Raw genomic sequence first — 57,671 nt, 5'->3', positions numbered from 1 at the left:
AAAAGGTGCTTCCTTAGCTTTAGGAGCAAATCTTGGTTATGCACACTTTATTACAAGAACAGTTGCACTTGAGGCTACTGTCGGTTATAACTATACCAAATCGAACGTTAACTTAGGTGAGAAGTCTTCTGGCTTAGGAGTAGGACTTGGATTCCAAATCTATTTACCTGGTCAGAGATAAAAACAGATTTTTGCATCGTATAAAAAAAGCACATATTCATCTATGTGCTTTTTTTATTAACGTCATTTATTCATCATAAAACAGACTTCATTAAAAAATCATGAACATAATACGTTCTTAGGTTTTATTGTCATCACAGTCTGTTCATGCCAGCTTGTTGCTACTGGACAACCCAATCTTTCATTATAATAAATATCAGATACAACATGCTCTTTTTCGATTTTCACCTCCAGCTGAAACATACTGTCCAAATCATTTAAAATACGTTGCTGATACTCCTCTCTTTCAGTTGCCGCAGGTAAAGTAATTTCATAGCAATACAAATACTTCTCCCTCCATAATGCGGAGTCTCCACAATCCTGAGTATGTAAATACTGACACCGATTATCATCATAGATAAAAATACGTGAGACAGGAAAATTTGCCGATAAACCAAACGCAAACAAGTAAAATTCATAAATCGCCATATTGACTAATGAGATTCGAAGTATATCGGCTTTTTCATCGCGCACAACAGCACTGTAAGAATCAAGTCCATTTAAAGGAGATGTAAACTGTGCATAGTATTGTTCCGGAGGTTTTACTTTTAAAATGCTTTTTAAAGGTTGTTCCCGATTATGAGTTTGAAACTCCTTCATGACACGAGTTTTAAAACGATCTTGCCTTAATGTTTTCATTCTTATTATATGTTTATAAGTTTTTCGTGTAATTAAAAGCTTTAGCTATACTAAGTATGTTCCCAAATCAATTGACTTCCCTATAAAAAATTGAAAATAAAAAACCGACCTACTACATTCACAAATAAACAAGAACATGCATCTATCATAGAACACAAAAAACTCACTTAAATTTATTGTATCAAGAATAAATTAGTCATGAAGATTTCTCTATCAGTGCCACTTGCCAGACAAGTAGGTCGGAAAAATCATAAGATACTAGCCGTTCACCATCTTTACATAAGCCGTTACAAATATGAAAAACAGACAACATGAAGTTGACAACATGTTGTGAAAGTTGACGACTAGACTTATAATTTTTTTTAAAATATCATTATCTAACAAATTTTAATATAGCATGCATTTTATATAAATAGTGCATGTAAAAAAATGCGATCAAATCAAATGTCTACATGGCTTCAATCCCATGAATATTAAGAATTCTCCCTCGTAGAAATAAAGATAAAAATAATGCATACAAGAAAAGGCACCCTATTGGGTGCCTTTTCTTGTATTATAGTGCACACGTAGTTCTTACCAATAAATTGAATATAGGGCAACCACAATCATGAGTACTAATAATGATCCAATAACAAAACCATTGTGAGATTTAAACATTTTTGCATCAATTTCTAATCCTTTAGGGACAATACCACGTTTGTTATCAATCAAACTAATGATTACCATGAAGATCACACAGATGATAAATACAAAACTCATCCTGTCTATAAATGGAATTTCATAAATACCTGTTGTTGGATTCAGCACAGAGAATCCGGTGCTTGATAAGAAAGAAAGGTCCATCATATCTGGCAACTTTTTGAATAGTACAGATAAAATAAAGCCTCCAATCGTTGCGAACATCGCTGCATTTGATGTTGTTTTTTTCCAAAAGAACCCGAGAATAAACATCGCAAAAATACCCGGAGAAACGAATCCTGTATACTCTTGAATGTATTGGAATCCCTGTTTTCCTTCTCCCATTAGCGATTCACCTAAAATAAGTGCCAATCCTGTTCCTAAAATCATAGAAACAATAACAGCTATTTTTCCAACATTAACCAAATTCTTTTCAGAAGCAGTTTTATTAATTGCTTTTTGGTAAATATCTAACGTAAAAATGGTCGCAATACTGTTTGCTTTCCCCGCTAAAGAAGCGACGATTGCAGCAGTCAATGCGGCAAAAGAAAGACCTTTTAAGCCTGCAGGCAAAAGAGTTAAGAGCGCTGGATATGCTTTATTTGGATCCTGTGCTCCAGTTGAGGTCAATAAGCTTGATGCATCAATAGCACCTAAATTTTTATTTACAATATAGTAAACAGCAATTCCTGGGATCACAACAATCACTGGCATTAAGAGTTTTAAAAATGCAGCAAACAATAGACCATTTCTTGCTGTTGGCAAAGAAGCTCCCAACGCACGCTGTGTAATATACTGATTACATCCCCAGTAGCTTAAATTGGCTATCCACATACCTCCGATCAGAACACTGATACCAGGTAAGTCCATATAATTAGGGTTGTCGGTTTTGAATATCATATGGAAATGTTCAGGAGCATCATTATGCAAAGTGGTAAAACCAGCTAAAACACCATTACCATCTGAAATGATATTAAGTGCTAAGTAGGTAGCTACCAAACCTCCTAATACTAAGAAAAATACCTGAATAACGTCTGTATACCCAATAACTTTCATACCACCTAATGTGATGATGATAGCAAAAACAGCCAATAACATAATACATAAAGTCAAATCTAAACCAGAAATACCACTGATAGCGACAGCTCCAAGATATAAGATCGACATTAAGTTGACCACGATATAAAGCATTAACCAAAATACAGCCATGATCATCGCTACAGTACTATTATAGCGTTGGTTTAAAAACTGAGGCATGGTAAAAATCTTATTCTTAAGATAGACCGGCATAAAGAATATGGCTACAACAATCAGGGTTATGGAGGCCATCCATTCATATGCTGCGATTGCAAGTCCCATTTTAAAGCCCGAACCGCTCATTCCAATGAATTGTTCGGCAGAAATATTTGAAGCGATCAAGGAGGCACCAATAGCCCACCATGTCAATGATCCTTCAGCCAAGAAATAGTCCTTTGCTCCTTCTGACGCTGACTTCTTTTTGTAGTAGATCCACAAACCATATGAAGCAACAATTATAAAGTATACAAAAAATACAATATAATCCTTCGTACTTAAAATAGTATTCATTAGTTAAGATTAATTAGATTTTGATATAAAAATGTGAGGCTAAATATAGAAATATTTATTGCAGAATCACATAAAAAAACCGACACAAAACTTATATAATCAATTTCACTCATCTCAAAATAGTTCAATTTTTATGTTTTTTTCCCAATTTTCTTTGTAATTTTGCACAATAATGTCAAAAATCTCATCAAATAGAGTTATTCGTTATACCTCTTTATTATTACTTTTCGTAATACAATTATTATTTTTATTAGCAATCTTTAAGGAAAATAACTCAACTATTGCCCTATCATTCTTCATCATTCTAATTTCATTCTTATTACTTTTCTCCTTTTTTAAGTCGCCAGTTCATCATAATAAATTAGCGTTTGAAAAAGTTTATATTGCCGTATGGGTTCCAATTGGTGCGATAAGTTGTTATTTTTTAAATCACGCATTTGGATTAGGTTCGGTATTTTCAGCAAGTTTAGTAGGGCTCACCGGCGCCTTAATTCCGTACCTAAACAAAAAGTCAAGTTATCTGCCCCATCTACCTCCTGCTATTTATTGCGGTGCATTCGTAGGTATGTCCAATACCAAAGTAGCTCATGATATTTATTTCATTCTCGCAGCCAGTATCTGTACGGCTATTCTGCTGATCATATCAAAAAGTTTGTTGAACGGAATTGGCGGAAAACTTGGAACATTGGCTTTTGCCGGAGTTACCATTACCTACTTGATTCTATTTTTATTTTCTAGATAATGATATTTACAGCGATTCTCATATTTACAGGAATTTTCGGGAGTTTACTCACTTATTATTTTAACAATAAGCTGAAACTTGGAGGTGTACTATCCTCATCCCTATTGACCAGCATTGTTGCTGGATTTGTCCACTTTTTTCCTTCTCATATTCCAAAAGAATTAGTCAATCATATTCCGCTGATTTTTATTGGGTCTTCTTTTGTTGGTATGGTTTCGAGCAATCAATTGTCTACATTTATCGGAGTTTCACTTTCCGGTCTTGTATACAGCCTGATCTATATCAACACCAGTAAATTTTTTGATGGTTTTGGCGGTGCATTAGGTACTTCAGCGTGCATATCATTACTGGTAATTATGAGCATACCTTATCTTCGGTCAAATCATAAAATGACACTGGGTTTCTTTCAGTTACGCCGTATGATATTTAAGAACACCAGAAGAAAATCGCAAAAAAATACCTAGTCGTGTACCAATACCTTAAAAATCTACTTTTTCAATAAAAGGCAGCAGCTCTCTTCCCTAAAAATCTCAGAACCTTATCGAAAATAAGAGCACAAAAAAATGGTTTGAGTACTATTATTCCCGCTTTTAAGAGAAATAACAGCCCCAAACCGTAAGATGCAAAATCTTCTCAGAGATTACAAAACAGTAACATTAAAGTGTTACTCGATTATCCTCACTGGTATAATCCATAAATATATCATTATCAAGCTCAACTTCTTTCACCTTTTCTTTAGTTTTCAGTTTTAATGTAGTAACAGCCTGATTACTCTCCCAAACTTGTGGTGTAAAATGAATTTTTTCTTTTTCACCGTCCACATAAGTCAATATCACATCAAATGGAATTGCAAATCCACCATTATTTTCAATCTCTAAACTAATGGTTTTATTTTTTTGACTGACCTTAGACACCTTCAGATCGATATAATGATTACTAAAATACCAGTTATTCCAGAACCAATTGAGATTTTTTCCAGATCCTGTATTGAAGGAATAAAAATAATCCCAAGGAGTCGGATGCTTCCCGTTCCAATTATCCATATAATGATGTAAAGCTTTTCTGAATGCTTCGTCCCCTAGATAATCTCTCAGTGCCAAATAAGATAATGCCGATTTGATATAGGCATTATTACCATAACCCTTACCGCTCAATTGTGATGACAAAGAAATCAATGGCTGATCTTGTTCAGTAGCAGGATCCTGAATCCATCCTTTTACCCGAAATTCTTTAAACAATTGCTTAGCAGCTTCCTCTCCATTTTCATCCATTCCAATAAGCAATTCCAAAGCTGTAGCCCAACCTTCATCCATAAAAGCATAACGGGTTTCATTAGTTCCCATATAAAAAGGAAAATAAGTATGGGCAATTTCATGGTCTACAGTTTGTCTAGCATCCATCAAGTTATCCGGCACACTGCTATCATTGACCATCATCGGGTATTCCATATCCGCAAATCCTTGAATTGCAGTCATCGTTGGAAATGGATATTCTACTCCTGGCCAATTTTTAGAGAACCAGTCAATACAGTAACGCTCCCAACCTACATATTGCTCGAAATCCTTAGTCCCATTCAGATAAGCCGCCTGAACACTTACTCTTTTACTTTTCAATTGAACACTAGAAGCATCCCACACATAATGATCACTCAAAGCAAAACAAAAATCAACGATATGATCTGCTTCAAACTTCCAGATGTTCCAGTCATGCTGTTTTGTCACCTTTTGTGTCTCCATTTCTTTTAAATTTGCAACCGTAATCACTTGGTCCGAAATCAAAGATTTTTTAAAACGGTCTAATGTTTCAGTTTGCAGTACCTCTTCTGGATTTAGAAAACTTCCTGTAGCCCATACTACATAATTTTTTGGAACGCGGATTTCAACTTTATAATCATTGAAATCATTATAAAATTCCTGACGTCCGTTATGTTCCAAGACATCCCATCCATTATAATCATCATAAACTGCTATACGCGGGTATGCATACGCACAGAAATAGGTACCAGGATCAATCTGCCCCTCACGGTCACTGGATAATGACAATGGATATTCCCATTCCATTTCGACTGTGACAGAAGATTTGGGATCAACAGGTTTATTCAACTTAATGCGATTGGCGGTAGTCCAGTCCTTACTATCGATAACATACACTTTATTATCTACTTTAAACGACTTCAACTTCAGTCCCGAAGTGAGAAAATCTGTACTGACGTCCGCAGCTCTTGCGGCTGTAGGTTTATGTACATTATTAGCAAAATGAATAACAAGATCTTTTAATGCATTAAGACTATTGTTCTCATATTGAATACGTTCTTTTCCAGAAACAATTTTTGTTTCTGGGTTTACCGTTACCTGTATGTGATATTGCGCTCTGTTTTGCCAATATTTTGCACCTGGTGCACCGGTTAAACTTCGCGTTTCATTTTTATAAGCCTGCTTAATATGACGAGGAGTATATAATTCCTGAGCGTGCAGGAATATGTTACAGACGACAATGTAAACCAGACTGAAGAGAATCTTTATTTTCATGTACTTTTTTTTGCTAAAGATAAGCAGTTCCTAAACGTCGTACAACAAGGAGATGTGTCGTATATTAAAAATTACTGGCTAAAAAATATCGCAAGTCTTACTTTTAACCGTATTTCCTCAATAAAATAATTCTTGAGACCAAAGAGATATCGATAATTGTATAAGAATCATGAGTGCCAAATAAAAAAAATACAAACAAATTTATCTAAGTTTGCATACTATCTATATGACTAAAACGTTAAATTTTATACTCATATGTTGCAATATAAACTTGATACATGAAAAGATATTTACCTCATTTTAAAGCTGTTAACATAACTTTAGTTTCCTTATTACTTTTGTTCGCAACACCTATCACCCCAGTTCTTGCTCAGGTCACTATTGTATCGGACTCTTCTAGATTAGAATCAAAATCCACCTATATGCAGCATAAAATTGATTCTAACGCTTCTTATCAATATGATATATCCGATTTATTTCGTAACATTCTTCATCCAAAAAGAGAGCGAAACCCAAATAAAAAACGTTCTGGAATTACCCTGATGCCTGGTGTGGCCTTAAATCCCACTATTGGAGCTCAAATCGGAATAAAGGGAGTTGCAGGAATTGTACTGGGAGATAAATCGAATACCACAATGTCTACAGCAGCATCAACAGCTTCAGTAACAACAAAAGGTATTATGGTTTTTTACGTAAGCCATAACATCTATACCAGAGAGAATAAATGGAATATCCAGGGAGGATGGGCTATTGTTAAAATGGTCAATCCAGATGCCGGCTTAGGAATGACTAAAACTTTTTCTGGACAAAATGATGATGATATTCTTGCTAACCCAGACAAAAACATGTTTGTCTACAAGTATACATCCTTTAGCATCAATGAAAAGCTCTATAAACGGGTTTCAGATAATCTTTTTCTGGGTGCTGGTTTTGCATTTGACATTCGCAGAAATATCAAAGCATCGACCGAAAACAATGACAATCCAAATTACGTCTATAGTAAACGTTATGGTTTTGATCCTGAAAAATTCAATTCAAATGGTCTCCTGTTTAATGTTCAGTATATGACACGTGATAATCCCAATCGTGCGTATAAAGGAATTTATTCGGATATTGGAATTCGTATGAACCAGGAGTGGATGGGCAGTAGTAAGAATGCAATTCAGCTTACCACAGATTTTAGAAAATACATTAGTCTTTCTGAGGAAAACCCTGAACATGTACTTGCATTATGGAATTATGGATCTTACCGTATAGCAGGAAGACTACCTTATCTTGATCTACCAGGAACTGCCAAAGATAGTTATGCACGGTCAGGGCGCGGTTATACGCTTGGGTTTTTCAAAGGCTTATCTTACTTCTATAATGAGGCAGAATACCGGTTCCCGATACTTCGTAATAAATTTATCAGTGGAGCAACCTTTTTTAATATCCAATCGACCAATAACGATATGGACAGCAAATTATTTCAATCTTGGAGAGCTGCTGGAGGAGCAGGATTACGTATTCTGTTTAATAAAGCCACACGCACTAATTTATGTATTGATTATGCTTTTGGTGGGTATCATCAAAGAGGTCTATTCCTTGGATTAAATGAAACCTTTTAAAAAGCAGGCTTAATTGAAGTTTTTCATTATTTTAGGGGCAAATTGTTTTTGAGCCCCAATATCATATGTCTGTTTTTAAATCTGCTTTCTACGCATTAATACTATTTTCACCTTCTCTATATGCACAGGAGGTTAGTAAAGATACCATTACATCCTATCAATTAGAAACAGCAAAAGTGTCTGGCTATTTTACAGAACAGCCCCTATTAACAACACCAGGATCTGTTTCTATAGTCGGGCAGAAAGCAATTCTTAGTCAAAATGGAGCTACTTTATTACCGAGCTTGAATACCGTTCCGGGCTTACGGATGGAAGAACGCTCACCAGGAAGCTACCGTTTGGCCCTTCGTGGTAGTTTAATCCGTTCTCCTTTTGGTATCCGTAATGTGAAAATATATGTCGATGAATTTCCAATAACAGACGCAGGTGGGAATACTTACCTCAATCTTATTGATCCGGCTTCCATTTCGCAAATTGAAGTTCTAAAAGGTCCTGATGGATCTATTTTCGGACCGAACTCGGGAGGTGTACTCATGATTAAACCTAATGGCTTTCAACATAGTCCGTTATCGAAAACCTCACTTAACCTTGCTGGTGGATCTTTTGGATTCGCACAACAACAACTTTCGATACTACAGCAGATCAACCAAAAATATCAATTTTCCCTTGATCAAAGTTTTACAAGATCCGATGGTTATCGAGAAAATTCGGCTTTAAATAAAAAAACTATTCAAACAGCACACCTATGGAACTATCATCCACAAGCAAGTCTTAAAGTCTTTGCCATTTATAGTGATTTGAATTATCAAACACCAGGAGGACTTACGCTAGAACAATATCAGGAAAACCCACGTATGGCACGTCCCGCTACTCCAGCCACACCATCGGCTAAACAACAAAAAGCGGCGATTGATAATAAAACCTTTTTCGGAGGAATATCCCATAAAATCAACATAAGTAATAAACTATCCAATACGACCACTATTTTTGGCTCATCATCAAAAATAGAAAATCCATTTATCAGTAATTATGAATATCGAGATGAACAAAACTTAGGGTACCGAAGCTATTTTTCTTACGAATCGCAGGATCAATTGAATTGGCAATTGCAAATTGGTACAGAAGGTCAAAAAGGTTGGTATGATATTGCTAATTATGATAATAAAAACGGAGTTTCCACCGATCCTCAAGCAGAAGATAAATTGGAAAATTGGCAGAATTTCTATTTTGTAAGAGGTAAAATTATTCTTGCAGAAAAATTGACCGTGGAGGGTGCTCTTGGGTTGAACCAGAATCAAATTGCTTATAGACAAGTATATCCTCAAACCTCGCAACAAAAAGAACGAATCTCTTTTGGAACAACGTGGATGCCGAAGTTTGCGGCATCCTATCTGCTTACACCAAAACTAGCCATCCGAGGTTCCATTTCCTCTGGATTCTCAGCTCCTACAATTGCTGAAGTCCGATCATCGGACAATATCATCAACACAGCTCTGAAACCTGAATCTGGTTACAACAAAGAGATCGGATTACGATGGGAATGGATGAACCGTCGTTTTATTACCGATATATCCTACTATCAGTACAAAATGAATAATGCCATTATTCGCCAGTTAAATGCAAATGCGGTAGAATATTACCAAAATGCTGGAAAGGTAAACCAAAGTGGAATTGAGAGTTCCATTATGGGGTACATTATAAAGCCTTCTTCAGAAAAGTTGGTGCAGGCGCTGTACATCAATTCGAGCGTGACCTACAATCATTACCGATTTAAAGATTATGAGATAGGGAATAACAATTATGATGATAATAAACTTACTGCAGTACCGGACTGGATTATTGTTCATGCTTTAAACCTAGATTTTGCCCATCAACTTGGTCTCCATGTGCAACATAATTATACGTCAAAAATTCCGCTAAATGATGCAAATACAGCATTTGCAGATTCCTATCATCTGGTTCAGGCAAAGATCCAATGGGGATTCAAATTTTCAACTAAATTCATGGCAAATGTATACCTCGGAGTGGATAACCTACTGAATGAAAAATACAGTTTAGGAAATGACATTAATGCATTTGGGAATAGATATTACAATGCCGCACCAACACGAAATTTTTTCGCTGGACTAAAACTAAGTTATTAAATGAAACGGGACTATATCATCAGAAAACATTCAACTGATGAAGCTATACCTTACGATTTACTGTTATTGGCAGATGAGACGAAAGAAGCTATCGACAAGTATATTTCGACCTGTACCATCTTTACATTAGTACATCGAATAACTAACGAGATTGTTGGAGTCATGGCAGTAAAACAAATAAATTCAGATACGGTTGAACTAAAAAATATTGCGATCACAGCACAGTACCAAGCGCAAGGTCTGGGCAGCGACATGCTGTCTTTCTTAAAATCCCATGCACAGGAAGAAAATTTACTGCATATCTGGGTTGGTACTGCGGATGTAGGCTTTCAACAGCATCGATTCTATATGCGCAATGGTTTTGAAATGAATCACATCCGTCATAACTTCTTTATGGAAAATTATGCTGACCCTATTATAGAGAACGGACTGCAGATGAAGCACATGCTTGTCTTTGCATACCGTTTAAATACGAATACAGATTAAACTACCTGCAACACAATATAAATAATTATACATACCTTTAAAAATAATAGCTTTACAAAAAGAGCATTTAGATACCATGAGCAATTTCAATTATCCATTAAACTTTCTATTTAAAATTTCGACTTTTCATAATGACTTCACCATTAAGGATAGTGAGGATCGTACACTCTTTTATGTTCGTCAAAAACTGTTCAAGCTTAAAGATGAAATTATGATCTTTTCAGACGAAAGTAGATCAGAACAGCAGTATGGTATAAAAGCAGACCGTTGGTTAGATTTCAATGCAAATTATACTTTTACAGATACCAGAACTACTGAAATGATTGGTAAAGTAGGCCGAAAAGGAATGAGATCGATATGGAAAGCTAATTACAATGCTTTAGACATAGATGGTCTTGAAGATTATACCATCAAAGAAGACAATGGCTGGGTAAAAGTTGGCGACAGCTTTTTAGGAGAAATACCGATACTCAATATTCTCACCGGATATGTATTCAACCCCTCATACACCATGTATGATAAAGAAGGAAATAAAATATTACAGCTCAAGAAAAAACCTTCTTTTTTCGGCCGAAAATTTACATTGGACAAACTCGCGGATATCAACCCAAAGGATGAAACAAGACTTATTCTTTGTTTTATGATGATGATCTTACTAGAGCGCGAAAGAGGATAAAATAGAAAAGGAGAATACAAGATGTATTCTCCTTTTCTATTTTATAAACCTTTAATCTGACGGTTCAAGTGATATAGCTTAACAAGCCTTTCTATAAAAAACAGGATCAATATCGCATAGATGATCTGAGAAACTAACAAGGCATTTTCCTGCTGCGGTAAATTGAATTGGAGGTCTTTCCATGACTTGCTGAGTAGATAGTTCAGTCCAAGCCCAAATATCATTCCTGCTAAGAAAAAATAAATTCCTCTCTTACGATCCTCTAAAACAGCAACCGCTTTTTTTTCATCCTGTTCGATTGTTTGCATTACACGACTTTCAAAATCAGAAAAAGGCATTTTAAGTTTACTGCTCTGCATTAATGTCTTCATTAATTCATCATTATTTTCCATGCTACACATTTGCTTTATTCATTAATTCCTTCAATATGGCGTACATTCGTTTACGGCCCCGGTGCAAGATCACTCTTGTATTTGCATCAGTCCAGCCCGTTATTATCGAAACCTCTTTGATACTTTCTTCCTCCAGATAAAATAACCGTAAAGCCAAACTTTCATTTGCCGGTAATAGACAAAGTGCTTCATTGATCATCTGACTCCGTTCTTCTTCCTCCAATAAAGTCAGGTCACTTTCATCGATCACCTCTTTATCATAATCTGACTGAAAATCTAAGACTTCAATCTTAATTTTTCGCAATTGCATAAAGGCTGTATTGACGACAATTCGATATAACCAACTGCTAAATTTGGAGTGCTGATTAAACGTGTCGAGTTTATGGTAACATTTGACAAAAGCATCCTGCGCGACTTCTTCTGCAAGCGATTCGTTTTTCACAATACTCATTGCAACAGAAAAGACCATATCCTGATATTTTTGTAAAAAATATCGAAAGGAATCGCGATCTCCCGCTAAAACTTTATCAATATACTGTTGATCCATCAATCCCTATCCTGCTTAGGTTTATCTACATAATTCGCAACAATCATGGCAATACCGCCACAAAGTACAATAATCGAAACTTTAAGTACACCGACAATATTTTCGGTCTGATATTGCGAAATTAAACCAACTATCAAAAGCCCGATGCCAATTCCCACTGCAAATATACCTAAACGTAACCATTGTGAAATTCGAACTTGCTTTTTATAAAATTGAGATAAGTCCAGCCCTGCTTCGATCAAGGCCATACGCTCTTTATTTCTTGCTTGAAAATAGTAATAAAGCGTGAAGAAAATTGTACTAAAAAATGATACGAACATAATCGCACCCATTGTTTCCTTTTCCATAATTTATATTTTTCTCATTAGATGCAGACCGATCATCAAATGTTACAACTTAGCACTATAAATTTTAAAAAATGCTTTTTTAGTCTTTTAACAAAAAATATTTCTGGAAAACGAATTTACATCGTTGCGCTTATATTCATACTGATATAACAGTTTTAAAGACTCTCACCATAAATATTGAAGAATAAAATTGGTTTTATATGACGGAATTAAAATTGTAAATAAAACAAATTTATCTAAGTTTGAGTAGCATGTATACAAAAGACGTTTTGCCACAGGGTTCAGATGATTTTCACCAGTTTCGATTCTCAGATATTCATTTTAACAATGAAAATCGATACAGCTTTTATTCTTGGATGTCAAACTTATCCGATAGCAACGCTCCAATCCGCATATTGACACTAAAGAAAAATGAAGGCCATTTCTCTATCCTCTCCCTAGGTATTTCCTACGATATCATTGTCGTTTATGACACTCCCGTACTCTCATTACTGTGCAATTGCTCTGAAAGCGAAGAATTCTGTAGCCATCAAAAGCTAGTTCTGAATGAAATCTTTAAAAATGATCAGGTATATTTATTTTTCTCCGATCATGCTTATCAGAATTATCTAACTAAAATAGCAGTTAAATATGGGATAGAAGATGAACAGCAACTCGAGGATTATTTCGAAATTCAATGCATAGATGGTGTTGTAAAAACCATCAAAAAACAGGATAATTTACTAGATTTATCTCAAGATATTCTTAATAACGCAACAAATCCTGATTTAAAACGCAACAATAAGGAATTAGAACAGTTAAGCAACATTCTAGTACTTAAAGAGCATAAATACTATAAACACCCTCAGGTGTTACTCTATCGTGCAACCCGCGCTAAAAATGGTTCGCTAAAAAACCCAGTACAGCAACTTTCATGTGAGGAAATGATCTGGAAAAGTAAAGATATTACAGAAAGTCAATTTTTTACCGCACTTCATTTTTTAGGGCAGAACACAATAGAAGAAAACAAACAACAGATCACCGCCTTTAAAAAGCTGATTAAAAATCCACTAGGCCTAGAAATCTATCAACATGATAAATCCTTATCGCAAACTATCGGGGCAAATAGTCTGACGCAGATCACATTAAGAGAACTACCCAAAACAATCCGAATTGACATCGATCAAATAGGTAAATTTTTCACTATTCGAAGCACAATTCAAATTGCTGGACAAGATCACGCTTTACAGCAGCTTCCTTTGGTATTTGATTATTTCATCCAAGTACAGCAACATTTCTATTTTATAGAACATGCACAAATCCTTGCCCTGTTCAAACTTTTCAACACCACAGCAGATCACCTTATCGTACATCAGTCCAAATTCGAAGGTTTTAACAAGGATTTTTTAGTAGCAATGGAGGAGATTGTAGAAGTCAACTATCTACATATACCCAAAGCAAGTAGTAAACAAATCAAAGAACAGCAATTCTATAGCGATACCGAATCGATTATCTATCTGGAAGAATCTGGTGATTATATTAATCTCATTCCGACCATGCGCTATGCGGATGTAGAAGTTCCTGTTCGAAGCAGGAGATCTATTTTTGGATTTGATAAAAGTGGACAGAAATTTTTAGTAAAGCGGGATCTCGAAGCTGAACTCAAAATCGTCAGCTTGATCATTAAGCAACATCCCTATTTCCAAGAGCAACTTGATGAAGATTTTCAGCACTTTTATCTGCATCGTAAACATTTCCTTGAACTGGACTGGTTCTTAAATGTGTTTGAAGATTGGCGCAATCATCATATTTCCATCATCGGATTTAACGAAATAAAAGCAAATAAATTCAACTCCTTTAAAGGTAAAATAGCAATTCATGTGCTCAGTGGACAGAATTGGTTTAATGTAAATGTGGATCTGCAGTTTGGTAAAAGTAAAGGTTCGCTTAAAAACCTTCAAAAAGCTATTCGTAATAAATCAAAATTCATTACACTAGATGATGGTACGCAAGGTATATTGCCCGAAGAATGGTTGAATAAATTTGAACAGTTCTTTTTAGCAGGCGAAATCATTGATGACAGCCACTTACAGATTGCAGAAACAAATTATACAGCCATTGATCAATACTTTGAGGAACAATGGTTATCCCAAATAGCAAAAGAACGTTTGGAAGAAATTAAAAGTAAAATACGCAACATCGATCAGGTCAAACCCGTAATATTATCAAAAGATTTTATCGGCGAACTCCTTAATTACCAACATGATGGATTGAATTGGCTTAATTTTTTAGATGAATTCAATTTTGGAGGTTGTTTAGCAGATGATATGGGACTCGGAAAAACCATTCAGGTCATTGCTTTTATTTTAGATCAACGTAAAAAAGTAAAAAACAATTGCAATTTACTGGTACTTCCAACTACGCTAATATTCAATTGGAAAAACGAATTGGAGAAATTTGCGCCATCGATTAAGACACTTGTCTTACAGGGTGCTGATCGTCAAAAAAGTACCCTAGGATTTGAACAATATGAACTCGTATTAATTTCTTACCACAACTTATTGACCGATATCAATCACTTAAAAAAGTACGCTTTTAACTATGTTTTCTTAGATGAGTCACAGCAGATTAAAAACCCCGAATCACAACGTTATCAAGCCGTTACCAAACTCAGTGCACGCAATCGTATCGTGATCACGGGTACACCGATCGAGAACAGCACCATGGATTTGTTTGCGCAACTGTCGTTCGCCAATCCCGGATTATTAGGTTCGAAAAAATATTTTAAAGATGTCTATACTACGCCTATTGACGGATTCAGCAATAAAAAAAGATTGGAAGAATTGCAACGCAAAGTAAAACCTTTTATTTTGCGACGTACAAAAACGGAGGTTGCCAAAGAGTTGCCTGCAAAAAATGAAATCGTACTTTATTGTGAAATGAAGCCTGCTCAAAGACATATCTACGATACTTACGAAAAGGAATTTCGGGAATTTATCTCGGTCAAAGATGGAGATGAAATACGCAAGAGTCCTATGCATGTACTAAAAGGATTGACCAAATTACGTCAGATCTGCAATTCAACAAAATTGCTAAAAACAGATGATCTAAGTGTAGAACAAGATGCCTGCAAGATTGAAATGCTTATCGAACAAGTACTCGACAAAAGTCCATATCAGAAAATCATCATCTTTTCCCAATTTGTGAGCATGCTAAATCTAATCGAAACAGCTTTAGCCAAACATGATATCACAGCACTAAAATTGACAGGACAGACAAGAGACAGGCAACATATTGTAACACAATTTCAGGAAAATGAAACACAAAGGGTCATATTGATCAGCTTAAAAGCAGGTGGAACGGGCTTAAATCTTACAGCGGCGAGCTTAGTCTATTTGGTTGATCCCTGGTGGAATCCTGCAGTTGAAGCGCAAGCTATCGACCGCGCCTTTCGAATAGGTCAAGCAAAAGATGTCACCGCGATACGCTTAATCTGCCCAGATACTGTGGAGGATAAAATCATGAAACTGCAAGCCAATAAAACAGCAATAGCAGATAACATCATTTCCAGTACTTATAATCCGATTGCAGACTTTATGAATAAAGAACGCCTACTGAGTTTATTTCAATAAATCGAATTGCTACATACAAAGCGAATGTTAAGAGCTCATCTATGCCCTTAAAACATACATTTTTAAATAATTATCCTGATGAAAAAACTAAAGCAAAGCATTGAATATCTGAAATCTTTAGAACATATTTCTATAACGGCTAATTTAGATGATATTTGGTCGTATATCTGCTATTCCCCTAAAATGCCATTGCGACAACATCAAGAGCTACTAATACAGTTAGCTTCAAAAGATGAATTAGCAGTAAAGGATGAATTTTTCAGTGGTCACCTATTATCTTTTCCTCTCTACCGTTGGGGATCGGGCAAAGATTTAGTTTTGTTGACACACGGTTGGGGATCAAAAGCCGCAGATTTTTCCATGCTTATTGATAAACTATTGGAAAATCCAGATTTAACGATAATCGCATTTGACGCACCTGGAAATGGAGGAGCGGAAGGAGAATTATCCAATTTAATTTTATACATTGAAGCTGTTCAAACTATTATTAATACCTATGGTTTACCTGCAATAGTCATCGGTCATTCTCTCGGTGCCATGGCTAATATCGCAGCATTAGCAAAACTTAGACATACTCCGAACTGGATTATCAGTCTTACTCCACTAATAGATTTAAAAGCAAATTTCGCAGCTAGTATGGATTTCGTAGCTGTACCAAAAGATGTTCAAGAGCACTTTTTTCTGAATTTTGAAGAAAAATTCAATATGAAAACCGCTTACTTTCATTTAAACAGTTTATACGATTTTGATAATAGCCAGCAGCATCTTGTACTCTATGATCAACAGGACAAAATTGCGCCCTATACCTATCTGCAATCATTTTTTAAAGTTCATCCCCCGACAGAGGCGATAGACTTGAATGGTGTCGGTCATGAACGCATATTAAAATCACAGGAAGCACTAGCTTACATTCTTGAAAAAATAAGTTCTTTAAAATAAGAAGAATCTTTATTCAAATCCTTCAATTTTTGACAGATGAAATGTAGCATAATACTGACGCTACTAGTCTTCATTATGACATCATAAGGGCAAAAAGCAATCTTCTAATGATTACCTTTGTATCACAAAAATTTTTAAAGTAGCATGATTAAAGCAGTTTTTTTTGACATCGACGGTACTCTTCTTAGTTTCGATACCCACAAAGTACCCGCTTCAACCGAAAAAGCCATTCAAGAATTAAAATCAAAAGGTATAAAAGTAATTGTTTCTACGGGAAGGTCTATCAATAGTTTAGATCATATCAAATACCTTGACTTTGACGGATTTATCACATTCAACGGTGGCTATTGCATCACGAAAGAGGGTGATGTACTTTTCAGAAAAGGTATTCACGCCACTGATATTCAATCTTTGATTGACCATGCTGCAAAAAATGAAGTAAGCTTCTCGCTGATGTCTGAAGAAGAAATCAGCATTTTTCAAGTAACACCAGAGATCGCTTCCATGTATGCACTCTTGAATTTACCTGTCCCGCCTCAAAGATCGTACGCAGACTTTGATATGGGATCTGTACTTCAAACCAATATCTTCATTCAACCGGAGGAACAGGAAGAATTCATGAACAATGTAATGCCTAATTCTGTGGCCAGCCGTTGGACCCCGCTATTTGCAGATGTGAATCCTTTAGGTCAAAGCAAACAAATTGGTATCGATATTTTCATCAAACACTTTAATATCGACATCAAGGAAACCATGTCTTTTGGTGACGGTGGAAACGATATCACCATGTTGAAACATACGGCCTACGGAATTGCTATGGGTAATGCCAATCCTGAGGTAAAAGCTATTGCAGACTATATTACCGATGATGTAGACAATGACGGTATATACAATGCTCTAGCTCATTTTGAGGTCATCTAAAACCTCAAAGTTAGATTTGCGCGAAATGTATGTGCATTGCTATTCATAATAAGTGTATGTTGATCACCAAATTCATACTGTAGACGAGCCTGATAATTCTCCACAGAGTCATTAACTTTTTGATCTACAATATGGTGATTAACATGATTTGTAATATCCAATGAAATGATTTTTTCAAATACTGAAATCTTGATTTTCATTGGATATTTTGCTGCTGCATGATATCCTTGCCACAAAGCATTCTGAACCAATGGCAATAAGATAAACCTCGGTACAGACAAAGTGGGATATTCGATCTTTTTAGTCCAAACAACGGAAAGGTCTACAGCAGAAATCTGACTAAATAAAGAAACATATCTTTCCATAAAATCAATTTCTGCTTCAGCACTATTCTGAGTTTCCAATTGCGAAGCAATATTCTGATGAGCTAGAAAAGCTTGTAAAAATAAGGTATTCTTTGGATCATCCTTAATTTTATCCAAGCAACCTCGTATAAGTTCTACATCAAACTGACTGTTTACAAAAGAAAGTTTTGCCTTATCTTTCCATTGTTCGTGTAAGTTTTCAGGAACTTTACTGCTCCATAAACGATTCCATAATCGATCCATCACCACCTTTAATTTAAAATCCTAATAACCTATTTAAACTTATCTAATGTCTCTGAAACCCTAAATTCAACAATTCTTCCGATGAGTTCAAATGGGATCGGCTCCCGTAACGGAAACTGCACCGAACCTTTACCTTGCTTATAAGAAGCAAGTTCTATTTCAAATTTTGAATGACCAGTCGGCGTTGCATAAAATCCGATATGCTTTTGATAACCACCGAAATAAACAAGCGGTTTTCCTTTTAATTTATAAGCTGGCATGCCATAAGCTGTTCCTTCAGTAGCTTGAGGAGCATGCTGCAGAATTGTATTACGGACCTGCAACAAGATCTCCTGCACTTCTTTTGGAAAAGAAGCAATATACTCTTCTACTGTTTTAAATTCAACATTCATCACTAATTATGATTTAAAGTTCAAGATAAATGTAAACAAAAGGGAACCATTTTACCAATGATTCCCTTTTGTTTTATATAAACGTATGTATTTGTATCTTATTCTAAACCACTGACACCACCTGAAACAACGAGCTTCATCGCGTCTGTAGCAGACATATCTAATTTGGTTACCAAGGATGATTTTACAACGACCACCTGACCTGCAAATGAATATGAATAGGGAAAATAAACCACCACTTCATCTGTAAGCTTAATTTTTGATAGATCTGATTGTGTCAGAAAACCAATTTTACTAACACCTATTTCATTCACTTTAACTAGAACAGGAACATTAAATTTTTTGGCATCACCTACAAAGGCTTCAGTAAAATCTTTAATGGATGAATATAGCGTATTCAACAAAGGAATACGGTTAATCTGATTATTCAGCCAGTGTTTAATTGGATCTGTCACAAAATTGGTAAAAACAATCCCTGCTACAACCAAAAATAAAATGACTGTTAAAATACCAATTCCGGGAATATATAAAGGATGTCCTGTCTCATCCTCCAGGAATAACCCTGTAAGGTTAAGCGCCGAATCGACTGAAGCAACAATCCAAACAATTAAAAAAACCGCACCAGCTAAAGGAACAACGACCAAAGTTCCTTTGATAAGATAATTTAAAAAAGCTCTAATTAATTTTGATAACATATTACTTGTACCTAAAAGACCCTACAAAGATGCGAAATAAGCCTCGAATTACTCGTAAAAATAAACTCTTTTCACCCGTTGTGAGATATTGACCAACAATTCATACGGGATGGTTCCTATAGCCAATGCCGCTTCCTTGATATCAGGATAAACAATGACTTCGTCTTCTTCATTAACATTAATATCTGTCACATCCAACATACACATATCCATACAGATATTTCCAATGGTAGAAACCAGTTGCCCGTTGATCGACATTTTACCTACTCCATTACCGAACCTTCGATCATAACCGTCTGCATAACCGATCTTGATGGTTGCGGTTCTGCTCGCACGTTGCAACATACCAGCGCGATTGTATCCTACTGTTTCATTAGCCGCAAGCTCTTTTATCTGGGTAACATTGGTCTTCAGAACACTAACTTCTCTCACCGGCAGATCATCTCGATCCATATCAATTCCATAAAGACCAATCCCTAAGCGTACCATATCGAAATAAGCACTTGGCCACAGATCAATACCCGATGTCGCAGCAATATGTCTGATAAAAGAATACCCTAATTCCTCCTTAAGTTTTGTAGTGAAAACATCTAAAAGATGAATCTGACTCTCAGTAAAATCATTATCAACAGCATTTCCTGCCGAAGCTAAATGTGAAAAAACAGACTGCACTTTCATCGCATCCTGATTTTTCAATATCGCTAGCAGTTCATCAACTTCCTCTGGCATAAAACCAAGACGATGCATCCCGGTATCAACTTTAATATGGACTGGAAAATCTTTTAGTCCTTGCTGTAAGAGATAGCGGAGAAATGAATTTAAAACTCTAAAACTATAGATCTCTGGTTCCAACTTATGATGTACAATAGCATCAAAGGCATTTTCATCAGGACTCATTACCACTATTGGAAGTGTGATGCCTCCATTTCTCAGATCAACACCTTCATCAGCAAAAGCAACCGTCAAATAATCCACATGATTAAACTGTAGTAAATTAGCAATTTCAAAACTTCCACTTCCATAAGAAAAAGCTTTCACCATAGCCATCAATTTAACACCTGCAGGCAACAGACCCCGATATACATTGAGGTTATGTTCCAATGCATTTAAATTAATCTCTAATATCGTATCATGTGATTTAGCAACCAATCGTTTACTGATCTGTTCAAAATGATAATCACGTGCACCCTTTATCAAGATCGTTGAATTGCTATAATCAATATGCTTAAAACCATCTATAAATGATTTTGTATCCGAGTAGCTGGCCGTGGGTAATGAAAACTGTGCTTCCAACTGACTCAAAATAGGTCCGATAAAAATCAAATCAGTTAATCCACTAGCTGCGACCAAACGCTTTAGTTTACTGATACTCTTCTCATCATGCAACTGTACTCCAGGAATATCGGATAAGATTAGGACCTTACGAGAATTTTGCTTTTGTTGCTTTAAAAAATCCAATGCAATCTGTAGCGCTACCAGATCATTACTATATGAATCATCAATAATGGAAGTATTATGTTTTCCTTTTTTCAATTCAAGACGCATCTCCATCGGTTGCAACGTGGCAATACGATCGGCTATAGTTTTAAAATCATAACCAAAAGTAATCATCACTGCAATACATGAAATCGCATTCTCAATTGATGCTTGATCAACAAAAGGAATTTTAACCGTAAAAAACTGGCGGGAAAAACATAAACTTACCAATGTAGATTGATCACCTTCCTTCTTAAGCGAATAAACCTCTAATTGACACGATTCATCCTCTCCCCAGGCGAATTTGTAAATCTGAGAAGGCATATAGATCTGTTCAAGATACTTTTTAGGATAGACCAATACCTCAGCATCTGTAAAAAGTTTCAGTTTCTGTGCAATTTTTTCCTCTTTCGATTGAAACCCTTCTTTATGGGCTACCCCAATATTGGTTAATACACCATGCGTAGGTTTAATCATTTTTTGGAGTTTCTCCATTTCACCGACCTCACTTATTCCAGCTTCTATGATGGCGAAATTATATTGTTCATTTAGTTCCCATAGTGATAAAGCAACACCCAGCTGTGAATTATAGCTTTTAGGACTGCGATAGATTTTATATTCTGGAGATAGCAGTTGAAACAACCATTCTTTGACGATAGTCTTACCGTTGCTCCCTGTAATACCCAATACAGGAGATTTAAATTTCATGCGCTGAGTTTCTGCTACTGCCTGTAATGCTAAAAAAGTATCTGCGACCCATAAAACATTAGCATCTGGCAATATCAGTTCTTGCTGAAAGTCATTTTGTAACACAAAATTTCTAATCCCTTTACTATAGGCATCCATGATAAACTCATGTCCATCACGACGATTGATCAAGGCAAAGAATAATCCTGTTTCAGCATTTACGATCTTACGTGTATCATAAATCAGATTTTGAATGATAGATTTATGATGAACAATAATTGATCTTTTAGGAACAACAATCTCTGAAATATCCGATATGGTATACATTTTTTAAAATATTTATTCAATCAAAGCTCCACAATTTTTCAATAAGTTCAATATATTTTTGAAATTTGTAAAGATGTTTGACGAAGAGAAAACGAGAAAAAAAATATACACACCTAAGCAAGCATTGCTTAAGGCTGCCAGTTATTGTGCTTATCAAGAACGGGCACAACAAGAAGTCCGGGATAAATTATACGAATGGGGCTTGCATCAAGAAGATGTAGAGGAAATCATTTCACAATTGATATCGGACAATTTTCTAAATGAAGAACGCTTTGCTATAGCCTATACTCTAGGTAAGCTTAGAATAAAAAGTTGGGGAAAGATTAAGATTAAGCAGTCCTTAAAACTCAAAAGGGTATCCGACCCTTTAATCAAAATTGCATTTTCAAAAATTGATTTAGATGAGTATGAAGATAAACTCCATGATCTTTTAGATAAAAAGCAACTATCATTGAAAGATAAAGATGTCTATATTCTAAAAAACAAGTTATTTCAATATGCTTTATCAAGAGGTTTCGAAAGTGATCTCATTTCTTCTCTCCTGAAAGAAAAGGGCTTATAAAAAAAAGACAATAAAGCTTATATTAAAATTTGTTTTTTTAATTATTAGCTCTATATTTGCATCACCAAAACAGAAAACAACTTGTTAACTGTTAGCAATGCGAAAATAGCTCAGCTGGTAGAGCACAACCTTGCCAAGGTTGGGGTCGCGAGTTCGAATCTCGTTTTTCGCTCCACATTAATATCACCTGCCTAGGTGGTGGAACTGGTAGACACGCAGGACTTAAAATCCTGTTTCCGTTAAGGAAGTGCGGGTTCGATTCCCGCCCTAGGTACAAGAAAGCTCATCCAAAAGATGAGCTTTTCTTGTTTATAGACCTTTGATTTTTTTATTGATATCAATAGATTTACCATTGCATTTTATTGTTTCCATCTTGTATATTTCTAGATAGGTAATAGTGATATTATAGAGGTTTACTAAAGGGTTCATAGAGGTATATCTCTATAAACCCTCTATAAATACATAATAAAATGTATTTAAGATCTCAAGTACTTTTTAACCTGTCCTCTACATGATCTTCATCATTTTATATCAGCTCATAAAGGCAATCGCTACTGAATAAAACTTCCTTTAACACGATCGATTTTTCCCATATAAACAATTTTAGGAGTTTATAAATTTATATACCTTTAGCCATCGACAACTTACTTTTAAAAGTCCACCGTATTTTAGAAAAAAAGTATAAAAGAACTGAAAAATATGCATATGATAATTATTAATAATGCGAATTTGAAATACCTCAATCATGATAGATAACATCAAAATCACAGAAACCAAGATCTTATCAGACAATTGGTACGTCTTGCGAAAGATCACTTACGAATATTTAAAAAAGGACGGCACCATTATGAGTCAAAGCAGGGAAGCATACGACAGAGGAAACGGCGCCACCATTTTACTGTACAACAAAGAGCAGAAAACAGTTATTCTTACCCGTCAATTTCGTCTACCTACATTTGTCAATGGAAATGAGAGCGGTATGATGATTGAAGCTTGTGCAGGTTTGTTGGATAAAGATAATGCCGAGGATTGCATCAGAAGAGAAACGGAAGAAGAAACGGGTTATAAAATTACAGATGTACGTAAAATATTTGAAGCTTATATGTCCCCTGGATCTGTCACAGAAATTCTGTATTTCTTTATAGCCGAATATGCTAAAGAAATGAAAGTCAGTGAAGGTGGTGGACTAGAACAGGAAGAAGAAAATATTGAAGTTTTAGAATTGCCTATAAAAGAAGCGATGCAAATGGTTGATAATGGCGAAATCAAAGATGCCAAAACCATTATGCTGCTTCAATATATTAAACTCCATCATATTTTATAGTATTTTCCATTGATTCACCCTGCCCATAACTCCACCTCTGGCAGGGAGAATCATTGTTCGCTATACCAGCAGGCCTCATCAATAAAACACTTCACTTCTTAAAGTATATGGTTCTGTCACAAAAAGATGGACAGACTAAAATAAATCTACCTCTTTTCGTTTATTGAGATTTTTTACCTAGTTTAGTGGAAACTTTAGGGGTGTCTGCAAATTTGCAGGCTGAGATTTTACCCTTAGAACCTGATCCGGATCATACTGGCGTAGGGAAAAGTAGATGTCTTCATTGTGCATATACCGGCACAACTGTGGCCATTCCTAAAGTTTTTTATTTAAAAATTTTAAAAGGAATGGAACTCACAATTAATCACCAATTACGTCTTTTTGAACAGCCCCCCTCCTCTTTGGAAGGTTTGATGCTTTTGGAATTCCCAGAAAAAAGCAAGGGCATTGCTGTCGCTATTAATAACCAGGTTATACCCAAAACGGCTTGGGCAACAACCAAACTACAGCATCAGGACTCAATTCTAATTATCGCTGCAACACAGGGCGGATAAATCTCTTATACCTATTACTATACCATTATGTTAGAACAAAGCATTACCCAGACCCCATTTCCAAATTCAAAAAAAGTCTATATTTCAGGTCAGCTCTATCCTATTCAGGTTGCCATGCGTGAAATTACATTAAGCCCGACCAAACTTAGCAAGGGTGGAATAGAAATCAATCCTCCAGTCACTATTTATGACACTTCTGGTCCGTATACGGATGAACAAGCACTGATTGATATCCGCAAAGGTCTTCCTAGAACTCGTGAAAATTGGATATTGGACAGAAAAGATGTTCAAGTTTTATCACAAATCAGTTCAGATTATGGAAAAGAAAGATTGGCAGACTCGGAGCTGGATGAACTCCGTTTCGAATACAGTCATAGACCTAAAAAAGCATTAGCAGGTAAAAATGTAAGTCAACTGCACTATGCAAGAAAAGGTATCATAACTCCAGAGATGGAGTATGTAGCCATTCGCGAAAATCAGCGTATTGAGCAAATCGAAGCAGCAACTAAAGGTATGGATCATCAGCACACCGGTCACAATTTTGGTGCCCGTACTCCAAAGAAATTAATTACCCCTGAATTTGTAAGAGAAGAAATTGCCGCCGGAAGAGCAATTATTCCAAACAACATTAATCATCCAGAAAGCGAACCGATGATCATCGGCCGCAACTTTTTGGTAAAGATCAACGCTAATATTGGTAATAGTGCCGTTACCTCAAGCATTGAAGAAGAAGTTGATAAAGCTGTCTGGGCATGCCGATGGGGTGCTGATACAATTATGGATCTTTCAACAGGTAAAAATATTCATGAAACACGCGAATGGATCATCCGTAATTCTCCTGTGCCAATCGGTACAGTTCCTATATATCAAGCTTTGGAAAAAGTAAAAGGCGTTGCAGAAGATCTGACATGGGAAATATTCAGAGATACACTAATTGAACAGGCCGAACAAGGGGTTTCTTATTTCACCATCCATGCAGGAGTACTTTTACGTTATATCCATTTGACAGCACAACGTGTAACAGGTATTGTTTCCCGAGGTGGCTCGATTATGGCAAAATGGTGTCTGTTCCATCATAAAGAAAACTTCCTTTACACGCATTTTGAAGAAATCTGTCAGATCATGAAGGAATATGATGTTGCTTTTTCCCTAGGGGATGGACTTCGACCAGGTTCTATAGCTGATGCTAACGATGCTGCACAATTTGCTGAATTAGAAACCTTGGGAGAGTTGACCAAAATAGCATGGAAACATGATGTACAGGTTATGATCGAAGGCCCAGGTCATGTACCTATGCACATGATCAAAGAAAACATGGACAAACAGCTTGAGGTTTGTGACGAAGCACCATTTTACACTTTAGGCCCATTGACAACAGATATTGCTCCGGGTTATGATCATATCACCTCAGCAATTGGCGCGGCAATGATTGGCTGGTTCGGCTGTGCCATGCTTTGTTATGTTACCCCAAAAGAACACCTCGGTTTACCTAACCGAAAAGATGTAAAGGATGGCGTGATCACCTACAAACTGGCTGCACATGCGGCAGATTTGGCTAAAGGACATCCTGGTGCACAATACCGCGACAATGCTCTAAGTAAAGCGAGGTTTGAGTTCCGTTGGGAAGATCAGTTTAACCTTTCCTTAGATCCTGACACAGCCCGAGAATTTCATGATGAAACTTTACCTGCAGACGGTGCCAAAGTTGCTCACTTCTGTTCGATGTGCGGCCCTAAATTCTGCTCGATGAAGATCACACAGGAAATCCGGGATTCTGCAGAACAAGGCATGATCGATATGTCAAAAGAGTTTATCGAACAAGGTAAAGAATTGTACTTATGATCATCGTCTTGACAGCTGAGCATGATATTGATAACGAACTCCAGATCATCAACAGTATACTGGATGCAGGATTGGAACTGTTACATATCAGAAAATATAACTTTTCAGATGATGATATGTGTCAATTTATTTATGGAATAGCTCCGCAATATCGAAACCGTCTTGTCCTGCATAGCCATCATTATCTAGCCGAAAAGCTGAACATAAACCGGTTACATTTTAATGAATATGATCGAAAATCAAAAAAACAAAATCAGTATAGTCCTACCGTAATCCGATCAACATCTGTGCACAGCATTGCAGATTTTAATCAACTGGATAACCGATGGTCATACGCACTGTTTAGTCCGATGTTTTCAAGTATTTCAAAACCTGGTCATGGTAAGGAGCATACCGTAAAAAACGAGTTAAAGCTACGGAATAACCAGCAAGTTCAATTAATTGGGCTTGCTGGTATCCATTCCGAAAACCTAGGCCTTGTATATGATGCCGGCGTCGATGGTGTAGCGCTATTAGGAGAAATCTGGAAGAATGAACAACCTTTAATAAGTTTTAAAAATTGTCTTATGAAAGATCATGCATATTGCCTGTAACAATAGTTGTTAAAGGTACTTCATTCCTTTACAAATGATTAGAAGGAAATACCCAAACCGGATTATACTGAGCAGAAAAATGCGATAGCAAAAAAATTGAAACAGTAATGACAGCATACCCCAAAAATATCACGTTCAGTAAGATACAGTATATCTCGCAGGGAGATACGGCTATTGAACAGGAGACTAACATTAATAATGCACTACAAGCGGGTGCAGATTGGATTCAGCTACGCTGGAAACAAGGCACTGAAGATGAAGTGCTCGCATTAGCACGTCGTATTAAACAGCATTGCTTGCAACATAGTGCTACTCTTATTATCAATGATTATCTGCACATAGCCAAAACCATTGATGCTGCCGGAGTTCATCTGGGATTAACAGATACTGACATACAAGAGGCCCGACATGTATTAGGACCGCACAAAATAATTGGTGGTACAGCAAATAATATTTCTGACGTACAGCAACGCATCACAGAAAACTGCGATTACATCGGTCTTGGCCCTTTACGGTTCACCGCAACTAAAAACAATTTAAGTCCAATATTAGGCTTAACAGGATATCAAGACATCGTTTATCATTTAAAAAACAACGGTCAAAACTATCCGCCGATTTACGCTATTGGCGGTATAACACTTGATGATATCGTTCCCCTACAAGATATTGGCATTTATGGGATAGCACTGTCAAGTTTGATCACCGTACACCCTCACTACATTCAAGAACTTAAAAATAAACTGCAATGGATACATTAAAAATAGCAGATCAGATATTTCAATCGAGACTATTCTTAGGAACAGGAAAGTTCGGAAGTCTGCAACAAATGAAGGAATCTATCGTCGCATCGGGTTCTGAATTGGTCACGATGGCTTTAAAGCGTTTGGACCATCAGTCTTCCTCAGACACATTTCTCGAGTCTTTACAAATCACTGGCGTAAATTTACTCCCCAATACCTCTGGAGCACGTAATGCAAAAGAAGCAGTCTTGGCCGCACAACTTGCTCGTGAAGCCCTGGAAACGAACTGGGTAAAACTCGAAATTCATCCAGATTCACGTTACCTGATGCCCGATCCGATCGAAACATTGTTGGCTACGGAGCAACTTGCAAAACTCGGTTTTATTGTGCTCCCTTATATGCATGCAGATCCAGTGCTCTGTAAAAGACTAGAAGAAGCTGGAACGTCGGCAGTAATGCCGTTAGCTGCACCCATAGGTAGTAATAAAGGACTTCGTACATTGGACTTTTTAGAAATGATCATCGCTCAGAGCCAAGTTCCTGTTATTATCGATGCTGGAATTGGTGCTCCTTCCGATGCCGCAAAGGCAATGGAAATCGGTGCTGATGCTGTTTTAGTCAATACAGCTATTGCATCCGCAAAATATCCGATACAGATGGCGGAGGCATTTAAAGAAGCTGTAATAGCAGGTCGCAAAGCTTATCAGGCAGGATTAGGTATATCAGAAAATCGTGCTATCGCTTCTAGTCCGCTAACTTCATTTTTAATCGATTAAGAACGTTTTATGCAAACTTTTCAGGAACTATTTACACTATACAGCTGGCAGGAAATCAAGGAAAAAATATATAACACCACAGTTGAGGATGTTAGAAGAAGTCTCCGTAAAGAAAAAAGAAATTTAACTGATTTTCTAACCTTCCTTTCTCCTGCGGCGATTACTGAAATAGAAGAAATGGCCCAATTAACGCAACAGATCACACAACGTCGATTTGGTAAGACAATCCAGTTATATGCTCCTTTATATCTAAGCAATGAATGTCAGAATATCTGCACCTATTGCGGTTTTAGTATGGACAATAAGATCAAGCGCAAAACACTTTCGAATACAGAATTACTGTTAGAAGCCATGGCGCTAAAATCTATGGGTATCAGTCATGTATTATTGGTAAGCGGAGAAGCCAATAAAACAGTTGAGATCAATTACTTTAAAAATGCGATTGCATTGCTGAAGCCCCACTTCGCGCAGATATCCATTGAAGTACAACCTCTGCTTTTAGAAGAATACCGTATTCTGCAGGAAGAAGGTGTTAATACTGTGCTTGTCTATCAGGAAACCTATCATCAAGAGGTTTATAAAACATATCATCCAAAAGGCAAAAAGTCAAATTTTGAGTATCGGCTGGATACACCAGACCGTATTGGTGAAGCAGGAATTCATAAAATTGGTCTTGGTGTTCTTTTAGGTCTAGAAGACTGGCGTGTCGATAGCTTTTTCAATGCGTTACATATTGATTATCTAGAGAAGCATTATTGGCGTACAAAATATTCAGTTTCATTTCCTCGATTACGTCCTGCTGAAGGTGTATCCACACCGAATTTTATTATGGAAGATCGTGATTTACTGCAATTGATCTGCGCTTATCGTTTATGGAATGAAAATTTAGAAATATCCATATCAACCCGTGAACGCGAGAAATTTAGAGACCATATCATTCCTATCGGTGTTACGACCATGAGTGCCGCTTCGAAGACAAATCCAGGTGGCTATGTGGTCGATCCACAGTCGCTTGAACAATTTGAGATCAGTGATGAGCGCAGTATGGAAACTATCCAAGGTATCATCAGAAAGGCTGGATACGATCCCATTATGAAAGACTGGGACAAAAGCTACTCTGGTAGCCAATAATAATTCTAATTTAAATTACTGTATTTATGCAACAGCACAGTGCTTTTGATCGATACTCCCGCCAAGTTTTCATTAATGAAATTGGTGTTGAAGGGCAACAGAAAATTATGGCAGCAAAAGTCCTCGTAATTGGAGCAGGTGGACTAGGTTCGCCTGTTCTTCAATATCTCGCTGCTGCTGGAGTAGGTCATTTAGGGATTGTTGATTTTGATCATGTAGAAATTCATAATCTCAACAGACAAATTATACACAATGAAAAAAGTGTACATCTACAAAAAGTAAAAAGTGCGGCAGTATATATCCGCGAACTCAATTCATCCATCCAAGTCGATAGCATTGCGACAAAAATCACTTCTGAGAATGTTGATGTTACCCTGGCAGGATATGACATTGTTGTAGATGGTTCTGATAACTTTACTACACGTTACCTGATCAACGATGCTTGCGTACGTTCCAACAAAGTTTTGGTGTATGGAAGTATTCTTGCTTTCAAAGGTCAAATGGCTGTTTTCAATTACATGGGCAGTAAACAATTGCGTGATTTATTTCCAGAGCCTCCTCATCCGGAAGATGTTCCTAACTGTGATCAATATGGGGTATTAGGCCCTCTGCCTGGAATCATCGGAAGTATGATGGCCATGCAGGTATTGAAAATTATAACGGATCTACCTGTTGATTTGGACAAACTGACGCTAGTTGATACTTACCACTGGAGATTCACTACCCTCTCATTTTAAGTTTTGACTGCTATGAAAGATTGAATTAATTACGCTACATACGTAGCAAGGTGGTGAATTCAAATTTAAACACATCGTATTTTGAAGCGGGATGAAAATTATCTCGCTTCATTTGAGGGAATTACGCTTTAGCTGTAAAAAAACATTTTGTAGTATCTATAATCTCCCTATATTTGCAGTATCAAAAGCGAAAATAGCTCAGCTGGTAGAGCACAACCTTGCCAAGGTTGGGGTCGCGAGTTCGAATCTCGTTTTTCGCTCCACATTAAATCACCTGCCTAGGTGGTGGAACTGGTAGACACGCAGGACTTAAAATCCTGTTTCCGTTAAGGAAGTGCGGGTTCGATTCCCGCCCTAGGTACAAGAAAGCTCATCCAAAAGATGAGCTTTTCTTGTTTATTTTAAATATTTCGAGTTTCCTCCCTTTACATGTAATTGACCAAGATATCCCTTAAAACTTAAATTTCAGATTTTAAATCCTGATCATCATGTATTTCAAAATACAATAACCCCAGCGATAATACATCCGCTCACTTCAAAAAAGTTCTTGCATAATCAGGTAGGCCTGATCATGCGGAAAAATCCAACTACACCACTGATCTCAAATAAATATCAGCAACTCTTGCCTACCAACTGGTAGGTTTGTATATTTACAAAAAAATAATTGATGTCAACAAAAGAACAAATCATACAAGTTGCTGATAGCCTGATTCGGGATAAGGGTTACAATGCCTTTAGCTTTTTTGATATATCTAATGCCGTTGGAATAAAAAAAGCTTCTATTCATTATCATTTTCCACAAAAAATAGATTTGGGAATTGCAGTTATAGATTATCATATTGAAAACTTTCACAAAATGAAAAAGGATTTTGAAGATAAATCTCCACTACAAAAACTAGACAAGTTCCTCTCTATATACAGGAATATTAAAAATGACAATAAAATATGTATCGTTGGCTCTCTATCCACTGATTACAATACTTTAGATATAGGTATTATTGAACATCTAAAGATTTTTTCCGAACAGGTTTTAAACTGGGTAATTGAATGGCTTAAATATGGTCAAGAACAGGGTACTTTTCATTTTAAAGGTGAGCCTAGAACAAAAGCCGTCTTACTAATTTCCACGATGATTGCAAGTGTACAGATTACTAGACTGACCGGTGATGAAGATTTCACTCTCATACAAAAAATTATTAAAGAAGATTTAATTAAAAACGATTAAATGATGAAAAGAGTTGTTATAACAGGTATTGGAGCGATTACGCCTTTAGGAAATACCGTAGATAAATTTTGGAATGCACTGATTTTGGGTCAAAGTGGCGCAAAAATGATTACTAAATTTGATGCGACAAACTTTAAAACAAAATTCGCATGTGAAGTAAGAGATTTTGATCCTTTACAATTCATGGAAAAATCAGAATTACGAAAATTAGATCTTTTTACGCAATATGCATTAGCTAGCGTTCATGAGGCTATTCACCACGCTGAGATTGATTTCAATCTACTGGACAAAGATCGGATAGGTGTTATCTGGGCTTCTGGAGATGGTGGGGTTTCAACATTTGAGCAACAAATAGCGGAGTTTAAGCAAGGAAATGGAATACCACGCTTCAGTCCGTTCTTTATTTCTAAGCGTATTTTGAACATTGCTTCAGGTGTTATCTCCATTAAATATGGACTTAGAGGAGTAAATTATACGACCGCCTCTGCCTGTTCTGCAAGTAATACTGCGATTGTTGATGCCTTTAATTATATCCGCTGGGGGAAAGCGGATATGATTATTACCGGAGGTTCTGAAGCGTCTATAACCGAAAGTTCCATCGGTGGATTTAATGCATCTAAAGCTTTATCAACAAGTAATGAGGATTATTTGGGTGCCTCCCGCCCTTTTGATATTCATCGCAACGGTTTTGTATTAGGAGAAGGAGCTGGGGCTATTGTATTGGAAAGCTATGAAAGTGCGATTAAAAGAAATGCCCCGATTATTGCGGAAATAATTGGAGGAAGTTTAGCGGCGGATGCTTATCATATTACGGGCACACATCCTGAAGGAGACGGGGCATTTCTGGGAATGAAACTTGCTTTGGAGGATGCGAATATCGCTGCAAAAGATATAGACTATGTCAATGCGCACGCAACTTCTACTCCTATGGGCGATCAAAGTGAACTGAAAGCTATGGGAAGAATGTTTGGTTTTAACAACGAGGTATCTATTAGCGCTACAAAATCAATGACAGGGCACTTACTGGGAGCTGCTGGAGCTATCGAAGCTATTGCTTGTATTAAGGCGGTTCAAGAAGATATTGTTCCGCCTACGATAAACTCTAAAGAAATAGAACCTGAATTTGCTGATAAATTGGATTTAACTCTCGGAAAAGCAAAGCATAAAAAAGTAGACATAGCCATGAGTAATACTTTTGGTTTTGGTGGTCATATCGCTTGTTCCATTTTCAAAAAAATAGAGCACTAGATCTCGGCTACTTGTAGAAGATTTATAAATGAACATTTTAAAATGACGGCTTTGGAAGGCTGTCATTTTACTTGAAACATGTACAAATAGTGCATCGTATAATAGGTGCGAAATTTTGAAAAAACATCTATACTCCAGTTTCAGATCAATGTATTTTTCTATTATTCATTTCAATCTAAAAAATAAGAGCCAATATTTGAGGTCATTACATTAAATATTAAAAAAATGATGGTTTCAAATTTTGATTTTATAAAAATCGCCGTATATTTGCATCACCAAAACAGAAAACAACTTGTTAACTGTTAGCAATGCGAAAATAGCTCAGCTGGTAGAGCACAACCTTGCCAAGGTTGGGGTCGCGAGTTCGAATCTCGTTTTTCGCTCCACATTAATATCACCTGCCTAGGTGGTGGAACTGGTAGACACGCAGGACTTAAAATCCTGTTTCCGTTAAGGAAGTGCGGGTTCGATTCCCGCCCTAGGTACAAGAAAGCTCATCCAAAAGATGAGCTTTCTTGTTTTCTATGCAACTGAACATATCAAATTGTCTCCTCTTCATAAAACAAAAAAAGCCATGTCTGTACAGAAAATTGCTATATTCGAAGTAAAACAAAGTCAGTATGTCTACTTTTTATTATAGTTTATTATTTCTTGTGTTCTTTATTCTTGTTTTATTAGCGGTCTTCCTCTTTTGGAAGGTTCGTATTTTAAAACGTCAAAATAAACTATTAATTCGACAGAATCGAGATTTAAATAGCATTTCTCTTCCTGATGAAACGAATTATTATAAGTTGGACCCACACTTACTAAAAAATGCATTAAACGCTATTCAGTCTCATGCCTATCAAAGTTATCATGCACTTGATAAATTATCCAATGTACTGGACTATATTCTTTATGAAACAGATGGCACGTTCGTAAAGCTAAAAGATGAGATCGCTTTTGCGCAAAATCTAATTGAGATCAATAAACTTAAAATAAGTCCCTTATTTGATCTACATATACGAAAAAAAATTAGTGCCGAAGCTGGAGAAATGCTTATTGCTCCATTTATGACCATCAACCCAATTGAAAATGCTTTCAAACATGCTGATGTTCAAAATGAAAACAGCTTTATCTCTGTGGTGTTTGAGGTTATCGACGATTATTTTCACCTCACCGTTTCTAATCGGGTCATGCAAAAACAAAAAATAGACTCAAGCTTAGGTGGATTGGGCAATAAAACTTTTTCGAAACGGTTGAAAAATATTTACGGTACTGAGTACAGCTTGAATACTGAGCAAAAAGAAAATATATACACGGTAACCGTAAAAATAAAACTTTATCAAAATGATTAAATGTATTTTATTGGATGATGAACTTCCTTCACTAAGTTACATTCAAGCTTTATGTGAAAATTTTAAGGACGTAGAAATCGTGAAAAGTTTCAATAATCCCCAAAAGTTTTTAGCACAGATTGACAGTCTTGATTTTAACACCTGTATTCTAGATATTCATATGCCAGATATGAACGGACTAGAGGTTGCCCGGATACTTTCTGACAAAGCGATTATCTTTTCAACAGCTCATAAGGAATATGCTGCTGATGCATTTGATCTCAATGCTGTGGATTATGTACGAAAACCTTATCAGGCTGATCGATTACAGACTGCTTTCGATAAAGCCATGAAGTGGCTTAGCTCAACAAAGGAAACAGGTTTAGAGGTTATAGAGTTAAACAGTAATCAAGGAAAAACAAGGATAATAATAGATCAAATTGCCTATATTGAGGTGGCCGATCATGATAGGCGGGATAAATACATTTATATGAAAGACGGTCAAAATATTCTTGCGAAAAACATCAGTTTAGATGAAATTTTGGCGATCCTACCTTCTGGAAAATTCTGTAGGATCAACAGACGAAATGTTGTTGCATTAGCTGTGGTCTCGTCTTACACAGCACAGTATGTCACGTGTAAAATAAAAGATATGCCTGACCTGATACAACTTACCTTATCGGCACCCTACAAAGATCATTTTGTAAACAGCTTAAATGTTTAGTACATTTTTTTTCTGGTTTGGTACAAAAAACACGAATTCGTTTTGTAGAAAAAACTTTAGCTATTATACTTGCTCTTTACAATCCGACGAAATATGTTTAAAAGTAAGTACCGCTCCACCTTTTTTTATCTAGCCATTTTAATTATTGGGATAGCTTTAGGCTATTTTATTATCCATCAGGGCTCCCAATTTGAAAATCAACCACATACAACTGCAGATGTCCCTCTCCACTCAGCGTGGTCACATTTCTTAGATCATTTGCATGAAAATCTTTCCTACCCGCTAGCAATACTCATGTTGCAGATCATAACAATCATATTTGTAGCGCGAATCTTTGGTATATTATTCAGAAAAATTGGTCAACCCTCTGTTATTGGAGAAATCGTAGCGGGTATAGCACTAGGCCCCTCCTTACTAGGGAATTACTTTACAGAAATTTCCATATTTTTATTTCCAGTCAGTTCTTTGGGAAATCTGGGAGTATTGAGTCAAATAGGTTTAGTGCTATTTATGTTTGTCGTCGGCATGGAGCTAGATTTGAAAATATTAAAAAACAAAGCTCAGGATGCCATAGTTATCAGTCATGTAAGCATTATCTTTCCTTTTCTTCTAGGAATGGGGCTCGCCTATGTGATCTTCCAGACAACAGCACCTGAAGGTATTTCATTTTTATCATATGCGCTCTTTATTGGAATATCCATGAGTATTACTGCATTTCCTGTTTTAGCAAGGATCGTACAAGAAAGGGGTATGAGCAAAACACGACTAGGTTCGATTGCCATCACCTGCGCAGCGGCAGATGATATCACTGCTTGGTGTCTTTTGGCAGCTGTTATTGCGGTTGTAAAAGCAGGATCTGTAGTAAGTGCAGTTTACACGATCGCTTTCGCGGCCGGCTATGTCTTATTGATGGTCCGGTTCGTAAAACCATTTCTCCAACGTATAGGTGACCTTCACTCCACTAAAGAACGGTTAGGTAAATCGATCGTAGGCATCTTTTTTCTGACATTGCTGATTTCTTCATGGACCACTGAAGTTATCGGAATCCACGCTCTATTTGGAGCTTTTATGGCTGGTGTAATCATGCCAACCAACACAAGTTTTCGAAGTATCTTTATTGAAAAAGTGGAAGATGTAGCACAAGTACTTCTTTTACCGCTATTTTTTGTCTTTACAGGCCTTAGAACACAGATTGGACTACTCAATGAAGCCGAACATTGGCAAACCTGTTTCTGGGTGGTTACAATTGCTGTAGTGGGTAAATTTATTGGAAGTGCTTTATCAGCAAGATTTGTGGGGCAAAACTGGCACAGTAGCCTTACCATAGGAGCTTTGATGAATACTAGAGGTTTGATGGAACTAGTCGCTCTAAACATAGGTTATGATTTAGGAGTCCTTACTGATGAAATGTTCGCAATACTGGTTCTTATGGCTTTGATCACAACATTTATGACGGGGCCTGCATTAGATTTAATTAATAAATTTTTTAAGCCTGAAATCGAAAATAATGGCGATCTCATTTCAAAGAAAAATAAATACAATATTCTGATTTCATTTGGCAATCCAAATTCTGGAAAAATTTTGCTTCGTATTGCCAATATGCTGATTAAAAAATCAAAAGAAAATAGTACGGTAACGGCATTACATCTTTCGATCGGGAATGAACTCAATACTTATAATTCGATCGAATACGAAAGAGATAATTTTTCAGTATTAAATGATGAAAGTGAAAAAATAGAGCAACCGTACACTGGTATTTTTAGAGGTACCGACAATATCAACGACGATATTGCAAAAATGGCCAATGAAGAAGATTTCGACTTACTGTTGACAGGTATTGGTCAATCTGTCTATGAAGGATCTGTTTTAGGAAGTATCATCGGGTTTACAAGTAAAGTCGTTAATCCGGAAAGATTGTTAGGTTCATTAACAGGTAAAGAAAGTCTATTTAATCATAGCGGATTTGAAGATAAAACGACAGCGCTTTTAAAAGCTGTTCATATTCCTTGTGGAATTTTAGTCGATAGGGGTCTTCCTGAAGAGGTGAAAAACATATTGGTTCCTATCAAAACACTTAGTGATAGTTTCTTATTAATATATGTGCACAAACTTGTACAGAACAACGATGTAAAAATAAGTTTCTTAGACGAAGATGAGGTCATTAAAACCTCTGTAGAGCTTAAAGAGGCGATTCGTTCGTTAGATTATGCGGCACCTAATCAAATCAATATTATAGAGGAACCCAAGACTAAAGATATTGATTATTCTTCATTCGATATTATACTGATAAGTTTCATTGCTTGGAAACAGATTTCTTTTGAGAAAGAGCAATGGACGAAAAAATTACCGAGTACATTGATTTTAAAACCTTAATATTTATTGTTATGGAAAAATACATTTTTGAAACCATGCTAATTAATGAAGACAAAATTCATCAATTAGAGGAAACTTTAAAGAAGATTCCCAACATCATCACCATTAATATTAACAGATTCAGCAACGGATTAATATTAAAATTGGAAGCTCTAAATATTCAAGCGTTTGAAATAGCACTACGTCTGAAACAAAATGGTTTTGCCGTTGAGCGCTTATACGAAGAATAATAGATGATCCATTGTTACACCATTATGTAAACTCCGGCAGAAAGTTTACATAATGGTGTATGCATTTTTAACGATTCCCCATACATGATGCCCTTATAGCCTGCTTCTACTATCTTCCAATTCTCATTTTATTGTGCCCGAATCATCTTTTCTTGATTATTTTTCTATTTTTATCGCACAAATAGATTACATATGCACACAGCTCTATATATTTTTTCTTCCATCCTAATCATTATAAGTTTTATTCCATTAATAAGGAATGATTATTGGACATTCCGAATTTTTGAGTATCCAAGACTACAAAAGCTTGTATTAACAGCCCTGTCACTGGCGCTCCTTTTAATATTCTCTAACAAAACGCTAACCTTCTATATCTATGTAACCTTACTTTCAGGGACTATATTATACCTATTAAAACAGATTATTCCCTTTACTCCTCTTGGGAAAAAGCAGATTTTAAGAGTAAAACAGGAAATACCCGATCAAACCATCAGTATTATGATATCAAATGTGTTTGAAGATAATACCAATTACAAAGGCTGCATTGCGGAAATTAAAAAGACTGATGCTGACCTGGTACTGCTACTGGAAACCAGCCATGAATGGATGGAACAGCTTAAGGAGGCCACAGATACCTACCCCTATCGTGTAGAGAAACCGATAGATAACACTTATGGTATGTTGCTGTACTCTAAATTGGAATTGAAGGAAAGTGAAGTCAAATTTCTTGTGGAGGATGATATCCCTTCCATTCATACAAAAGTAATTTTACGAAATGGGCAGGTCATTCAGTTATATGCGGTACATCCGACTCCTCCTGTACCAGGTGAAAACCCAAGGTCAACAGAACGTGATAAGGAACTCCTTCTGATTGCAGATAAAGCTTTAGCATCAAAAATACCTGTGATAGTTTGCGGTGATCTGAATGACGTCGCCTGGAGCTACACCACTGAATTATTTTTAAAGACAAGTCAATTACTTGATCCGAGAAGAGGCCGTTTCTTTCTGAATACTTTTCACGCCCATCATTTTTTTATGCGCTTTCCTTTAGATCATATTTTCTGTAGTACAGACTTTAAATTAAAGAAAATGAAAAGACTGAATAATTTTGATTCAGATCACTTCCCAATTCTGACCGTATTACAATACGAAAAATCCGCGGATGCAGAACAAGAAGACAACACATTAGATTTAGATCAGGAAGATCGGGAATTAGCTGAGGAAAAAAAAGAAAAGTGCTGATATAACAGCACTTTTCTTTTTTTTGAGTAATTATTTTTGTTTAATATTCTATTGCTAAAATTGATCTCAGAGGAATCAATACACCGCTTTTTATTTGGAGATACTTATCCGTTAACGACCAAACTGTTGTTTCTATTCTTTTAGGACCTACTTCTGTTTGAAAGGCTATTGTAGTCTTCGACTTAAATTCATTCCCCAATCGCAAAGCTCCTTTTAAAGTTTCTAAAAATGTTTGACTTTTATCTTCATTCGCCGCCACTATTTTGAATGAAGAGATTTGTTCTTTTTCTATCAATTCTCCGATCATACTACTAATAATTTATAATTGACACTTTGATTAAGTAAGACATTTCATTTATAACGCTCCTAATTGTTATAACATATACTTAACCTTATTTAAATGTAAGGAATCCTCGATAAAATACCAATACTATTTCGATTTTAACATTTATTTTACAAAATGACTTATGCTACAGCATAATAATGCCTAAATTTGTTGAAATTTATCAAAAATGGACAATTCAACATTTGAAAAAAACTGGGAAATCAATTTTACACAATGCTATTCAAATGCCAGAATCCGTTATTCTGATCTTTCCAATTTACTGCAGCTCACAGCTGGTGAACATGCGACTATTGCAGGTTTTGGTTTTAGGGAAATGGCCAAAAATAATCAGACCTGGGTGTTAAGCCGTATCCGGTTTGAAATAAACCGCTTGCCAAAATGGATGGATATAGTGACCATAAAAACCTGGATTCAGCACTTAGAAGGGGCTAAATCAACCCGTAATTTTGAGGTGTATGTCAATAACCAACTTTATGTGACTGCTACAAGTTATTGGGCGGTTATTAATACTGTAAAAAGAGGTCCTGAGGAACTGGCAATAGCACTTGGCGATTTTAAAACATTTCCAGAGCGTCACAGTACGCAAAAGCCTTTTTCAAAACTAAATCTAGCACAGACCGTAAAACCAATCGAAAACTATACGGTTAAAATATCGGATCTGGATATTGTCAATCATGCTAATAATGTCAAATATTTAGATTGGTGTATGGATAGATTACCGATGGAATTAGTGCTAACAAATCAAATTGTATCCATAGAAATGAATTACCTACGAGAACTCCGCTATAATGACCTTGTAGAAATTAGTGGTAACTCAACAGATAAGGGCTATTTCATGACAGTCACAAAGCAAGAACGTGTTTCATTCGCCTTAGAAATCGAAACTAAATAAAAAGGGAGTACTTCGCTTGAACTACCCCCTTTTCTTCTTTATCTTTTTGAATTAACCTGCAAAAGCTTTATCACCTTTTTTATAAGGGTAATTTCCATCGAATTTTCCTGGAATCTTCACATAGCGCAATGCTTTAGTTAATCCCAGTTCCGAATTAAAGTATCCTGTTAAGGTCAACTGCTTAAACATGGTAAACCAATGAGGTGGTTTGTTTTCCACTTCTCTATATAATTCATTTTGTTTTACAGCATTTTTCTCACGTTCTTCTTTTGTCGCCTCATCTTGTTTTTTATTAAACTCACCAGCTTCTTTGTCTAGTAAGTTTACAAAACTTGTACGTTCTTCAGCAGAAAGATCTAAGAAATTTTTCTTCATTAACTCTTGTGCTTTTTTATCTAGGTTGTTAATTCCATCCATGAAAACAGTTTGTTGTTCATCGGTATAACAATCTCTTACCATCACTGGGATAAAGCTTCCCACGCCTGCTTCTTTAGCTCCAGGAGTAGAGGTTTTCGGTAATATTGCTTCGGCTAAGTCTCCCAATAAATCGGTTGTCTTAGGTTCGAATAAAACTTCTACCTGTTTAGTAGCAGAGCGTGAACAACCTTCAAGAAAAAGGCTTGAACCAATGACCACGCCTCCCATCAACATTGCGACACGTTGAATTGCTTCTCTTCTATTCATAATCAATCTCTTTTAATACTTAAATTGTATAATTAACTTCCCAGCCTGGACGGTAGTTACGCTTCACGAACTGGTTTACTTCATCAAAATTCGTCACACGCATATTATTATTATCCCATAATAAGCGTAAGTTTCTTCCTGGATATTTATTATCAACTTTCAAATCTGATCCACGGATAGCCAAGTTTGCCATCAGTAAAGCTTCTGTCAATGGTCCAGCAATTTCAAAAGGAGAAGACATCTGCATATTACCATAACCAGCAATACAACCTTCTACCCATTGTGCCCAGTGACCATCGGCACCACCTTTAACACGTGCATACTTTTGTTTTGGAGTCGTATAAGAAGCAGTTGTAGGCAATAATCTCGGATTTGCAGCGTAAGTATCGGCCAATATTTTACCTTTCGTACCGATAAATAAAATACCATTTCCACCGTCGCCAAAAGCCTCATTAGGACCTAGTTCATCTGGTCTTGGTGGTTGAATTCCACCATCCATCCAATGTAGCTTAACATCTCCTGCTGTTTTATCCGTTTTCGGGAATGTCATTACGGCATAGCTTGACGGCGGACAGCTTTCTGGGAAATATCCTCTTTTAAATTCGTCAACATATACAGATCCAACAGTTGCCTGTACATCTTTCACATATTGAAGACCATAGATACTAAAAGGCGCTTCCATGTTATGGCATCCCATATCACCTAATGCACCTGTTCCATAATCCCACCATCCTCTCCAGTTGAAAGGAATCAATTTTTCAACATAATCTTTTTTTGGAGCAGTACCTAACCAAAGATCCCAATCCAATTCTTGTGGAACTGGAGCTTGTTGTGTAGGCCATTGGATACCTTGAGGCCATACTGGGCGATCGGTCCAACAGAAGATCTCTTTCAGATCTCCAATCATCCCTGCGTCAACCCATTCGCGCATCTGTCTCACACCATCACCTGATGCTCCTTGATTACCCATTTGCGTCACAACTTTATATTTCTTGGCTGCTTGTGTCAAAACACGTGCTTCCCAAACATCATGAGCTAATGGTTTTTGCACATAAACGTGCTTACCCAATTGCATTGCTGCCAAAGCTACAATAGCATGCTGATGATCCGGTGTTGATACTGAAACTGCATCAATATGTTTATGCTCTTTATCGAGCATATCACGGAAATCCTTATAAAATTTTGCCTTCGGAAACTTTTTCACAGAATCTGCCGCACGACGCGTATCTACATCACATAGGTAAGCAATATTTGCTTTTCCACTTGCTGCAAATCGCGATACGTCTGATCCCCCCATACCACCGACACCTACAGATGCAACATTCAACATATCACTCGGTGCTGTAAAACCTACTCCACCCAATACATGGCGGGGCAGTATAGTCACTCCAGCGCCAAATAAGGCAGCTTTTTTCAGAAAGTCTCTTCTTGATGAATTATTCTTTTCCATAATTTAGATTTATAACTGATTAAAGATTACCTTTTTTCAACTCACTTACAGCAAAATCAACCGCTCTAGCTGTTAATGCCATATACGTTAATGAAGGATTGACACAGCCTGCAGAAGTCATCGCTGCACCATCAGTTACAAAAACGTTAAGCGCATCCCAAACCTGGTTGTTACCATTTAAAACAGATGTTTTAGGATCTCTACCCATACGAGCAGTTCCCATTTCATGGATACCTTGACCAAAACCATACACGTTATCATAAGTATATGTGTCCTTAACACCAATTTTCTCCAACATCTCTTTCATCTCATTTTGCATATCACCACGCATCTTTAACTCATTATCCTTGATTTCAACGTCCATTGATAATACAGGAAGACCCCATTTATCTTTTTTAGTTTTGTCTAAGCTAATTTTGTTTTCATGGTATGGTAAAATCTCACCGAAAGCAGTAAAACCTACGTTCCAATCACCAGCTTCGGTAAGAGCATCTTTCCATGCGCCACCTACACTCATCTCCGCGACCTCTCCAGACCAGCGACCACGGCCTGCAGCTCCTTGATAACCAAAACCACGAACATAATCACGTTTCTTGTCATCTCCAGCAACGTTAACAAAACGTGGCACATATAATCCTGTTGGTCTACGACCAAATACATAGCTATCTAAATATCCTTCTACATTACCTCCTGCTCCACAACGGAAATGGTGATCCATTACGTTATGTCCCAATTCTCCACTGCTACTTCCAAGTCCACCTTCCCAAACATCTGTAGCTGAGTTCATCAGTACCCAAGTTGAGTTAAATGCAGATGCATTAACGAAGATCACTTTAGCAAAAAACTCATACGTTTGATTTGTTTCCGCATCTACAATTTCAACACCTTTTGCTTTCTTGGTATTTTTATCATAAATGATTTTCGTAACAATTGAGAATGGACGTAATGTCAAATTGCCAGTTGCTACTGCTGCTGGTAATGTTGCCGATTGTGTACTAAAATAAGCACCAAAATTACAACCTAACCAACATTGGTTTTGATATTGACAGTTGATACGGTTATGATGAGGAACAGTAATGTTTGCTGTTCTTCCCATAATAAAATGGCGGTTACCACCGTATTCTTTTTTCAAACGTGCTGCAAGATCCTTTTCCACGATATTCATCGCCATAGCAGGCATAAAATCACCATCCGGCAATACATCCAAACCATCACGGTTACCGCTGATACCAGCAAATTTCTCTGCATAGCTGTACCAAGGAGCAATATCTTTATAACGGATCGGCCAATCTACACCGTGTCCATCTTTTAAATTTGCTTCAAAATCTAAATCGCCAAGTCGGTAAGATTGTCTTCCCCACATCAATGAACGACCACCTACGTGATAACCTCTATACCAGTCAAAACGTTTAGTTTCGGTATAGGGACTTTCTTGTTCATTTACCCAATAATCTAAGTTTTTTTCATTTAACGGATAATCCCTGCTCAAAACTGGACGTTCTTTGATCATCTCTTGCGTACGTCCTCCGGCATGTGGGAAATCCCAAGGATTCTTATTCGGCGACGGATAATCTTTTACGTGCTCGATATTACGACCACGTTCTAACATAAGAGTTTTTAAACCCTTTTCTGTTAATTCTTTTGCTGCCCATCCACCACTGATTCCTGAACCAATGACAATAGCATCATAAGTGTTATTTTCAGCCATTTTATTTTATTGTTTAGTTTTAGTTCTTTTATTAATTTATTCAGCAACCGCTTTATTCTCGACCTTCTCATCTTTAAAAGCAACTAAAAAGATAATAAAGACTACGAATGCTATTCCCGCAGGAATGATCCATGTTTGTTTCCAAAAATCAGCAACATTAGCTTGTTGCAAGTATGCATATTTCTCTCCGATAAAACCTGCAACCCAGAATCCAATAAGCTGACCTACCCCATAAGTCGCTAATGTAATCAAACCCTGTGCAGCACTTTTATATTTGATTCCAGCTTTACTATCGGTATAAATTTGTCCAGAAACGAAAAAGAAATCGTAACAGATACCGTGTAAAGCAATACCTAATATCAACATGAAAGAAAGATCGCCCGCATTACCATAAGCAAATAAGATATATCTTAATGCCCAAGCAAGCATACCAACCAAAATCGTTTTCTTGAAACCGAATTTAGAAAAGAAAACAGGTAATGCTAATAAGAATAATACTTCTGAAATCTGACCAATTGTCATTTTTCCAGTAGGATTTTCCATTCCTATTTGATCTAAAAATGGATTGGCATTTTGATAGTAAAATGCCAAAGGAATACAGATCAAAATCGATGAAACGAAGAAAATCAAGAAATTACGGTCTTTCAATAATTTGATAGCATCCAATCCGATGATCGATGAGAATGATGGTTTCTGATCTGACTCAATTTTAACAGGTGGCGTTTTAGGCAATGTAAATGAGAATAAACCTAACACCAAAGAAGCAATAGCCCCCATTAAAAAGGTATTTTTCAAAGCTCCAGCAGATGAAGCTTCTGCTGCATCCCATTTAAACAGATAACTGATTGAAAGACCAGCAATGATCCAACCGATAGTTCCCCAAATACGGATATTAGAAAACTGTTTCTCAGGATTGGTCAACTGTCTGAATGATACCGAATTTACCAATGATAGCGTTGGCATATATAAAACCATATAAGCCAATACATAAGGGTAAAAAGAAGAAATTTCAGTTGCATTATACATTTGATACATCAATACCGCACCGATGATATGCAACACGCCTAATATACGTTCCGCGTTAAAATAACGATCGGCAATCATACCGATAATAAAAGGAGCAATAATAGCACCTAATGATTGGGTTGAAAAAACATTCGCAATTTCAAGCGGCTGTGCTTGTAAATTTTTACTCAGGTATGTACCCAATGTAACGAACCATGCGCCCCAGATAAAGAATTCCAGGAACATCATGAAGGATAATTTAAATCTAATAGATGTGGACATTATATGTTTTAGTTTATTTTAAAATAAGAGATTTCTATCAAGAATTTGGTTTTTAAAATGACAATCTAGCATAAAAAAAACAATTGTACAAGTTACACTAAGAAATTATCTACTTCTCTGTAAGCGTTGAGCAAAGTTTCTTCGCCGATCTTGCCACTTTTGGACATACCATGCTCCATACCGACCACCCCTTTAAATCCCTTCTCGTGAAGCCATTTAAACACATTTTTGTAGTTAACTTCGCCCGTAGTAGGTTCCCTTCTTCCTGGATTATCTCCTACTTGAATATAAGCGATCTCATTCCAGCACTCATTCATTTTATGAATGAGATTACCTTCATTCTTTTGCATATGATACGCATCATATAATAATTTACATGAAGGACTTCCCACACCTTTGCATATTTCATAGGTCTGATCTGAATATCTAAGAAATAAATCAGGACTGTCACTTAAAGGCTCCAGTACCATCGTTATGCCATGTGGTTCAAAAATTTCTGCACCTCTCTTCAATGCCTCAATCACATTACCAGTTTGTACCCCGATAGATAGATTACGTTCGTAATCGCCAGGAACAACCGTTACCCATTTTGCATTGACACGTTTTGCTACTTCCACAGACTCTTTACAGCCTTTTAGAAAGATATCAATGTATTCTTGTTTACCTGCAGCTAAAGTATTGGCACCGTTCCCGCCCTTTGGAACAACAAAAACGCCCATACGCATCCCAAGAGATGCCAACGTTTCACCTATTTTCTTTTGTTCATCGATACTGCGTCCTGTCATACCGTTATCTTCGATACTTCTGAATCCCAGTTCATGCATATATTTTATCTCATCAACAAAATTTTTACCAGCAGTTGCACTGAACATGCCCTGATGCGGTGCATAATCTAAGTTAAATACTGCTCCTGCCTTATTTTTTTTCTGTTGTTGTTCACCCGCTAAAGTATTCAAGCTCACAGCGGAACCTGCTACCAATAAGGTGTTTTTTAAAAATTCAGATCTTTTCATAATTTCATTTATATTGTTTTTTTTAGAAAAAAGTTGGAAAACCCTTTCGAGTACTTTTCTTCTATTTCTCCCTTTTCATTGTTAAATATAATATAAACTTCTAAATTCTTTCTCTTCTTCACAAAATCAAGTATCTCATCTGGTGTAAGGGCCATAAAATAATTATCCAAGGCGTCTGCTTCCATTGCAGTTTTTGCATATACTGTAACACTGACTACTGGACTAGAAAACATATATCCCGTCAAAGGATTGACATGATGACTAATCTTCTGTTTTCCATTCATCATGTACTTTTCAAAATTTCCAGCAGTCGTCAATGCTCCAGATTTGATATGCACAACTTCGGTTTTCAGTAATTGATTGTGGCTGGAGGCTGGTCTTTCAACACCAATTTTAAAAAATTCACCTGCCTGATTTCTTCCCTTAACACGCATTTCTCCACCTAACTCCACAATATAATTTTTGATATGCTTACTTTCAAGAAATTTAGCCAAGACATCTACTGAATACCCCTGTGCAATACCATTGACATCAATACTGACGTTAGGTTTGCTTTTTTTTAGATAAGGAGCTTTCCAAATTAACTTATCCATTCCCACAGACGCTAGGGTTGCATTGATTTCATTTGAGTCTGGAAAATGTTTAATCTGTTTAGGTCCAAACCCCCACAATTGGACAAGCGGTGCTACCGTAATATCAAAAATACCTTTCGTGATGCGATTATAGCGGAATGATGCATCAACCACCTTTTGAAAATGACGATCTAGCTTTACAGCAGTTCTCTCCTCTTTATTAAATAGACTTATTGTAGAGGATGGGTTATAAATCGACATCGACAAATCAATGACTTTCAAAACACTATCGATATCATTTTTTGAAACTAACTCCTGTGTATCAAAATACGTAATATGATAAGAAGTACCCTGAGCAGGGCCAGATAAAACAGTTTTTCGGAGAGATTTTAAAGAATAAGAAGCTTGTTCAGCTCGTGCAGCTGTTATGCTGCACAAGCCAAAAAAACTAATTGAGAGCAGTATCCATGATTTAAAATACATGAATGCATCCTCTTATTAAATGTATAAATTTGTATTCTGACCTGGTATAGCTACCGGGTACGAACCATCTTCTTTTGGTAATATCTTAGGTAAAGCATCCCATGCATAATTTGTAGGCATAATATCGATTTCCGACTTTAAGGCGGCATCCCATTTAATTACTTTTCCTGTATAACATGCAATACGACCAATAATACCTGTTAAAGTACTATATGCACCATATTCTGCATTATCAAATTTATATTCACCTTTTGAAATTGCTTCAAACAATTCTTTATGCTCTTGTTGATAAGGATTTGGATTTCCTTTTGGTTCATGACGATAGATTTCATTTCCTTTAGCATCCCAAAGTACTGCTTGTCCATTTGCTGACAGGTAAGCTCTACCTTTTGTTGCTTGAAACTGTTCGTCGACACGGTTTGTAACCCCCTCGAAGTGCGCACACTGACTGTATACAACTGAGTTATCAGGATAAGTTAACTCTAATGCAAAGTTGTCATAGATCTCACCATATTCTTTACCTGTTCTATGTGCGCGGCTACCAGTACCTTGAATACGTACCGGGTATGCACCTTTGACCCAATTGGCAATATCAATATTGTGAACGTGCTGCTCTACGATATGATCACCACATAACCAGTTAAAATAATACCAGTTGCGCATCTGATAATCCATTTCTGTCTGTCCCGGCTTACGTGGTCTTACCCAAACACCACCACTATTCCAGTATACCTGTCCAGAAACAACATCACCGATTGCACCCTCGTGAATTCTTTTAATCGCTTCTCTATAGTTTGTTTGATACCTACGTTGAAGACCCACCACTACATTCAGTTTTTTCTTCTTAGCAATTTCAGCAGCTGCCAAAACTTTACGGATCCCTGGGATATCTGTGGCAACAGGTTTTTCCATAAATACATGTTTACCTTGCCGCACAGCTTCTTCAAAATGAATCGGACGAAATCCAGGAGGAGTTGTTAAGATCACCACATCGGCTAATTTAATAGCTTCTTTATAGGCATCAAATCCAACGAATTTATTTTTTTCAGGAACATCAATTTTATCCTGCCATTTATCTTTTAATGTTTTATATGTGCTGTCCAAATTATCTTTGAAAGCATCAGCTAATGCAACTACTTTAATATTAAATCCTGAGCTTAGGGCGTCAAAAGTTGCACCTGTACCGCGTCCACCACAACCGATCAATGCAACTTTAATTACATCGCTTCCTGCGGCAAATGCTCCTACCAATGGCACTGAACTTAAAACTGTCCCGCCTGCGATAGCTGCTGTCGTTTTTAAAAAATCACGACGTTCAAAATTTTCCATATTTTAGGTTTTTGGGTTATAATTAATAATCTTTAATTGGAGCCTTATCATAATAGGCCATTATTTCTTCATGCGAAGGAGGTGTCACAGGTCTTACTAAGCGCATTCCTACAAATGGAGCTTCAGGGAACCACCAGTTACTTTTAGGAATTTGTGGATCTAGTTGTTTCCAGAATGGATCTGAAGCTACCCGAGATGCACTTCTTAAATCTACAGCTTCACTATCAAAGGCACCGCCTCTTACACTATTGGGATATAATTTAGTAGGTATTGCAACGGGGTTATCAGCTACTTTACCGTCAAACTGCTGGTAATAATCTTCGATATATTGGTCAAAAGTCCATTCTGAAACATTTCCATGCATATCAAATAAACCCCAAGCATTTGGCTTCTTAGTTCCAACAAGATGTGTTGAACCGTCACTATTGCCTTTATGCCAAGCATATTGATCCAATAGAGCGGCATCATCTCCAAAACTATACGCTTTATCACTTCCGGCGCGACAAGCATACTCCCATTCCGCTTCTGTTGGCAATCTATAAAAAACTCCTGTACGTACGTACAGCCACTTGCAGAACTGAATTGCATTATAATGGGTCATGGCCAAAGCTGGGTGACCTTCTTTCCCCATACCAAAGGTCATATCTAAATATGGTTTTGTAGGACGTGTTACTGCATCCACTTCGGGAGTGATCTTGCCATCTATACTTTGAGTCAACTCATAATCTTTATACAAGAAAGGTTCAAACAAGTTCCAGGTTACCTCGTATTTCCCTATCCAGAAGGGAGCTATTTTTACCTCATGAATAGGCTTTTCATCTGCTTTAACATTCCCACCTTGTTTATATACGCCAGCTGGAATCGCAACCATGTCAAACTTCAATTTTGTCCCTTTTATTTCTTGTACGTAGCTTTCCACCTTTTGCTGTGCAAACAACGAGCTGGACATTCCTGACAAGATAAGAGCAAGTAAACTTTTACGCATTTCTATTTTTTTCTATAAATAATTGGTCATCACCCACCACTAATCCAGATATATTATTTGTCTAAGATATTAATTTCATTGTGTAATTTAAACAATAAGTATCATAACTTTTTTATTACACAGATAAAAAATGACAATTGAATAAAAAAAATAGGGTCTGTAAAACAATGTTTTACAGACCCTATTTAAAAATTACAAGTATCCTTTATAATAAAATATTACGGCTAACTTCACGATCAATCGTTATATATCCGGGATAAAAAATTGATTTACCGGCGACATTTATCGAAGGTTTAATCTTTATTGTAAACAAACCCTTTTTAGTGTTTGAATTAGATCCGATAAACCCAGCGAGATCACCATTATTGATCAACTCATAAATATTTGTATTTAATCTTACCGAGGCCACCGTAGATTGTCCAGGGTCCAAAGAAATCGACTGATTAACAATTCCCTCTGCTAATTGCTTTTTTTCAAACAGAATAATATATTGAAACTGATTAATTGCAGCTTTCTTTAAAGTCGGATTTTCAATTTTCAAGCGAATTACGGCATCCAAAGGAATATTTTTACGCAACATTCCCAAAGCTACACTCGGTAGTGCCGATAGATCAATACCATCTGCTTTCACTATTTTTTGAATGGAAGTTCCCGCTACACGAATGCTATCAACAGACTGTATATCAAACTTACACTTACCAAGATTTTCAATCTGGGCTTTTTGCCTACTGATCCCGCAGCTACTCAAAAATGCCACGCTCATTAACATCAATAGCCAGTTCTTTTTCAATGCTTTTATCATAATTTAATTTTTCCCTCCAAATTTATAAAGAATTCCCAAACTATTTATCGGATGCCCTGCTTTCAAATAATCATTGCTCATCAAACCGAAATTCATGCCAGTCATATATTGTATCTGCCAGCCACGCCCTACTTCCATACGGGTATAAAATACAGGTTCTATCAAAACATTCTGTTCTTTATTTGCATTAAGCTGGTTTATTTTAAAATCGGTCATATTTACATGTGACAATCGTAAAATTGTACCATAGTTCAGGGCGCGATCTCCACCAAATAAACGAATTTTCTCCCGTTTTGTGGAAGAGTAATTGACTTGGACAAATATTTTATTAAAATCCATATCTCGGCTTTCTACCACTGCCGGCCCCGCCGTTGATGTCCTTGTATCTAGTTCATTTACAACACCCATCCCATAACCTGCATATACTTCGAGAATACGATTGCGCCGTTGACCAAAAGTCGTAAAATAGCCAATACCCAACTCACCCATTTTTTGAGCAAAATCTGTAGGGCTATCTTTTCGGTCCACATAAGAACCATTTGCAATCACTCCGATATGATCTGAAACTGCGACTCCTCCGCTGGCAGAAACATTTCCCTTTAAATTAATATTTCCGGAAACATATACTTCACCGGCATCTTTAAACATTGGTGCGGCTGGCACATTGGGCATATACATCGAACTACAAGATGACAACAACAATAACACAACTGTTGGAATACTGTAAGGTAGACTTTTATAAATCATGAACGTTTAATATTATCTATAAACTGCAATTCCTGTATAAAATTGTACCAAACTTTGATTCTTGAAGAAATAAATGTATACAATTTTATTAAGAAGCTCTTACTTAAGCTTTAAAAACATAAAAAAGGCGTTAAGTAAACTTAACGCCTTTTACAAATATTGTGTAGCAAAAAAACTTATGCCTTCTCTACAGGAACTACAGAAACTTCTGCAGGAATAATAGAAACATAAGATTTGTTGTTAGCTTTTTTGCGGAAAAGTACTTTTCCATCAACTAAAGCAAACAATGTATGATCTTTACCAATACCAACATTTAAGTCAGGATTGTGTTTAGTACCACGTTGGCGAACGATGATGTTACCAGCGATAGCAGCTTGACCACCGAAGATTTTGATACCTAAACGTTTCGAATGTGACTCACGGCCGTTCTTAGAACTACCCGCACCTTTTTTATGTGCCATTTCTTTATCTCAATTTAAGACTAATGTCTGATTAAAAATTCAATTATAATGTAATACCAGTGATCTGGATTTTAGTGAATTGTTGACGGTGACCGTTTTTCTTTTTGTAGCCTTTACGACGTTTTTTCTTGAAAACGATAACTTTATCACCTTTTAAATGAGACAAAATTTTAGCCGAAATTTTAGCACCTGCCACGTTCGGAGTACCGATTGTGAATTTACCACCATCTTCTGCTAACAATACATTGTCAAATTCAATACTAGCGCCTTCTTCTCCTTGTAAGCGGTGCACAAAAAGAAATTGGTCTTTTGCAACCTTGAATTGCTGTCCTGCTATATTTACTATTGCGTACATTGTTAATAAATTAATTAAATGTGTTTATTGTTAATGAACGGCAAAATTAGCAATTATTATTCAATTCTAAAAATATATTACACTTTTTATTTACCACTACCAAACAGCAACACGTTTCTCGGGTGCTACATACATCTTCGCAGTTTTTGGAATCTGGAATGCTTGATAAAAAGCTTCCATATTATAGACTGGACCATTGACACGAAATTCTTCAGGGCTATGCGGATCGACTTTCAAACGCATGTTCATTCGCTCATCACTATTTTTAATACGCCAAACTTGAGCAAAACTTAAAAAGAAACGTTGATCTGGTGTAAATCCATCTATTTTGGTTGCATCTTGTCCTTGCTTTGTTTTTTTGAAAGCATCGAATGCAATATTAAGACCTCCAATATCCGCTAAATTTTCTCCTAATGTCAATTTTCCATTCACATGTTGTTTATCCAGTAAAGTAAAACCATCGTATAAGGCGGCTACCTGATTAGCTTTTGTCGTAAACTTAGTCGCATCTTCTGGAGTCCACCAATCTTTTAGATTTCCTTCTTTATCATATTGACGGCCTTGGTCATCAAAACCATGCGTCATTTCATGTCCGATTACAGCTCCTATAGCACCATAGTTGATTGCATCGTCCGCATTTGCATCAAAAAATGGAAACTGTAGTATTCCTGCAGGAAATACAATTTCATTATAAGGTGGGTTGTAGTATGCATTGACAGTAGGTGTTGTCATCAACCACTCAGTCTTGTCAACTGGTTTGCCCATTTTGTCGATCATTTCCTTATAAGCATGACGTGATGCAGCTTGTAAATTGGCATAATAAGTATCCTTATTGATTTCTACATCAGAATAATCTTTCCATTTATCTGGATATCCGATCTTTTTAGTAAAAGCTTGCAGTTTTTCGATCGCTTTTTTCTTGGTTTCAGGAGTCATCCAATCTAACTTTTCAATACGGTCACGATATGAGATTTCTAAATTATTAACTAACTCCAACATTCTTTTCTTAGCCTCAGGTTTAAAGTATTCTTCGGTAAACAATTTTCCAAGTACTTCTCCTAAGTTATCATCAACCGTACTGACCATAAGTTTCCAGCGTTCCTTTTGCTCTTTCTGTCCCTGCAAAGTTTTACCATACAGTTCAAACTGTGCATTACGGAAGTCTTTTGTCAATGCTGTTGCTGATGAATTCAACAGATCCGCCTTCAATTTAAGTTTCCATACTGGTAGCGGTTCAGATTTCAACAAATTATTTAGAGCAACATAAAACTTCGGTTGCTGTACCAATAAAGTATCTGTTTTAATTGCTAATCTGCCCAAGATATCATTCCAGTTCAGATTAGGTGTCTCCTTTTGAAAAGCTGCTACCGCAACTTTATTATAATTTTTAATCGGATCACGTAATTCAACTGGATTAAGATGAGATTTCGCAATTGCAGTTTCAATCTTAAGGACAGATTCTGCATCCGCTTTAGCTGTAGCCTGTTGACCGGCAAGCGTAAACAGCTTACTGAGATAATTCGTATAAGCTTCACGTATTTTCTTTGCCTTTTCATCCTGATCCAAATAATAACTTGATTCAGGAAGATTAAGTCCACCCTGTACAAAAGTAGCGGCATTTTTATTACTCATACGTTCATCGGCAGCGATATAAAATGAGAAAAGATCTCCCTCCCCCTCTTTAAAACCGTCGGCACTATAAGCAATCAGTTCTTCGATGGATTTTAAATCATCAATTTTCTTCAGCTGAGCCTGAATAGGTGAAATTCCAAGCTTTTCTATCGTAAGGGTATCCATTCCACTGGAATAGAAATCGCCAACCTTTTGTTGATCCGTACCTCTTTTACTATTGGACTGAGCGGCCTTATCTAAAATACCATGAAGCTTTTGTAAGTTCTCATCATTCAAGGTATAAAATGATCCCCAGCCAGACTCTGATGGAGGAATAACTGTTTTCTTCAACCATTGTCCATTGGCATACATAAAGAAGTTATCTCCTGGATGAACTGTCGTATCCATACCGGATACATCTAAAAATACAGTTCGATCTGCTTGTTTCTGATCCGAACCTTTATTGGATTGGCAACCAAATGCTAGAGCAGCAATCGGTAATATTGCCCATAATTTTTTATTGACCATAATTTTCTTATTTCAAACACCTTGAGTAAAGGTAGTTTTTTTATTAATGCGGAAATAACACATTTTAATAAAATTTGTTTTGGAAAATAGAATTATACTTCTATTTTTGCCAACAGACTACGGAGAGGTGTCAGAGTGGTCGATCGAGCACGCTTGGAAAGCGTGTGTACTTAACGGTACCGCGGGTTCGAATCCCGCCCTCTCCGCTCAAATACTAGCTCTATTTTAAAATAGGGCTTTTTTTATGCATTTAAGGCACATTTACATCAAATATACACAAATCACAGCGTATATAAAACCCTATTTTATTATACTTTCTTGTCACACTTTTGGCACACTTTTTTAGAATAGTTTTTAACTCCCCAACATCTTCATTATATATCCAAGACCACACCGATCACATAAAGCTAAACGAAGCTCTCTAAAACTCTAAACAGCATCATCCGAATATGAGGTCAAACCATGATACAAATACCTCTAATCAACTAAAATAAGTTAGGTTTCTATGAGACACGATTATTTTCAAGGGTATATAAAATATAATTTTCATGTCTCACCACTATTTATTGCAAAACCCTCTCATATTAGCAGATACTTTAATCGCTCGCCGTCCTGCGAGTTGAGCGAAGGTCGTTGAAGAGAAATGCGTAGCATGATTCAACGATATCTATGAAATAGACGAAGCTGTTGGCGGTATTTTTGAAATGGGGATTGTGTGATGGGAATATCAAAAATAGTGACAACAGCGAAGCCTGAGCGACCAAGCAGGCGAGCCAAACTCGAAAAACGGTTGGGTTTCTAATAGGCATGCAATGCTTATTATGAAACACAAAAGAGTTTTTATGAAGTGAAGGAATTACCAAAACATAAATAATGACAAACTGAGAAGCATTGAAAATGAAATTATATGTAATATTATTTCGTTTTCAACTTGGTTTGGCATATATTTATGACGGTAATTCCAAAACGGAATGCCTTAATTCCAAAATAAAATGCCTTATGACCTTTAATAAATGAAATTAATATATTGGAATTCAAAAAAACAGTCTGATTTTCTAACAATTATGAATATTCTAGTTGAGGAAAAACCTGATATATTATTTTTATCAGAAACTGACGAAATTATTATATTTAACAATATTGGAAACTTAAAAGTCATAGGCTATGAGCATTTTGAAAATCCTGGATGTAAAAGGGTTATAATAATTAAGAAAGTAGAATTGAAATTGTCATTATCATTTCAATCAACTTATTTTACTTCGGTTAAATGTTTGAATAATAACATTAATATAATCTCAGTTCATTTACCTTCTCAAATGTTCCAGCATATGGACGCATTGAAAAGCCATATAAGATTGATGAGAAAAGATATTGATTCTGAAATTGGAACTTCCTCTCAAGCTGATATTATCATAATTGGTGATTTCAATGTTAATCCATTTGAAAAACCAATGATTGATTTTGATGGTTTTTCCGCGTCAAATAGTATAAATTTAAAAAAAGAAGTTACTCATTTAAAAGAAAAAAAAGAGCTCTATTATAATCCCACATGGAAATTATATGTTAACAATAGTTTTCCAGGAACAAAATATTTTAAAAGACCGTCAGCTTCATCTTTTGATATACTTGAGCATCATTTTTTGGATCAAGTTGTATTGAGTTACTCATTAAGCAAAAAGATTACTCAAGAGCATATTAGTGTTTTGGAAGAAACACCAACAAAAGCTTTTTTTGATAAAGTAAAAAGGTCTATTTTAGAATCAGATCATTTACCCCTTATTTACGAATTTAAAATATAGAAATATGGAATGGAAAAAATTTTCGGAAAGTAAAGTTGAATTACCTGATGAAATCATTGAAAAATTAGCAGATGGTTTTTCAGATGCAACTAACGGTTTAGTAAGTATTGTTGTTAATGAGATTGCCCTAGATTCAAAACTGAGAGGTAGTGTTTTGCAAACTAAATTTCAATTTAGTTTATATTTGGTTAGCGAATTTTTGGATAACTTTTCATATAGAATACTTATGTTTGGATATGATATTAATCTTTACCCAGTCACCGTTAGGATTAACGCAGATATCCTTTCTGATTTAAACTTGAAAGATCCCTTTATCTTAAAACATGACAGTTATGATCAAGAATCTTTTACAAAATTAATTAAATCAATTTTTGAGACCAATAGTTTTGAAAACACCGTTACAGGTATTATGAAAATTGCAAATAGAAATAAACTCCCTTATTAAGAATTAACATCACCCTCACAGAAACCCACAAAGGTTTCAAGTGAGTGGTGATGATTACAGGTGAGGCACCAAAATTATTCAGGGGTATAAGAACTAAATATTCATGTCTCAAAAATCTCCTTCGTCTCTAAAGCTGTAGTACCCATTAATACCTATTATCAGATGGTCTGCCACCTGAATATCTAAAACCTTACCTGCTTCAATAGCTTTCTTCGTAATAGCATGATCATGAGAACTAGGAATTAGTTTACATGATGGATGATTATGTGATAAGATAATTTTAGATGCACAGCATTTTAGAGCAATAGAAAATATAGTTTTCATATCCACACTTACGGAAGCTCTCCCTCCCATTGCAATATCTGATATGCCAAGCACATGATTTTCATTATTGAGATAGATGACCTTAAACTCTTCCAAAAATTGCATCAATCCTTCGTCCCAGAACTCTTTTAATATTGTATGAGCCGTAGATGAATCAGAAATTTGAGGACATTCAGAAACCTTAAAATTAGGTTTAAATTGGACGGTGATTTCCGCCACATTTGATAGATTTTTCATATTATGTTGTAAATTAAAGTGCATAAAAAAAGCCCCTCCGATGTGGAGAGGCTAACATTGAGGTAGATTAAAAACCTTAAGGATGTTTAGTCACAAGAATAACTAAAATTCACACGTTCTAAGTCCGTAGAAGAATCGTATTTTTGATTTATAAAAACAGATTTCATTTTACCAGTTTTTTCATCCTGTATATATGAATAATCGTGTTTACCACCACCAATACCACTTCCGGAAACTTGTCTAACACGATTTTGTGATTTTTTACCATAATATCCTTGCTCATAAAGAACTATACCATAAGCATAATGTATTATCCCACTTTGTTGGGTAATATCATATGAATAGGGAACATATGGATTATTTAAATCATATTCTGTAAAAATATTATATGGATCATTTACATAACTTTTAAGGTTTCCATTTAAATAGGTGAAAACATGATCAGTGTTACCTTTAGAAATAATTTTTTCTAAAAAGCCTTCAGAATTATAGATATATGTGTGTTCTCCCGAATCACTTTCAACAGATTTAATTATACGCCCTTTACTATCCAAAGTAAATAATGCAGGTTCATCACCAATAATTGTTACATTATTTGATGTGTAGGAAATATTATATTCGAGCATCCTATGTTTGCCACCCCAATCAGTTTCGTCCATCTCGAACTTCACTTGAGAAACACGATTTTGTGAATCATACTTAAGATGTAAAATACCTTCATCTTTTACCCCCATATCAACAGTTGTGA

At 36.2% G+C, this 57,671-nt stretch carries 55 protein-coding genes, 7 tRNA genes and 1 riboswitch (2 of these 63 only partly in view); of the genes, 36 read left to right on the top strand and 26 right to left on the bottom strand.

Annotation, left to right across the window (positions count from 1 at the left end; all coding sequences use genetic code 11):
- A protein-coding gene (locus WH188_RS01050; protein WP_021190911.1) for a hypothetical protein crosses the window boundary here: on the top strand, positions 1 to 181 show its 3' end. 398 nt of this gene lie to the left of the window's left edge; only the last 181 of its 579 coding nucleotides appear in the window; its start codon lies off the left edge, out of view; its stop codon occupies positions 179 to 181.
- Between the two features lie 98 nt (positions 182 to 279).
- On the opposite strand, the gene WH188_RS01045 is transcribed toward WH188_RS01050, so the two are convergent.
- Both WH188_RS01045 and WH188_RS01040 read right to left on the bottom strand, forming a co-directional pair.
- Positions 280 to 858, bottom strand: coding sequence for a hypothetical protein (locus tag WH188_RS01045; RefSeq protein ID WP_339423068.1), 579 nt, complete (start codon positions 856 to 858; stop codon positions 280 to 282).
- A gap of 573 nt (positions 859 to 1,431) precedes the next feature.
- Positions 1,432 to 3,123 carry a sodium/sugar symporter gene (locus WH188_RS01040; protein ID WP_132771878.1) on the bottom strand — a complete coding sequence of 564 codons (1,692 nt, stop codon included), beginning with the start codon at positions 3,121 to 3,123 and terminating at the stop codon, positions 1,432 to 1,434.
- Between the two features lie 172 nt (positions 3,124 to 3,295).
- Between WH188_RS01040 and WH188_RS01035 the strand changes: the two genes are divergently transcribed.
- The gene (locus WH188_RS01035) at positions 3,296 to 3,865 is read left to right on the top strand and encodes a hypothetical protein (protein WP_206368662.1); all 570 of its coding nucleotides are present in this window, start codon (positions 3,296 to 3,298) and stop codon (positions 3,863 to 3,865) included.
- Positions 3,865 to 4,329, top strand: a complete 465-nt coding sequence (locus tag WH188_RS01030; protein ID WP_021190909.1) for a hypothetical protein — start codon at positions 3,865 to 3,867, stop codon at positions 4,327 to 4,329. The genes WH188_RS01035 and WH188_RS01030 overlap by 1 nt, the downstream gene beginning before the upstream one ends.
- Before the next feature lie 192 nt (positions 4,330 to 4,521).
- Here WH188_RS01030 and WH188_RS01025 read toward each other — a convergent pair whose 3' ends face one another.
- Positions 4,522 to 6,393 (bottom strand): M1 family metallopeptidase, encoded by a 1,872-nt coding sequence (locus WH188_RS01025; protein WP_339423067.1) that lies wholly within the window; start codon positions 6,391 to 6,393, stop codon positions 4,522 to 4,524.
- Between the two features lie 278 nt (positions 6,394 to 6,671).
- On the opposite strand from WH188_RS01025, the gene WH188_RS01020 reads away from it, so the two are divergent.
- The 4 genes from WH188_RS01020 (at position 6,672) to WH188_RS01005 (ending at position 11,306) form a co-directional block, all read left to right on the top strand.
- Positions 6,672 to 8,000, top strand: coding sequence for a BamA/TamA family outer membrane protein (locus WH188_RS01020; RefSeq protein WP_339423066.1), 1,329 nt, complete (start codon positions 6,672 to 6,674; stop codon positions 7,998 to 8,000).
- Between the two features lie 65 nt (positions 8,001 to 8,065).
- Entirely contained in the window at positions 8,066 to 10,144 is a 2,079-nt protein-coding gene (locus WH188_RS01015) for a TonB-dependent receptor (RefSeq protein ID WP_339423065.1), read from the top strand.
- Entirely contained in the window at positions 10,145 to 10,630 is a 486-nt protein-coding gene (locus WH188_RS01010; protein WP_132771883.1) for a GNAT family N-acetyltransferase, read from the top strand. It abuts the gene before it with no gap.
- A gap of 76 nt (positions 10,631 to 10,706) precedes the next feature.
- Entirely contained in the window at positions 10,707 to 11,306 is a 600-nt protein-coding gene (locus WH188_RS01005; protein ID WP_339423064.1) for a hypothetical protein, read from the top strand.
- Positions 11,307 to 11,347: 41 nt separating this feature from the next.
- Here WH188_RS01005 and WH188_RS01000 read toward each other — a convergent pair whose 3' ends face one another.
- The 3 genes from WH188_RS01000 to WH188_RS00990 are packed head-to-tail and all read right to left on the bottom strand — an operon-like array spanning position 11,348 to position 12,592.
- Complete coding sequence (locus WH188_RS01000; protein WP_132771885.1) at positions 11,348 to 11,698, bottom strand: hypothetical protein; 351 nt, start codon at positions 11,696 to 11,698, stop codon at positions 11,348 to 11,350.
- 1 nt (position 11,699) lies between these two features.
- A complete protein-coding gene (locus WH188_RS00995) occupies positions 11,700 to 12,245 on the bottom strand; it encodes an RNA polymerase sigma factor (RefSeq protein ID WP_132843927.1) in 546 nt (181 codons plus the stop codon).
- Positions 12,245 to 12,592, bottom strand: a complete 348-nt coding sequence (locus WH188_RS00990) for a DUF6249 domain-containing protein (RefSeq protein ID WP_168128100.1) — start codon at positions 12,590 to 12,592, stop codon at positions 12,245 to 12,247. The genes WH188_RS00995 and WH188_RS00990 overlap by 1 nt, the downstream gene beginning before the upstream one ends.
- Before the next feature lie 251 nt (positions 12,593 to 12,843).
- On the opposite strand from WH188_RS00990, the gene WH188_RS00985 reads away from it, so the two are divergent.
- The 3 genes from WH188_RS00985 (at position 12,844) to WH188_RS00975 (ending at position 18,063) form a co-directional block, all read left to right on the top strand.
- Positions 12,844 to 16,203, top strand: a complete 3,360-nt coding sequence (locus WH188_RS00985) for a DEAD/DEAH box helicase (RefSeq protein ID WP_339423063.1) — start codon at positions 12,844 to 12,846, stop codon at positions 16,201 to 16,203.
- Between the two features lie 78 nt (positions 16,204 to 16,281).
- Entirely contained in the window at positions 16,282 to 17,142 is an 861-nt protein-coding gene (locus WH188_RS00980) for an alpha/beta fold hydrolase (protein ID WP_168128098.1), read from the top strand.
- A 144-nt stretch (positions 17,143 to 17,286) separates the two neighbouring features.
- Positions 17,287 to 18,063 carry a Cof-type HAD-IIB family hydrolase gene (locus tag WH188_RS00975; protein ID WP_132771891.1) on the top strand — a complete coding sequence of 259 codons (777 nt, stop codon included), beginning with the start codon at positions 17,287 to 17,289 and terminating at the stop codon, positions 18,061 to 18,063.
- Here WH188_RS00975 and WH188_RS00970 read toward each other — a convergent pair.
- The 4 genes from WH188_RS00970 to WH188_RS00955 all read right to left on the bottom strand — a co-directional run bounded on the left by WH188_RS00970 (position 18,060) and on the right by WH188_RS00955 (position 22,248).
- Positions 18,060 to 18,671, bottom strand: coding sequence for a hypothetical protein (locus tag WH188_RS00970; RefSeq protein WP_168128097.1), 612 nt, complete (start codon positions 18,669 to 18,671; stop codon positions 18,060 to 18,062). The two genes, WH188_RS00975 and WH188_RS00970, sit on opposite strands and share 4 nt — an antisense overlap.
- Positions 18,672 to 18,700: 29 nt before the next feature.
- Positions 18,701 to 19,063: an iron chaperone gene (locus WH188_RS00965; protein ID WP_168128096.1), complete on the bottom strand. Its 363-nt coding sequence runs from the start codon at positions 19,061 to 19,063 to the stop codon at positions 18,701 to 18,703.
- A gap of 98 nt (positions 19,064 to 19,161) precedes the next feature.
- Positions 19,162 to 19,758: a DUF502 domain-containing protein gene (locus tag WH188_RS00960; RefSeq protein WP_132771894.1), complete on the bottom strand. Its 597-nt coding sequence runs from the start codon at positions 19,756 to 19,758 to the stop codon at positions 19,162 to 19,164.
- Between the two features lie 48 nt (positions 19,759 to 19,806).
- On the bottom strand, positions 19,807 to 22,248 hold the full coding sequence (locus WH188_RS00955; RefSeq protein ID WP_168128095.1) for a bifunctional UDP-N-acetylmuramoyl-tripeptide:D-alanyl-D-alanine ligase/alanine racemase: 2,442 nt from the start codon (positions 22,246 to 22,248) through the stop codon (positions 19,807 to 19,809).
- A gap of 73 nt (positions 22,249 to 22,321) precedes the next feature.
- On the opposite strand from WH188_RS00955, the gene WH188_RS00950 reads away from it, so the two are divergent.
- From WH188_RS00950 to WH188_RS00845, 22 genes are all read left to right on the top strand, one after another.
- The gene (locus WH188_RS00950) at positions 22,322 to 22,810 is read left to right on the top strand and encodes a regulatory protein RecX (RefSeq protein ID WP_132771896.1); all 489 of its coding nucleotides are present in this window, start codon (positions 22,322 to 22,324) and stop codon (positions 22,808 to 22,810) included.
- A 99-nt stretch (positions 22,811 to 22,909) separates the two neighbouring features.
- Positions 22,910 to 22,985: transfer RNA gene (locus WH188_RS00945), tRNA-Gly, on the top strand.
- Between the two features lie 14 nt (positions 22,986 to 22,999).
- Positions 23,000 to 23,084 (top strand) — tRNA-Leu (locus tag WH188_RS00940).
- Positions 23,085 to 23,555: 471 nt separating this feature from the next.
- Entirely contained in the window at positions 23,556 to 24,134 is a 579-nt protein-coding gene (gene nudK, locus WH188_RS00935; RefSeq protein ID WP_168128094.1) for a GDP-mannose pyrophosphatase NudK, read from the top strand.
- A gap of 186 nt (positions 24,135 to 24,320) precedes the next feature.
- A riboswitch (TPP riboswitch) is annotated at positions 24,321 to 24,418 on the top strand.
- Between the two features lie 21 nt (positions 24,419 to 24,439).
- The gene (thiS, locus tag WH188_RS00930; protein WP_206368657.1) at positions 24,440 to 24,688 is read left to right on the top strand and encodes a sulfur carrier protein ThiS; all 249 of its coding nucleotides are present in this window, start codon (positions 24,440 to 24,442) and stop codon (positions 24,686 to 24,688) included.
- A 27-nt stretch (positions 24,689 to 24,715) separates the two neighbouring features.
- Complete coding sequence (gene thiC, locus WH188_RS00925; protein WP_168128093.1) at positions 24,716 to 26,530, top strand: phosphomethylpyrimidine synthase ThiC; 1,815 nt, start codon at positions 24,716 to 24,718, stop codon at positions 26,528 to 26,530.
- A complete protein-coding gene (locus WH188_RS00920) occupies positions 26,527 to 27,123 on the top strand; it encodes a thiamine phosphate synthase (protein WP_168128092.1) in 597 nt (198 codons plus the stop codon). The genes thiC and WH188_RS00920 overlap by 4 nt, the downstream gene beginning before the upstream one ends.
- 107 nt (positions 27,124 to 27,230) lie before the next feature.
- On the top strand, positions 27,231 to 27,881 hold the full coding sequence (gene thiE, locus WH188_RS00915; RefSeq protein ID WP_339423062.1) for a thiamine phosphate synthase: 651 nt from the start codon (positions 27,231 to 27,233) through the stop codon (positions 27,879 to 27,881).
- Positions 27,869 to 28,639 carry a thiazole synthase gene (locus WH188_RS00910; RefSeq protein WP_168128090.1) on the top strand — a complete coding sequence of 257 codons (771 nt, stop codon included), beginning with the start codon at positions 27,869 to 27,871 and terminating at the stop codon, positions 28,637 to 28,639. The genes thiE and WH188_RS00910 overlap by 13 nt, the downstream gene beginning before the upstream one ends.
- A 9-nt stretch (positions 28,640 to 28,648) precedes the next feature.
- Positions 28,649 to 29,770 carry a 2-iminoacetate synthase ThiH gene (gene thiH / locus WH188_RS00905; RefSeq protein ID WP_168128089.1) on the top strand — a complete coding sequence of 374 codons (1,122 nt, stop codon included), beginning with the start codon at positions 28,649 to 28,651 and terminating at the stop codon, positions 29,768 to 29,770.
- A 26-nt stretch (positions 29,771 to 29,796) separates the two neighbouring features.
- Entirely contained in the window at positions 29,797 to 30,507 is a 711-nt protein-coding gene (locus tag WH188_RS00900; RefSeq protein WP_168128088.1) for a HesA/MoeB/ThiF family protein, read from the top strand.
- A 187-nt stretch (positions 30,508 to 30,694) separates the two neighbouring features.
- Positions 30,695 to 30,770, top strand: a tRNA-Gly gene (locus WH188_RS00895).
- 13 nt (positions 30,771 to 30,783) lie between these two features.
- A tRNA-Leu gene (locus tag WH188_RS00890) sits at positions 30,784 to 30,868 on the top strand.
- 306 nt (positions 30,869 to 31,174) lie between these two features.
- Positions 31,175 to 31,732, top strand: coding sequence for a TetR/AcrR family transcriptional regulator (locus WH188_RS00885; RefSeq protein ID WP_168128087.1), 558 nt, complete (start codon positions 31,175 to 31,177; stop codon positions 31,730 to 31,732).
- A gap of 3 nt (positions 31,733 to 31,735) precedes the next feature.
- Positions 31,736 to 32,980, top strand: a complete 1,245-nt coding sequence (fabF, locus tag WH188_RS00880) for a beta-ketoacyl-ACP synthase II (RefSeq protein ID WP_168128197.1) — start codon at positions 31,736 to 31,738, stop codon at positions 32,978 to 32,980.
- 310 nt (positions 32,981 to 33,290) lie between these two features.
- A tRNA-Gly gene (locus tag WH188_RS00875) sits at positions 33,291 to 33,366 on the top strand.
- A 14-nt stretch (positions 33,367 to 33,380) separates the two neighbouring features.
- Positions 33,381 to 33,465, top strand: a tRNA-Leu gene (locus WH188_RS00870).
- A 135-nt stretch (positions 33,466 to 33,600) separates the two neighbouring features.
- The gene (locus WH188_RS00865) at positions 33,601 to 34,317 is read left to right on the top strand and encodes a sensor histidine kinase (RefSeq protein WP_168128086.1); all 717 of its coding nucleotides are present in this window, start codon (positions 33,601 to 33,603) and stop codon (positions 34,315 to 34,317) included.
- Positions 34,310 to 35,020, top strand: a complete 711-nt coding sequence (locus WH188_RS00860) for a LytR/AlgR family response regulator transcription factor (RefSeq protein WP_339423061.1) — start codon at positions 34,310 to 34,312, stop codon at positions 35,018 to 35,020. Before WH188_RS00865 ends, WH188_RS00860 begins: the two co-directional genes overlap by 8 nt.
- A 93-nt stretch (positions 35,021 to 35,113) precedes the next feature.
- Positions 35,114 to 37,393, top strand: coding sequence for a cation:proton antiporter (locus tag WH188_RS00855; protein WP_339423060.1), 2,280 nt, complete (start codon positions 35,114 to 35,116; stop codon positions 37,391 to 37,393).
- Between the two features lie 11 nt (positions 37,394 to 37,404).
- Positions 37,405 to 37,623, top strand: coding sequence for a hypothetical protein (locus WH188_RS00850; protein WP_132771913.1), 219 nt, complete (start codon positions 37,405 to 37,407; stop codon positions 37,621 to 37,623).
- 192 nt (positions 37,624 to 37,815) lie between these two features.
- Positions 37,816 to 38,865, top strand: coding sequence for an endonuclease/exonuclease/phosphatase family protein (locus WH188_RS00845; protein ID WP_168128083.1), 1,050 nt, complete (start codon positions 37,816 to 37,818; stop codon positions 38,863 to 38,865).
- A gap of 40 nt (positions 38,866 to 38,905) precedes the next feature.
- On the opposite strand, the gene WH188_RS00840 is transcribed toward WH188_RS00845, so the two are convergent.
- A complete protein-coding gene (locus WH188_RS00840) occupies positions 38,906 to 39,172 on the bottom strand; it encodes a hypothetical protein (RefSeq protein WP_021189844.1) in 267 nt (88 codons plus the stop codon).
- A gap of 205 nt (positions 39,173 to 39,377) precedes the next feature.
- Between WH188_RS00840 and WH188_RS00835 the strand changes: the two genes are divergently transcribed.
- On the top strand, positions 39,378 to 40,103 hold the full coding sequence (locus WH188_RS00835; protein ID WP_339423059.1) for an acyl-[acyl-carrier-protein] thioesterase: 726 nt from the start codon (positions 39,378 to 39,380) through the stop codon (positions 40,101 to 40,103).
- A gap of 51 nt (positions 40,104 to 40,154) precedes the next feature.
- Here the strand turns inward: WH188_RS00835 and WH188_RS00830 are convergent, their stop codons facing one another.
- The 13 genes from WH188_RS00830 to WH188_RS00770 form a co-directional block, all read right to left on the bottom strand.
- Entirely contained in the window at positions 40,155 to 40,787 is a 633-nt protein-coding gene (locus tag WH188_RS00830; RefSeq protein WP_021189842.1) for a gluconate 2-dehydrogenase subunit 3 family protein, read from the bottom strand.
- A 19-nt stretch (positions 40,788 to 40,806) separates the two neighbouring features.
- Positions 40,807 to 42,237 (bottom strand): Gfo/Idh/MocA family protein, encoded by a 1,431-nt coding sequence (locus tag WH188_RS00825; protein ID WP_168128081.1) that lies wholly within the window; start codon positions 42,235 to 42,237, stop codon positions 40,807 to 40,809.
- Positions 42,238 to 42,256: 19 nt separating this feature from the next.
- A complete protein-coding gene (locus WH188_RS00820) occupies positions 42,257 to 43,945 on the bottom strand; it encodes a GMC oxidoreductase (RefSeq protein ID WP_132771916.1) in 1,689 nt (562 codons plus the stop codon).
- A gap of 36 nt (positions 43,946 to 43,981) precedes the next feature.
- The gene (locus WH188_RS00815; RefSeq protein ID WP_031288192.1) at positions 43,982 to 45,232 is read right to left on the bottom strand and encodes a nucleoside permease; all 1,251 of its coding nucleotides are present in this window, start codon (positions 45,230 to 45,232) and stop codon (positions 43,982 to 43,984) included.
- Positions 45,233 to 45,324: 92 nt separating this feature from the next.
- The gene (locus WH188_RS00810; protein WP_339423058.1) at positions 45,325 to 46,245 is read right to left on the bottom strand and encodes a hydroxypyruvate isomerase family protein; all 921 of its coding nucleotides are present in this window, start codon (positions 46,243 to 46,245) and stop codon (positions 45,325 to 45,327) included.
- An 8-nt stretch (positions 46,246 to 46,253) separates the two neighbouring features.
- Positions 46,254 to 47,300, bottom strand: coding sequence for an FAD:protein FMN transferase (locus WH188_RS00805; protein WP_339423057.1), 1,047 nt, complete (start codon positions 47,298 to 47,300; stop codon positions 46,254 to 46,256).
- Positions 47,301 to 47,315: 15 nt separating this feature from the next.
- Positions 47,316 to 48,629 carry a Gfo/Idh/MocA family protein gene (locus WH188_RS00800; protein WP_132771920.1) on the bottom strand — a complete coding sequence of 438 codons (1,314 nt, stop codon included), beginning with the start codon at positions 48,627 to 48,629 and terminating at the stop codon, positions 47,316 to 47,318.
- Between the two features lie 22 nt (positions 48,630 to 48,651).
- Complete coding sequence (locus WH188_RS00795; protein ID WP_021189838.1) at positions 48,652 to 49,614, bottom strand: formylglycine-generating enzyme family protein; 963 nt, start codon at positions 49,612 to 49,614, stop codon at positions 48,652 to 48,654.
- Positions 49,615 to 49,819: 205 nt separating this feature from the next.
- Positions 49,820 to 50,416 (bottom strand): hypothetical protein, encoded by a 597-nt coding sequence (locus WH188_RS00790; RefSeq protein ID WP_237682869.1) that lies wholly within the window; start codon positions 50,414 to 50,416, stop codon positions 49,820 to 49,822.
- A 3-nt stretch (positions 50,417 to 50,419) separates the two neighbouring features.
- Complete coding sequence (locus WH188_RS00785; protein WP_168128078.1) at positions 50,420 to 51,163, bottom strand: hypothetical protein; 744 nt, start codon at positions 51,161 to 51,163, stop codon at positions 50,420 to 50,422.
- A 176-nt stretch (positions 51,164 to 51,339) separates the two neighbouring features.
- On the bottom strand, positions 51,340 to 51,624 hold the full coding sequence (gene rpmA, locus WH188_RS00780) for a 50S ribosomal protein L27 (RefSeq protein ID WP_021189836.1): 285 nt from the start codon (positions 51,622 to 51,624) through the stop codon (positions 51,340 to 51,342).
- Between the two features lie 43 nt (positions 51,625 to 51,667).
- On the bottom strand, positions 51,668 to 51,979 hold the full coding sequence (rplU, locus tag WH188_RS00775) for a 50S ribosomal protein L21 (protein ID WP_021189835.1): 312 nt from the start codon (positions 51,977 to 51,979) through the stop codon (positions 51,668 to 51,670).
- A 96-nt stretch (positions 51,980 to 52,075) separates the two neighbouring features.
- Complete coding sequence (locus tag WH188_RS00770) at positions 52,076 to 54,118, bottom strand: M13 family metallopeptidase (protein ID WP_339423055.1); 2,043 nt, start codon at positions 54,116 to 54,118, stop codon at positions 52,076 to 52,078.
- A 121-nt stretch (positions 54,119 to 54,239) separates the two neighbouring features.
- Between WH188_RS00770 and WH188_RS00765 the strand changes: the two genes are divergently transcribed.
- The 3 genes from WH188_RS00765 to WH188_RS00755 all read left to right on the top strand — a co-directional run bounded on the left by WH188_RS00765 (position 54,240) and on the right by WH188_RS00755 (position 56,362).
- Positions 54,240 to 54,324, top strand: a tRNA-Ser gene (locus WH188_RS00765).
- A gap of 807 nt (positions 54,325 to 55,131) precedes the next feature.
- Positions 55,132 to 55,917 (top strand): hypothetical protein, encoded by a 786-nt coding sequence (locus WH188_RS00760; RefSeq protein WP_339423054.1) that lies wholly within the window; start codon positions 55,132 to 55,134, stop codon positions 55,915 to 55,917.
- A gap of 4 nt (positions 55,918 to 55,921) precedes the next feature.
- Positions 55,922 to 56,362, top strand: coding sequence for a hypothetical protein (locus WH188_RS00755; protein ID WP_339423053.1), 441 nt, complete (start codon positions 55,922 to 55,924; stop codon positions 56,360 to 56,362).
- A 108-nt stretch (positions 56,363 to 56,470) separates the two neighbouring features.
- On the opposite strand, the gene WH188_RS00750 is transcribed toward WH188_RS00755, so the two are convergent.
- On the bottom strand, positions 56,471 to 56,905 hold the full coding sequence (locus tag WH188_RS00750) for a JAB domain-containing protein (protein ID WP_339423052.1): 435 nt from the start codon (positions 56,903 to 56,905) through the stop codon (positions 56,471 to 56,473).
- Positions 56,906 to 57,009: 104 nt separating this feature from the next.
- A protein-coding gene (locus tag WH188_RS00745; protein ID WP_339423051.1) for a hypothetical protein crosses the window boundary here: on the bottom strand, positions 57,010 to 57,671 show its 3' portion. It continues 130 nt past the right edge of the window; only the last 662 of its 792 coding nucleotides appear in the window; its start codon lies off the right edge, out of view — the gene reads right to left on this strand; its stop codon occupies positions 57,010 to 57,012.

Origin of the sequence: Sphingobacterium sp. MYb388 (genome assembly GCF_037479535.1) — a bacterium.
Lineage (GTDB): Bacteria > Bacteroidota > Bacteroidia > Sphingobacteriales > Sphingobacteriaceae > Sphingobacterium > Sphingobacterium anhuiense.
Note: the sequence above shows the minus strand (reverse complement) of the source record. Positions and strands in the feature narration are given on the sequence as shown.

Excerpts from the sequence above, each read along its gene's own strand:
- WH188_RS01045 (WP_339423068.1), bottom strand. The coding sequence starts at position 858 with ATGAAAACATTAAGGCAAGATCGTTTTAAAACTCGTGTCATGAAGGAG.
- WH188_RS01040 (WP_132771878.1), bottom strand. The coding sequence starts at position 3,123 with ATGAATACTATTTTAAGTACGAAGGATTATATTGTATTTTTTGTATAC.
- WH188_RS01035 (WP_206368662.1), top strand. The coding sequence starts at position 3,296 with ATGTCAAAAATCTCATCAAATAGAGTTATTCGTTATACCTCTTTATTA.
- WH188_RS01030 (WP_021190909.1), top strand. The coding sequence starts at position 3,865 with ATGATATTTACAGCGATTCTCATATTTACAGGAATTTTCGGGAGTTTA.
- WH188_RS01025 (WP_339423067.1), bottom strand. The coding sequence starts at position 6,393 with ATGAAAATAAAGATTCTCTTCAGTCTGGTTTACATTGTCGTCTGTAAC.
- WH188_RS01020 (WP_339423066.1), top strand. The coding sequence starts at position 6,672 with ATGAAAAGATATTTACCTCATTTTAAAGCTGTTAACATAACTTTAGTT.
- WH188_RS01015 (WP_339423065.1), top strand. The coding sequence starts at position 8,066 with ATGTCTGTTTTTAAATCTGCTTTCTACGCATTAATACTATTTTCACCT.
- WH188_RS01010 (WP_132771883.1), top strand. The coding sequence starts at position 10,145 with ATGAAACGGGACTATATCATCAGAAAACATTCAACTGATGAAGCTATA.
- WH188_RS01005 (WP_339423064.1), top strand. The coding sequence starts at position 10,707 with ATGAGCAATTTCAATTATCCATTAAACTTTCTATTTAAAATTTCGACT.
- WH188_RS01000 (WP_132771885.1), bottom strand. The coding sequence starts at position 11,698 with ATGGAAAATAATGATGAATTAATGAAGACATTAATGCAGAGCAGTAAA.
- WH188_RS00995 (WP_132843927.1), bottom strand. The coding sequence starts at position 12,245 with ATGGATCAACAGTATATTGATAAAGTTTTAGCGGGAGATCGCGATTCC.
- WH188_RS00990 (WP_168128100.1), bottom strand. The coding sequence starts at position 12,592 with ATGGAAAAGGAAACAATGGGTGCGATTATGTTCGTATCATTTTTTAGT.
- WH188_RS00985 (WP_339423063.1), top strand. The coding sequence starts at position 12,844 with ATGTATACAAAAGACGTTTTGCCACAGGGTTCAGATGATTTTCACCAG.
- WH188_RS00980 (WP_168128098.1), top strand. The coding sequence starts at position 16,282 with ATGAAAAAACTAAAGCAAAGCATTGAATATCTGAAATCTTTAGAACAT.
- WH188_RS00975 (WP_132771891.1), top strand. The coding sequence starts at position 17,287 with ATGATTAAAGCAGTTTTTTTTGACATCGACGGTACTCTTCTTAGTTTC.
- WH188_RS00970 (WP_168128097.1), bottom strand. The coding sequence starts at position 18,671 with ATGGATCGATTATGGAATCGTTTATGGAGCAGTAAAGTTCCTGAAAAC.
- WH188_RS00965 (WP_168128096.1), bottom strand. The coding sequence starts at position 19,063 with ATGAATGTTGAATTTAAAACAGTAGAAGAGTATATTGCTTCTTTTCCA.
- WH188_RS00960 (WP_132771894.1), bottom strand. The coding sequence starts at position 19,758 with ATGTTATCAAAATTAATTAGAGCTTTTTTAAATTATCTTATCAAAGGA.
- WH188_RS00955 (WP_168128095.1), bottom strand. The coding sequence starts at position 22,248 with ATGTATACCATATCGGATATTTCAGAGATTGTTGTTCCTAAAAGATCA.
- WH188_RS00950 (WP_132771896.1), top strand. The coding sequence starts at position 22,322 with ATGTTTGACGAAGAGAAAACGAGAAAAAAAATATACACACCTAAGCAA.
- nudK (WP_168128094.1), top strand. The coding sequence starts at position 23,556 with ATGATAGATAACATCAAAATCACAGAAACCAAGATCTTATCAGACAAT.
- thiC (WP_168128093.1), top strand. The coding sequence starts at position 24,716 with ATGTTAGAACAAAGCATTACCCAGACCCCATTTCCAAATTCAAAAAAA.
- WH188_RS00920 (WP_168128092.1), top strand. The coding sequence starts at position 26,527 with ATGATCATCGTCTTGACAGCTGAGCATGATATTGATAACGAACTCCAG.
- thiE (WP_339423062.1), top strand. The coding sequence starts at position 27,231 with ATGACAGCATACCCCAAAAATATCACGTTCAGTAAGATACAGTATATC.
- WH188_RS00910 (WP_168128090.1), top strand. The coding sequence starts at position 27,869 with ATGGATACATTAAAAATAGCAGATCAGATATTTCAATCGAGACTATTC.
- thiH (WP_168128089.1), top strand. The coding sequence starts at position 28,649 with ATGCAAACTTTTCAGGAACTATTTACACTATACAGCTGGCAGGAAATC.
- WH188_RS00900 (WP_168128088.1), top strand. The coding sequence starts at position 29,797 with ATGCAACAGCACAGTGCTTTTGATCGATACTCCCGCCAAGTTTTCATT.
- WH188_RS00885 (WP_168128087.1), top strand. The coding sequence starts at position 31,175 with ATGTCAACAAAAGAACAAATCATACAAGTTGCTGATAGCCTGATTCGG.
- fabF (WP_168128197.1), top strand. The coding sequence starts at position 31,736 with ATGAAAAGAGTTGTTATAACAGGTATTGGAGCGATTACGCCTTTAGGA.
- WH188_RS00865 (WP_168128086.1), top strand. The coding sequence starts at position 33,601 with ATGTCTACTTTTTATTATAGTTTATTATTTCTTGTGTTCTTTATTCTT.
- WH188_RS00860 (WP_339423061.1), top strand. The coding sequence starts at position 34,310 with ATGATTAAATGTATTTTATTGGATGATGAACTTCCTTCACTAAGTTAC.
- WH188_RS00855 (WP_339423060.1), top strand. The coding sequence starts at position 35,114 with ATGTTTAAAAGTAAGTACCGCTCCACCTTTTTTTATCTAGCCATTTTA.
- WH188_RS00850 (WP_132771913.1), top strand. The coding sequence starts at position 37,405 with ATGGAAAAATACATTTTTGAAACCATGCTAATTAATGAAGACAAAATT.
- WH188_RS00845 (WP_168128083.1), top strand. The coding sequence starts at position 37,816 with ATGCACACAGCTCTATATATTTTTTCTTCCATCCTAATCATTATAAGT.
- WH188_RS00840 (WP_021189844.1), bottom strand. The coding sequence starts at position 39,172 with ATGATCGGAGAATTGATAGAAAAAGAACAAATCTCTTCATTCAAAATA.
- WH188_RS00835 (WP_339423059.1), top strand. The coding sequence starts at position 39,378 with ATGGACAATTCAACATTTGAAAAAAACTGGGAAATCAATTTTACACAA.
- WH188_RS00830 (WP_021189842.1), bottom strand. The coding sequence starts at position 40,787 with ATGAATAGAAGAGAAGCAATTCAACGTGTCGCAATGTTGATGGGAGGC.
- WH188_RS00825 (WP_168128081.1), bottom strand. The coding sequence starts at position 42,237 with ATGGAAAAGAATAATTCATCAAGAAGAGACTTTCTGAAAAAAGCTGCC.
- WH188_RS00820 (WP_132771916.1), bottom strand. The coding sequence starts at position 43,945 with ATGGCTGAAAATAACACTTATGATGCTATTGTCATTGGTTCAGGAATC.
- WH188_RS00815 (WP_031288192.1), bottom strand. The coding sequence starts at position 45,232 with ATGTCCACATCTATTAGATTTAAATTATCCTTCATGATGTTCCTGGAA.
- WH188_RS00810 (WP_339423058.1), bottom strand. The coding sequence starts at position 46,245 with ATGAAAAGATCTGAATTTTTAAAAAACACCTTATTGGTAGCAGGTTCC.
- WH188_RS00805 (WP_339423057.1), bottom strand. The coding sequence starts at position 47,300 with ATGTATTTTAAATCATGGATACTGCTCTCAATTAGTTTTTTTGGCTTG.
- WH188_RS00800 (WP_132771920.1), bottom strand. The coding sequence starts at position 48,629 with ATGGAAAATTTTGAACGTCGTGATTTTTTAAAAACGACAGCAGCTATC.
- WH188_RS00795 (WP_021189838.1), bottom strand. The coding sequence starts at position 49,614 with ATGCGTAAAAGTTTACTTGCTCTTATCTTGTCAGGAATGTCCAGCTCG.
- WH188_RS00790 (WP_237682869.1), bottom strand. The coding sequence starts at position 50,416 with ATGATAAAAGCATTGAAAAAGAACTGGCTATTGATGTTAATGAGCGTG.
- WH188_RS00785 (WP_168128078.1), bottom strand. The coding sequence starts at position 51,163 with ATGATTTATAAAAGTCTACCTTACAGTATTCCAACAGTTGTGTTATTG.
- rpmA (WP_021189836.1), bottom strand. The coding sequence starts at position 51,624 with ATGGCACATAAAAAAGGTGCGGGTAGTTCTAAGAACGGCCGTGAGTCA.
- rplU (WP_021189835.1), bottom strand. The coding sequence starts at position 51,979 with ATGTACGCAATAGTAAATATAGCAGGACAGCAATTCAAGGTTGCAAAA.
- WH188_RS00770 (WP_339423055.1), bottom strand. The coding sequence starts at position 54,118 with ATGGTCAATAAAAAATTATGGGCAATATTACCGATTGCTGCTCTAGCA.
- WH188_RS00760 (WP_339423054.1), top strand. The coding sequence starts at position 55,132 with ATGAAATTAATATATTGGAATTCAAAAAAACAGTCTGATTTTCTAACA.
- WH188_RS00755 (WP_339423053.1), top strand. The coding sequence starts at position 55,922 with ATGGAATGGAAAAAATTTTCGGAAAGTAAAGTTGAATTACCTGATGAA.